The following is a 56,238-nucleotide window of genomic DNA, read 5'->3' on the forward strand; positions in this document are numbered from 1 at the left end:
CTTCAGGAAGGAGCGTGACATGAGTCAGTTGCTGGTGCTTATCCTTTCGGTAGGTCTGGGACTGGCTGTGGGCGTGGCTCTGGCCCGCCGCTCCAGAAACAGGCGTCAATCCTGGTCGTCGTCAAAGGACAAGTCATAGCATGACCACACGGACCTTCAATCGCATCGCGCTGCTCGGCATCGCCTTGCTGGTTTTCTCGGTGATCGACTCCTGCACCGCCGCCTTTGGTACGCCCTATGTGTTCCGTATGACTCCGGGTGATACCGTCCTCGTCAGCGGCGACCTGCTCGACACCCCGGCCATCCCCAACAGATGGCTTGAAGAGCCCAGCCTGGAGACCATCCGCAGCCACGTCGACTTCACCCGGGAAACCCCTGGGCTGCACATCGACTTCATCGAGCTGCGCGGCCGTTTGTGGCGCGGCTACCTGCAGATTGATTCCGTCACACCGGGTCAGTACACCTTTCAGGTCTTCAACACCGCCTCAAAGGAGCCGGAGGTGGAGCCCCTCTACACGGTGCGGGTCTTTGCCGACCGGGATGCGCTGCGCGCCGACATGCCCTCCATCTCGGAGCGCTATCTCGATATCCGGCCGGTGCTGATTTTCTTCATGGCCATGCCGCTGACCATGCTTCTGCTCTATCTTTCGTTTCGCCAGTCAGGCAAGGACGAAGCCCTGCTCATCAGCCAGGGGATCGGCTCGGTCTACAAGCTGGCCAAGAGCAAGATCGGCTGGGATGTGATGGTGGGCCTTGGCAGCGACCACGGCGTCAACCCCGGCGATACGCTGCGCATCCTCGACCGCAAGATGCACGAGGTGGGCGAGTTGAAGGTGGAGACGGTCGGGCCTGAGGCCAGCGGGGGGCTGCTTCCCCTGGACGCGAACATCAAGTCCGGCTATTACGTTGCCCTGCCCGGGGCCGTGGTTCCTGAAATGAACCGACCCTAATCCCGACGAGGAAAACGATACACATGGCCAAGCCCATTTCCGTCTTATTGGTCGACGACGAAATCGACCTGCTGGACTTTCTGTCCAAACGTCTTGCGCGCCGCGGCTTTCTGGTCCAGACTGCCAGCAATGGCAGGCAGGCGCTGGCCGCCATCAGCGCCAGCAAGCCGGATGTCGTGCTTCTGGACATGCTCATGCCCGGCGGTATGGACGGATTGGCGACACTTGGGGAAATCCGCCGTCTTTTTCCGCATCTGGAAGTTGTCCTGCTCACGGCCCACGCCTCGACAGAGGCCGCCCTGCGGGGCATGGAGCTTGGGGCCTACGACTACATGGTCAAGCCCGTGGCCATCGGCGAGCTGGTGCTCAAGATCGAAGAGGCATCCGGGGTGCGCGGCCCCATGACCAGTGGCACAAGGACAGGCAACGGATTCAACGCCTGACTCACCAACGCTGACCTGCAAGAAGTGCTCATGGCAACCTTCTGGAACAGGCTTTCGCGACTGATCGGACTCAGCTCGCCCGAAGAGGACGAGGCCCTTGAGCAGGCGCTCAGGCTCGACTTCCGTCGACGTTGCGCCCTGTTTCGCCAACTGGTGAACTCCAACAACCGCGCCCTTGAGGTCATGAGCGACATGGAAGAGATGTTGCGCGGGGGCAAGCCCTTTGGACTGCCCCAGGTGCGCGGCATGTGCGCCCAGGCCACGGCCAATGTTTTCAAGATGATCCGCTGCCTGGAAGGCATGACAGACGGTCGCCATAACGCCCTGTATGATCGCTTGCGGGCCGTGCAGCAGGAGATCGGCCGCCATGTGGAAGGCGGCAGGGAACCCGTGCCAGGCCCCCTGGTTCTCTCGCTGGCAGCCATCGGCGCGGCCGATGCGGGCGAGGTGGGGCCCAAGATGGCCAACCTGGGTGAGCTTGGCCGCATCGGCCTGGACGTGCCGGGCGGCTTCGTGATCACGGCCAGCGGATTTCGCCGCTTTTTCGAAGACGCGGGTCTGAGCGCCGAGATCGAAGGCATCATCCGCGAACGGCAGGTGGACCGGCTCGACGCCCGCTACGCCCTGTCCTCGACCATCCAGGAATTGATCGTGGCCGCGCCCCTGCCCGATGAGCTGGTGCAGGCCATCGAAGAACAGTGCCAAGCCCTTGCCGACGCTTACGGCGACGAGGTCAGGCTGGCGGTGCGCTCGTCCGCCCTGGGCGAGGATTTGCCCGACGCCTCCTTTGCCGGTCAGTACCGCACCGAGCTCGGCGTCCGCCTCGACCAGGTCGTTCGCTCCTACAAGGAGGTGGTGGCCAGCAAGTACGGCGTGGCCGCCATGACCTATCGCTGGAACCGGGGCATACCCGACGAGGGCATGGCCGTGTGCGTCGGGTGTCTGCCCATGGTGGACGCCTCGGCCGGCGGGGTGGTCTATTCCCGCGATCCGGTCCACCCTGCGGATCGCAGGCTGGTCGTCCACGCTGTGCCGGGCCTGCCCACTGCCGTGGTGGACGGCAATGTCCAGGCCGACCGCTACCTTGTCTCCCGCGACGACCCCATGTGCATCGAGGAAAGCCACGTTCCCAGGAAGCGTTCCATGGCCCAGCTGGACGCCATGGAGGGTGTTGTCCACGTTCCGTTGCAGGACTCCGAGGCCGAGGCCTCTGCCCTCTCTCCCCAGGCCATCATTGATCTTGCCGGGAAGACCCTGGCGGTGGAGCGCCATTTCGGGCAGCCCCAGGATGTGGAGTGGGTCGTGGACCGCCAGGGAACCCTGATTTTTCTCCAGGCGAGACCCATGACCGGCCATATGCCGATGGTTCCCGAGCCCCAGGACGAGCCGGACCTGCCCCTGCTTCTGGACGGCGGCGAGCCCGCCTCTCCCGGCGCGGCCTGCGGGCCGGTCTTTGTGGTGCGCAAGAACGCAGACGCCTTTTCCTTTCCCGAGGGCGCCGTGCTGGTGGCGGCCCAGGCCCTGCCCCGCTGGGCGCCGCTGCTGCCCCGAGCCGCAGCCGTGGTGGCCGAGACCGGCAGCGCGGCCGGGCACCTGGCCAATGTGGCCCGCGAGTTCGACGTGCCTGCCGTGTTCGGGCTGGAAAACGCCATCTCGGCCCTGGACGGCAACCAGATGATCACCGTGGACGGCACTCATGGCCGCATTTTTTCCGGCTGCGCCGAGGAGCTTTTGGCCAGTCAGGCCGCAAAGGGGCCGGACTTCATGCTCGGCAGCCCGGTCATGAACACCCTGGCCAGCGTGGCCCGCCACATTGTGCCGCTGACCCTGCTCGACCCGGAATCCCCGGATTTCCGTCCCGAGTTCTGCCGCACGCTCCATGACATCACCCGGTTCTGCCACGAAAAATCCGTGGGCGAACTCTTCTCGGCCGACAGCGGGCCGGTGCGCAAGCGGCTGGCCAAGCAGCTGCGGTACAACGGCCGCCCCCTCAAATATTGGCTTATCGACCTGGGCAACGGGTTCACCGATCCTCCCCAGGACCGCTACATCGACTTCGAGAATATCGCCTCGCGCCCCCTGCATGTGCTCTGGGAGGGCATGACCGCCAAGGAGTGGAGCGGACCCCCGGTGCTGGACGCCAGGGGATTTGCCTCCATCATCAGCCAGGCGGCATCCAACAGGGACATCGAACCGGCCATGGCCTCCAGTTTTGAGGTCAAAAACTACTTCATGATCACCGATACCTTCCTTTCTCTCCAGTCGAGGTTCGGGTTCCACTTCTGCACCCTGGAGGCCCTGATCGGCGAGATTGCGGACGAGAACTACGTCAGCTTCCGCTTCAAGGGCGGCGCGGCCGACCAGGACCGCCGCATCCTGCGGGCCGAGCTGGTGGCCGACCTGCTGGAGGAGCACGGCTTCCGCACCGAACTCCGCCAGGATGCCCTGCTGGCACGGGCCGAGGCCCTGCCCAGCGCCGAGCTGGAAGAGAAGCTCAAGATCCTGGGATTTGTCATGATCCACACCAAGCAACTGGACATGGTCATGAAAAACCGGGAGATGGCGAGGGTCTACGAGCAGCGTCTGCGTCGGGACCTGACGGCGATGATTTCCAAAGCCAGACAGTAGCGGTCTGATCCGGGGTTGCCTCGGGTAAAGGACAAAAGCAAACAGGGAGCCTTGCGAGGCTCCCTGTTTGTTTGAGGCTGTTGTTCCGTTTAGGCCACGTGCTCGGCACCGGCCTGGATGGCCTTGGTGTTGGCGGGAATGAGCTTGTGGTAGTGCGGGGAGATGACGTTTTCCAAGGAGTCGACGACCGCCTTGAGGGGAATGATGCCCGTGGCCTGGACATAGGCGCCGATGGCGACCATGTTGGCCATGCGGGTGTTTCCGAGCTTGTCGGCGATCTCGTTGCAGGGCACCCCGTGGCATGTGAGGCGGCCGGTATCGGCCAGCTCCATGTCGATGAGCGAGGAGTTGATGATATGGACGCCGTTGTCACCGACCCGGGGCTGGAACTTGTCCAGCGAGGGGCGGTTCATGGCGATGAGGGACTTGGGCCGATGGATGATGGGCGAGCCGATGTCCTCTTCGGACAGGACCACGGTGCAGTTGGCGGTGCCGCCGCGCATTTCCGGCCCGTAGACCGGGATGTAGGTGACGTTGAGGCCGTCCTTCATGCCCGCGTAGGCGAGCAGGTTGCCGATGAGCATGACGCCCTGGCCGCCGAAGCCCGCGATGATCGCGTCGATGTAGCGCATCAGCAGATTCCTCCTTCCTCGGAGATGTCCTTGAACACGCCGAGCGGGAAGTAGGGGATCATCTCGTTTTTTATGCGGTCGTTGGCCTGCACCGGGGTCATTTTCCAGTTGGTGGGGCAGCCCGAGAGCAGCTCCACGAACCCGAATCCGGTGGCGTTCACCTGGCACTCGAAGGCCTTGCGCAGGTGCTTCTTGGCCGCGAGGATGTTCTTGACGCAGTCGAGCGACCCGCGTGCGGCATAGGCCACGCCGCCCAGGGAGGCGATGATCTCCGTCATGCGGATGGGCGCGCCTTCGTGGGTGACGCAGCGTCCGGCCGGGGTGGTGGTGGTTTTCTGGCCCAGCAGGGTGGTGGGGGCCATCTGGCCGCCGGTCATGCCGTAGACCGTGTTGTTGACGAAGACCACGCAGATTTTCTCGCCCCGGTTGGCGGCGTGCATGATCTCGGCCATGCCGATGGAGGCGAGGTCGCCGTCGCCCTGGTAGGTGAAGACGAAGTTGTCGGGCCGGGAGCGCTTGACGCCGGTTGCCACAGCCGGGGCGCGGCCGTGGGGCGCTTCCACGGCGTCCGTATTGAGGTAGTTGTAGAGAAAGACCGAGCAGCCGATGGAGGCCACCAGGAGCGATTTCTCGGTCAGGTTCATCTCGTCGAGCAGTTCGCCAACCAGCCTGTGGGCGATGCCGTGGTGGCAGCCCGGGCAATAGTGGGTGGGCCTGTCGATGACGCTCTCGGGCCGGGAGAAGACGAGTTTTTCGTTTGTCTGGGTCATTTTATTTACCCTCCAGGCAGGCGAGGATGGGGGCTTCCAGCTCGTCCGGGGTGGGCAGGTTGCCGGGGTAGATGGGGAAGAAGGCCGAGTCGGCCACGGTGCGGATGGCAAGACGCACATCGTCCACCATCTGGCCGAGGTTGTGCTCGATGGTCAGGAACCGCTTGCCCGCCTGGGCAAGTTTCTTCAGGTCCGCGCTGGGGAACGGATAAAGGGTGATGGGGCGCAGCAGTCCGACCTTTTTCCCCTGCTTGCGGAAGCTGCGCACTGCGGATTTGGCGATGCGACCGATGGAGCCGTAGGCGCAGACGACCAGCTCGGCGTCCTCGGTCTCGTAGTGCTCGCACTCGGCCATGTCCGCCCAGGCGTCGTACTTGGCCTGCAGGTGTCTGTTCTGCCCGGCCAGCTCTCCTTCGGCCAGGAACAGGGACTTGATGAGCCGCTTTTCGCGTCCCGTCTCCCGGACGTTGGTCCGGCCGGTGATGGCCCAGTCGCGCCCGGCCTCGTCGTCGATGTTGTCCGGCACCCAGGGGGTTATGGGTTCCTTCATCTGCCCGAGGATGGCATCGCCCAGAATGAGCACCGGGGTGCGGTGCGTAAAGGCGATGTCGAACGCCCGGATGGTCAGGTCGTACGCCTCCTGCACGGTGCCGGGGCCGAAGGTGAAGTGGCGGTAGTCGCCGTGGCCGCCGCCGCGGGTGGACTGGTAGTAGTCTCCCTGCGCCGGGCCGATGTCCCCCAGGCCCGGCCCGCCTCGGTTCATGTTCACGACGACCGCAGGGACTTCGGAACCGGCCATGTAGGAGATGGCCTCCTGCTTGAGTGACATGCCCGGCGACGAGGAGGAGGTCATGGCGCGGACTCCCGCCGCGCCCGCGCCCAGCAGCATGTTGGCCGCTGCCACCTCGGACTCGGCCTGGACAAAGTCGCCGCCCGCCTTGATTATGGCTGACGACATGAATTCCGGGATGTCGTTCTGCGGGGTGATGGGGTAGCCGAAGAAGCACTTGCACCTGGCGGCCAGCGCCCCCCGGGCGATGGCTTCGTTGCCCTTGACGAAGATGCGTTCGGGTTGTTTGCTCATGTTATTTCCCCCCTTTCTTTTTGGGGGTCTTGTAGACCGTGATGGCGATGTCAGGGCAGATCAGGGCGCAGGACGCGCAGCCGGTACATTTCTCTTTTGAATCCTCCGGCACCTCCACGACCTTGTAGCCGCTGACGTTGAACCGATCGGACTGGACGATGATGTCCACGGGACAGACCGTGGTGCATAATAGGCATCCCTTGCAACGGTCCTCTTGAACCTCGATTCGCGACATGAAACGCTCCTCTTCCGGCCTCAGGGCGAGGCTGGCCGTTTGAATCAGATGGATATGGGGTGTATCCGCAATTATTTGATAAGCATCGCGTCGCCGTACGAGAAGAAGCGATACCCGTTCTCCAGGGCAAACTCGTAGGCCGAGAGGATGCACTCTCTCCCGGCCAGAGCCGCGATCATAATGATCAGCGAGGATTCTGGCAAATGGAAGTTGGTGATCATGGCGTCCACCACCTGGAAATCGTATCCAGGAGAGATGAAAATGTCTGTTTCGCCTCGGAACTCTCCAATGCGCCCACTCTCCCTGACCATTCCCTCCAGGCTCCTTGCGCTGGTGGTCCCCACGGCCACGACCGGCCGACCTTCGGCCTTGGCACGCTGCACCGCCCTGGCTGTGGCCTCGGGCACCTCTAAATATTCCGCGTGCATCCGGTGCTCGCGGATGTCCGGGCAGCGCACCGGGCTGAAGGTGCCATAGCCTACATAGAGGGTTACCTCCGCCCACTCGAAACCCTGATGGGCCAGTGTTTCGCGCAGCTCCCGGGTGAAGTGGAGTCCGGCCGTGGGCGCGGCCACGGAACCGGCCTTGTCCGCATCGCTGTAGGTGGTTTGGTAGCGCTCCCTGTCCGCCGCGGTGTCGGGACGCTGGATGTAAGGGGGCAGCGGCAGATGGCCGACGCTTTCGAATCGGTCTCTCAGGTCTTTGCGCCAGCGGAGTTCCACCTTCCACCGGCCAAAGGGGCCTGCCTCAAGAGGCGTCAGCTCGAAGTCGTCGGAAAAGGCGATGACCGCGCCTTGCTTGGGGGCCTTTGAGGCGCGCAGGAGTCCTTCGGCTTGCGCAGTGCGCCAGCCGTCCCTTGCGGCAGGGGCTGGCATTATCAGCGGCAGGGGGGTGAGCAGCAGGAACTCCACCCGGCCGCCAGTGTCCTTGGTCCCGAAGACTCTGGCCGGGATGACCCGCGAATTGTTGGCCACAAGCAGGGCGCCGGGCGGCAGGTGGTCGGCGAGTCGGTCGAAGACGCTGGATTGCATCCGGCCCGTGCCCTTGTCGAGCACCAGCAGGTTCGAGCCGTCGCGCCGGTCGGCAGGGGCCTGGGCGATACGGTCTTGCGGCAGAGTGTAGGCGTAGCTTGCGAGTTGGTAATCCTCGGGTATTTCCATGGGCTGTGTCCCCGCGTTGAGTGCGAGCAAGACCCTACACCACGCAGCTTCTTCGTCAAATCCTTTTCTTGTTCAATTAAATCAGCACGATGACGTTTCGCTCAACGGGTTTTCCTTTTACATTGATATTTGACCGATTCATGGTATTTCTTGAGTCATGAATTGGCTTTCCGTGGCAGAGATCGCCAAACGCACCCGAATTCCCGCACCCACGGCGCGGAGATACGCCTCGCTCTTCAAGGATTTCCTTGGAGGGCGCAAGAGCGGCCGCGTAACCAGGTATCCCGAGGATAGCATTGCCGTGTTCGAGCGCATCTCCCGGCTGTATGCCGATGGCGCCGTCACTGCCGAGATAGAGGATGCCCTGCGCACCGAGTTTCCCAGAACCATAGATGTGGCTGGCGCGGCACCGGCACAGCCCGTTGCCGGAGGTGTGCAGACTCAGGTATATGCCGAGCTGGCTGCCTCCTTTAATGGCGTCATGGGCAAGGTTGCCTCCTGCATGGAGATCATCGCCGACCAGAAGGCGATCATCGACCGTCAGGACGAGGACATTCAGAAGCTCAAGACGGCCTTTGTCCTCTTGGCCCGCAGTCAGAAGCGCATGAAGGAGCTTCCCGCTTCCCAGGGGGGAGTTTCCGACGAGATCGAACGCCGCACCCGCGAACTTGAGCAAAAGGACGCCGAGATCGAGGAGATGGCGCTGAAGCTTTCCTTTGACACCTCCGACATCAAGGCCAAGCTGCAGATCCTCGAGTCCGAGCTGGTCCGGCTGCGCAAGGACCGGCGCGACATGGAAAAGTATCTTCAGGAAAAGATAGAGCGGCTCAAGGAGGCCGCCGAATAGCTCTGAATTGTCCGGCCTCTTGTCCGGGCGCGGTTTCGACCTTTAAAACTCTGACGCCCAGGAGGAATCCATGCTTTCCAAGTGCAAACTTCTCATTGTTCTCGCTTTGGTCTTCGCCCTTTCCGCATGCGCCACCACCGGGTCCGGCGGCTCAGACTCTTCTGCCACCACGGCCACGCAATATCAGGAGCCTGACTACTACTATGACTTCGACGACATTCTGATCCCCAAGGAGATCAAGTATGTCGAGAACGAGTCCTACAAGCTCGACAACGCCAAATTCCGGGCAGCCATCATGAAGTTCAAGGGCCGTGTCCAGGTTCTGGAACTGGTCCAATACTTCATCAACAACATGGCCAAGGACAATTGGACCCTCGTATCAAACAACAAGGCGGGCAAGCTGTCGGTGCTCAATTTCGAGAAATTCAACAAGAGCTGCGTCATCCAGGTCGATGACGGGTTCGGTACCGCCACCACCACCATCATTGCGGTGGAGGTCAAGGACGGCTCCCTTACCGGCCAGGGCAAGTAGCGTCATGCAGGACCATTTCCGGTTCGCCGGATTCATGGGGCGCCGCGTCCATCTGGGTGTGGCCGGTTCCATTGCCGCCTTCCGTTCCCTCGAGCTGTTGCGGCTCCTTCGTGACGCCGATATTACCGTGTCTGCCACGCTGACCGAGGCCGGTTCCCGTTTTGTGACGCCTCTCAGCTTTGAGGCCCTGGGAGCCTCTCTTGTCTATGGATCCATGTTTGACCAAGGGGCTGACTCGGCCAGCGTCTTCGGGCATCTCGAGCCAGGCCAGACCGCCCATGCTCTGGTCATTGCCCCGGCTACGGCCAACATACTGGCCAAGCTGGCCCACGGGATTGCCGACGACATGCTTTCCTGTCAGGCCCTGGCCTTTCCCGGTCCGCGTATCGTGGCTCCGGCCATGAATCCGCGCATGTGGGAGGCATCAGCCACCAGGCGCAACTGGGACATCCTCGCGGACCTGGGCTTTATCCGCGTCGAGCCTGACGCTGGTTCGGTGGCCTGCGGCGATACCGGATCAGGCCGACTCGCATCCCTTGAAGAGATCATCACCGCTGTACTCAGGGCCATATCGCCGCAGGATCTCGCAGGTCAGCGGGTTTTGGTCACTCTTGGGCCCACGCGGGAGCCTTGGGACGGCGTACGCTTCTGGTCCAATCCGTCGAGCGGCATCATGGGCGCCTGCATGGCCATGGCCGCCCATTTGCGCGGGGCGGATGTCACGGTGGTGGCCGGTCCGGTCGATCTGGTTTTTCCGTCCGGGATCACGGTGATTCCAACGCAAACAGCCCTTGAGATGCACGCTGCCTGCCTGGACCTTTGGCCCCTGATGGACATTGGCTGCGCCACGGCTGCCGTCGCCGATTTTCGCCCCGAGCCCCATGGCCCAGGCAAGTTCAAGAAGTCCGGCGCCACGTCGCTGCATATCGATTTTGTCCCCAACCCAGACATTCTCAAGTCCCTGGGCGACAGCAAGAGGGCAGACCAGCGACTTATCGGGTTTGCCGCTGAAACTTGCGACCCACGAGACGAGGCTGCCCGCAAGCTCAAGGCCAAAGGCCTCGACCTCATCGCTGCCAATGATGTTTCCCGCCACGGCAGCGGCTTTCGTACGCCAACCAATGAAATGTATGTTCTTGACGCCGCAGGCCGTGCCGAATCCTGGCCTCTGCTGCCCAAAACCGAGGTTGCCTGGAGATTATGGGATCACCTGCTGCTCGACTGAACACCCCGGAGCATCTGCGCTCGCTGGTGGATTGCGGGCTGGAGTTTCTTTACGCTCCGGGCAGGGCCGCGCCAGTTGCCGCCGAACCAGTCTCTGGTGCTGCTCGGGGAGGTGCGCCTCTCCGGCGGCCAACTCCTCCCACGGCGGACAACCAGTGGGCCGCAGCTCGGCCAGGGCAGGGGGGTCAGCCCCTTTCCACCGCGTCAAGGCAGCAACCGCCGCGTCCAGCAGCGCCCTCTGGGCAGTCTCCTTCCGCGACCGTCAACCCAGGCCTGCCCGAGCCCTGGGCCACCTATTTTTCTAAGGCCGCTCCCTCGCCGCGCATCATCTGGACTTACCTGGAACTGGGACTTGACCTCTCCGGCCACGCCGACACCCGCCGATCCGCTGTTCTGCGCAACCTGATCACACATCTGCGCTGGCCTCGCGGCACCACGGCCTTCTGGCCCGTTGCCGCCTGCCACGACGGTGCCCTCAAACCCGACGGGGCCATGTTTTGGAGAGGGTGGGAGCATTGGCGTACCCAGCACATCGTTTGCTTCGGACACGATGCCCTTGGCGTGATCCACCCCGATGCCGAGCAGGGATGCGACAAGGTTTTCCGGGAGCATGTCACCATTCATGTCCTGCCGCCCCTGGCAGAGCTGATGAATCGCCTGCCTCACGAGCAGCAGATGGCTGTCGACGTTCTCGCTGCTTTGCGTCTTGGTGCCGACTGATCCTTTTCCCGACCGCTTGGGTCGTGTAGAGTGGGGGCAACCCTCTTACCCAGGAGTCGTCATGCGCCAGTTGATCCGCGTCCTTGCCGCAGTGTTCCTTTTGGTCTGCGTCTGTTTTCCGGCGTCCTCTCCTGCGGACGACCGGACATTCGGCGTGACCCGCGTGACCGTGTCCGGTCCCATCAGCCCGGCCCAGGCCGAACTTCTTGACAATGCGCTTGCCCACGCCGTGCGACAGCAGAGCTCCATGCTTCTGCTGGTGCTCGACACTCCGGGCGGCCTTGGCGATTCCATGCGGGCCATGGTTTCCACCATTCTCAATGCGCCAATGCCTGTGGCTGTCTGGGTGGGTCCTGCCGGGGCCCGCGCCGCTTCGGCCGGGGTTTTTCTCGTGGCAGCGGCCAGCGTGGCCGGGATGGCTCCCCAGACCACCATCGGGGCCGCCTCGCCTGTGGGCCTGGGCGGTGCCGAGATCGACGGCACCATGGCCAAGAAGGTCACACAGGACTTCACAAGCCTTGTGCGCGCCGTGTCCGAGGCCAGAGGTCGAAACAGCGAATGGTATGCCAGCGCCGTGACCGAGAGCGTTTCCATCACCGCCAACGAGGCGCTGGAGGCCCGCGTTGTCGATCTGCTGGCCCAGACAGATCGTGCCTTCCTGGTCCAGGCGGGCAGGGCGGGTGTGCTCCACGAGGGGGCCACCATCACCTTTGATCCCGGTCAGATCCAGATTACCGATTATGAACCCGGATTCCGCTACTCCTTTCTCTCCTGGCTCCTGCACCCCCAGGTGGCCTACCTGCTGCTCATGGGCGGCATGCTCGGTTTGTTTATCGAAATAACCCATCCAGGCTCCATCTTTCCCGGCGTTTTTGGCGGGCTTTGCCTTTTGCTCGGCCTCTATGCCATGTCTGTGCTGCCCACGGATGTCACCGGCCTGCTGCTTCTCGGATTTGCCCTGGTGCTTTTTCTGCTTGAAATCAAAATCGTCAGCTATGGGTTGCTTTCCGTGGCCGGGGCAGTGGCCATGTTCATCGGCTCTGTACTCCTGTTCCGCGATGACTATGGCACACTGTCCGTTCCCATGTCCTTCCTGCTGCTGCCGGTGCTCGTGGTTTCGGGGGCGTCTGCGGCGCTGGTCTATCTTGTGGTACGTTCAAGCAGGGTGGAGCGCCCCCTGGGGCTGCCCGCCCTGGTCGGCCAGGAGGCGGAAGTGCTGGACTGGGACGGCGAATCAGGTCAGATTTTCCTGCGAGGCGAAATTTGGGCCGCCAAGAGGGCGTCAGGCGATTTTTCGCCTCGGCGCGGCATGAGGGTCCAGGTTGTGTCCGCAAACGCTCTGACGCTTGAAATTGGGCCTTTGGGCTCTTAACTCCCGGATACCAAAGGTTTCCGGTCAGGAGGCAACATGCTTATTCCGCAAATCATTCTTTTGGCCCTGGTGATCGCGTTTGTGGTCTCGGCCCTGCGTGTGCTCAACGAGTACGAGCGCGGCGTCATCTTCCGGCTTGGCCGCTGCATCGGGGCCAAAGGCCCTGGGCTGATCATTCTCATCCCCGTGCTTGACAAGATGGTCAAGGTTTCCATGCGCGTCCTTGCGCTGGACGTGCCCCATCAGGATGTCATCACCCAGGACAACGTCAGCCTCAAGGTCAATGCCGTGATTTACTTCCGGGTCATTGACCCGGTCAAGGCGATCCTTGAAATAGAGGATTATATGTTCGCCACTTCGCAACTTGCGCAAACCACCTTGCGTAGCGTATGTGGTGGCGTCGAACTTGACGACCTGCTTTCGCATCGCGACAAGGTCAACACGCAAATACAGGCCATACTCGATCAGCATACGGACCCCTGGGGTATCAAGGTGACCACAGTGGAGGTCAAGCACATTGACCTGCCCCAGGAAATGCAGCGGGCCATGGCCAAGCAGGCCGAGGCGGAGCGCGAGCGCCGGGCCAAGGTCATCGGTGCCGAGGGAGAGTTTCAGGCGGCCACCAAGCTGGCCGATGCCGCTGAGATCATTGCCCGCCACCCGGCCGCCTTGCAGTTGCGCTACCTGCAGACCATGAGGGAGATGGCGTCGGAGAGCAAGTCCGCCACGGTACTGCCGATCCCCCTTGACATCCTTAATGCACTGATGCCCGGCAAGGGCGGTGCGCAAACCAAGGAATAGAGACCGTTCATGAAGATTCTTGTTACAGGTGCCGCCGGATTCATCGGCTTTCATCTCTCCCGCGCCCTTGTCGGCCAGGGGCACGAGGTTGTCGGGCTCGACAACCTCAATGACTACTATGATGTCAATCTGAAGAAGGCGCGGCTCTCGGTCCTGGGCGAGAGCCCCCTTTTCCGGCATGTGAACATCAGCCTTGAGCATGATCAACCCATGAGCGAGCTGTTTCGCAGCGAGGGCTTCACCCATGTGGTCAATCTGGCCGCACAGGCGGGAGTCCGGTACAGCATCGACAACCCCAGGGCCTACATTGATTCCAATGTCGTCGGTTTTCTCAATATTCTTGAAGGGTGCCGACACAATGGAGTGGAGCACCTGGTGTACGCGTCCAGCAGCTCGGTGTACGGGCTCAATACGCACATGCCTCTGGACCCGCACCGCGGGGTTGATCATCCCATGAGCCTCTATGCAGCCACAAAAAAGGCCAACGAGATGATGGCCCACTCGTACAGCAGCCTCTACTCCCTGCCCACAACCGGCCTGCGCTTCTTCACAGTGTATGGGCCATGGGGCAGGCCGGACATGGCCCTGTTCCTTTTCACCAAGAACATCCTGGCTGGCGAGCCCATCAATGTCTTCAACTACGGCAAGATGCGCCGGGACTTCACCTACATCGATGACATCGTCGAGGGCGTTGTCCGCGTGGTTGCCAACACGGCGGCTCCAAACCCCGCCTGGGACGGAGACAGTCCCGACCCCTGCACCAGCTCAGCGCCTTTTAGGGTCTACAACATCGGCAACAACCAGGTGGTCGAGCTGTCGCGCTATATAGAGGTAATAGAAGAGGTGGTCGGCAAGAAGGCTATCTACAACTACCTGCCCATGCAGCCCGGCGACGTACCGGCCACCGAGGCAGACGTGCGTGACCTTGAGCGGGATGTGGCATTCAAGCCCAGCACCTCCATTGAGGTAGGCATCCGCAAATTCATCGATTGGTACCGACAGTACTACAAAGCGTAGTTCTTTGCCCGGCCCGGCTATTCAGGGCCGGGCTTTTTTTGTTTCAACCTCCTGTTCCTTGCGCGAGGCTGCTGCCGCGCACGCCAGCCTTCTTCTGGGCGGCCTGTCGGGGGCTGTCACCTTGATTTCTCCGTCATACACACACTTTTTTCTCGGCTTGCATCGGGGGCCCCTTGCCTTCGGTTGCCACTTGGCTTAGGAACAGTGATGGTCAGGGCGCAAGCGTTTCACGTGAAACATTTTCGAGCCCGCGCAGCGTGTTTCACGTGAAACACGGAGCTTGGGCAAAAAACGCAGGGCACAAGTGAGGATTCCGTGGCGAGAAGAATCGTTGTAGCGAATCAAAAGGGCGGAGTGGGCAAGACGACCACCTCGGTGAACTTGGCCGCCTCTCTGGCCGTGATGGAGAAGCGGGTCTTGCTGGTGGATTTCGATCCCCAGGGTAATGCTTCAAGCGGCCTTGGCTTTTATCCGGGCGACAAGCGTGAGAACATCTATTCCGTCCTGTTCGAGCCGAAGAATGTGGGAAAAGCCATCTACAAGACGGATATTCCTTTTCTGGACATCCTTCCGGGAACCCAGGATCTGGTGGGGGCCGAGATTGAGCTTGTGGACAAGCTCGGGCGTGAGTACTACCTGCGCGATCTGCTCATGGGGGTGGACGCCGAGTACGAGTATATCCTTATCGACTGCCCGCCGTCCCTTGGCCTGCTCACTGTCAACGCGCTCTGCGCGGCAAGCGAGCTGTTAGTGCCGCTTCAATGCGAGTATTACGCCCTGGAGGGCATTGCGCAGCTGCTCATGACATACGAGCTGGTTCGAAAGCGGCTAAACGCCGACCTGGGCATCCTTGGGGTGGTCCTGACCATGTATGACTCAAGGAACAGGCTGTCGTGGCAGGTGAAAAACGAGGTGCGCAAGGCGTTTCCCCAGCACCTCTTTGAGACGATCATACCGAGAAATGTGCGCCTGTCCGAGGCTCCGAGCTTTGGCAAGCCCGTGATCGACTATGATATCAAGTCTCGTGGGGCCGAAGCCTACCTCGCCCTGGCGCAGGAGGTGGCAAAAAGCACCACTGGCCGGGCGTAGCAAGGCGTTACATCGTCATGGTTGCAGGCTGGATGAGAGGTTGTGATCATCGTGATCGCTCGCCGGATGATCAGTATCGACCCTCTTTGGAGCTGTTTTTTTCAGGGGTGAAGGGTGTGCACTCGGTCTTGATCTTGTCCTTGAAGTGCTTTTTGGTCACCTTGGCCCGACAGTTGGCGCAGACAAAGGAAACCAGGCCAGCCAGGTTGGCGGAAGTCAGCCGGAATTTGCGCGGTTCATCCCCGCGCCAGTCCTGGGTGGAATTGCCGCAATGCTCGCAGTGGACATCCGTGTCCACGGGGTAGGCGAAATCCCAGTATTGGGTGAGAGTCTCCCATTCCGCAAGGGGCTCGGGCCCATGGGCTGGTTCGGCCGCGTCGCGCAGGCCCAGGGCCTCCAGCACTGCGGACCGGGTGCGGGTCCAGGCCGGGCCGGAGAGCAGGGCGCCGATGAGGGTTCCGTCCTTGTCGTAGAGTTCGGTGATGTGATCAGACATGTCTGCTCCGATGGTTCGTGGTTGTCGGGGCGTTATAGGCGCTATCGCCCCTGGGGGCAAGGCGCATGATGCAAAGAACAGGAGATGGGGCCATGGTCGCAGGCAACAGAGGACTTGGACGGGGGCTGGACGCGCTGCTGGGCGGTGTGCGCGAGGATGCGCAGAAAACATCGGCTTCGGCGGAGGTGCGCCTGATTAGTGTTGAAGCCATAGCGCCAAACCCGTATCAGCCGCGCCGGGAGTTTTCCCAGGCCGCCCTGGACGATTTGTGCGATTCCATCCGGGCCCGCGGGGTGCTCCAGCCGGTGTTGGTGCGCTCCGTTGGCGAAGGGCGCTACGAATTGGTGGCTGGCGAGCGCCGACTCCGCGCCACCCGGCAGGCGGGCCTTGGCGAGATTCCGGCCCTGGTCCGCGAGATGACCGACCAGGAGAGCCTGGCCATTGCACTCATCGAGAATCTGCAACGCGAGGATCTCAACGCCATTGAAGAGGCCCTGGGCTATCAGCAGCTTCAGCGGGAGTTCGGTTTGAGCCAGGAGGAATTGGCCAGACAGGTGGGCAAGAGCCGCTCGGCCGTGGCCAATTCGCTGCGTCTGCTCTCCCTGCCCGAGGCGGTGCGCCAGGACATCCAGGCCGGGGCCGTGTCCGCCGGCCATGGCCGCGCCATTATGAGTATTGCCGATGCAGCGGCGCAGGCCGAGCTGCATAAGCGCATAGTGGAGAACGGGCTGACAGTGCGTCAGGCCGAGGCGCAGGCCGTGTTCTGGAAGGGCAGCGGCCGCTTGCCCGGGGCCGAGGAACTTGAGCGCACGACAAAGGCCGATACGGTCGACGCCCCCCGGCGTGCCGAGCCCCTGTCCCCGGAATTGCGTGCCGCGCAAGAGGCGTTTTCCGGTTTGCTGGGCGTCAGGGTTCGCATTTCCGGGACTATGGAAAAGGGCAAGGTAACAGTGGCTTACAATTCCAAAGAGGAATTGCGGTCCTTTGCGGAAAGACTCGGCGTCGAGCTTGACTGACAGCTAGCGCCGGGGATCAAGGGAACGTCAGGACGGCCCTGTGGGCTGATTGACGAATCTGTGATCAAGTGGTGATGCCGTGCCCGGGCGCCCCGCGATATCGGCGGGCCAACAAAGATGGCGGCAGCCTGGGCTGGTCGACAATAACGCATGAGAAGCATTCGGAATACAAGGCATGAAGCGTAAGTTCATTCGTGAGGCAGTGCGAGGGCTGGCAGGCGGCAAGGTCATGATCATCGGCGATTTGATGCTTGATCACTACATGATCGGTTCTGTTGAGCGCATTTCTCCCGAGGCGCCTGTTCCCGTGGTCCGGGTCGAGCGGGAGACCTCCCTCCTGGGCGGGGCGGGCAATGTGGCAAGAAACATCGTCTCTCTCGGGGGCGAGGCGCTGCTGATCTCCACGGTGGGCACGGACGAGGACGGCGCCCGGCTGGACCGGCTCTGCAACAAGGCGCAACTGAACACAAAGCTGATTCGCGATCCAGCGCGACCCACCACGAAGAAGACCAGAATCATTGCTGGAACACAGCAGGTTGTGCGCGTGGACCAGGAGTTGTCCGTGCCTCTTCAGGACGCGGAACTGGACCAGCTCTTCAACCATCTGCAAATGGTTCTGCCCGGCTTTCCGGTCATCGTTCTATCGGATTATGGCAAGGGGTTCATCTGCCCGGAGTTCATGTGCCGGTTCATGGAAATGGTCGCCCAGTGCGACCCGCGGCCAATGGTTCTGGTGGACCCCAAGACCGTCAACTACGACCTCTACCATGGGGTGGACCTGCTCACGCCCAACACCAAGGAGGCAGGGGAGGGGGCCGGACTGCCCGTCAAGGGCCAGGACACGGTCATCAGGGCCGGGCGAGCCCTCTTTGACCGCCTCGGCTGCCGCAATCTGCTCGTGACCATGGGCGGCGACGGCATGGCCCTTTTCGAGGGGCCAGGGAAAGTGACACACATCCCCACCTTTGCCCGCAAGGTCTTTGATGTCACCGGGGCAGGCGACACGGTCATCGCCACAGTGGCCCTGGCCCTGGCCTCGGGCTTGGATCTCAGCGCTGCCTGCACCCTGGCCAATTACGCGGCCGGGATCGTGGTCGGGCAGGTGGGGGCGGCCACTGCCACGCCGACCGATGTGCTGGAGGCGGTGGACGAACTGCCGGAGCCGACCCTTACACAATGGTAGTCAGCAAATAAAAACTCTTTGCTTTCTTGATGTTATCAATCCGACAGCAAGGCCGGACAAAAAACAGCAATGCGCTTGGACCGCCACAGGCCAAGCGGCCAAACCGGCATAAGGTGATCCATGGACACAGCGCCCAAAACTTCCCCCGACACCGCCATTGCGTCCCTGGGGCAGGCCAGGATACCGACGCCTCTGCGTCATCCCCGCTATGTCGACGACTCCCGGCCGCTATCCCTGGTCATGACCTCTGAGGAGCTTGCCGAGCTGGACAACGACAGCCTGCTTCTCGAGTTCGAGAAGGCCGGACCGCGTGAGCGCCTCTATTTCGACCCGCCCAAGACCAAGTGCGCCATCGTCACCTGCGGCGGCCTGTGCCCGGGCATCAACGATGTCATCCGCGCCATCGTCATGGAGAGCCACTACCATTACGGGGTACGCACAGTGCTCGGCATCCGCAACGGGCTCAGGGGGTTCATCCCCAAATACCGCTATGACCTCGTGGAGCTGACCCCGCAGTCGGTATCCGACATCCACCAGTTCGGGGGGACCATCCTCGGCTCGTCGCGTGGGCCGCAGGACCCGGCCGAAATCGTGGATGCCCTGGAGCGGCTGAACATCAGCGTTCTCTTCGTCATCGGCGGAGACGGCACCATGCGGGCCGCCAAGGCCATCATGGAAGAGGTGGAGGCCCGGCGGCGAAAGATCGCGGTCATCGGTATCCCCAAGACCATCGACAATGACATCAATTTCATCACCCGCACCTTCGGGTTTGACACTGCCGTGGAAAAGGCCACCGAGGCGATCCAGTGCGCCCATGTGGAGGCCACGGGAATGGACATGGGCGTCGGGCTCGTAAAGCTCATGGGTCGCGAGGCCGGATTCATCGCTGCCCAGGCCACACTGGCGATGCAGGAGGTGAACTTCCTGCTGGTCCCGGAGCAGCCTTTTGAGCTGGACGGGGAAAACGGGTTGCTCATGGCCCTTGAGCGGCGTCTGCTTGCGCGGGGCCACGCCCTCGTCGTCTGCGCCGAGGGCGCGGGCAGGAGCCTCCTTGAAGAGGAGAAGGGAACCGACGCATCGGGAAACGCCGTGCTCGGGGATATCTGCGGCCTGATCGCTCGGCGGGCCAGAGAACATTTCGACTCGCGGGGCCTGGAGATGAACATGAAGTTCATCGACCCAAGCTACATCATCCGCTCCGTGCCCGCCAACGCCAACGACCGCGTCTATTGCGGTTTTCTCGGACAGCACGCCGTGCATGCCGCCATGGCAGGCAAGACCGGCATGGTCGTCACCCAGATCAAGACGAGCATGGTCCATCTGCCCCTTGATCTGGTCACGTCGAAAAAAAGGTTCCTCAACATCGACTCGGATTATTGGTCCTCGGTCATGGAGGCCACAGGGCAGGGGGCGTATTTCAGGAAAAAATGAAAAGGGGGGCCAAAGGCCCCCCAAGCATTTCTGCGACAGTCGAGCAATACGCCCGGAAAACTACTCGTTGGCGGCCAGACGGCGGCGGACCTGCTCGCTCACCTGTCTGCTCGCGCTCTCCTTTTCCGAGTCGATGGCCACGGCCAGCAGCTCGAAAAGCTGATCGTAGGAAAATTCAAGGTCCATGCTCCCGTTGGAGACGATGCAGCTTTCCTCGCGCTCCTCGATACGGTAGGCCCTGCGCTCGCGGGCATGGCCGATGGCCGATATGATACCGTAAGCCAGGCGGCCTTGTTCGTCGCGGTAGAGCTTCTCCATGGTCAACATGCCTGTCGTGTCGTCAAAATACATTTCCTCGCCGATCAGCCGACCCGTAACAGCGGCATCCTCGCCGAAATCATTGGGTAGGTTGACCTTCAGCACTGGGTCGGTGTCGTGGCCGCCTGAAAATCGTTTCGACATGCGCTCTCTCCTTAGTCCAAAGGAAGCTTAAGCTGTTCGGGACCGGACGTGCCCTTGTCTCGGGCCTGTTCCTGGCGGGATGACTCGGCCGACTCCCGCCAACCCCCGTTGATGAATTCCATCAGGGCAGGTTCCGTGACCCGCCACTGGCTGCCGATCTTGATGGCCTTGATGCGGCCGTCAATAATCAATCGGTACGCCGTACGCTGGTGCACCCGAAGCAGATCAGCCACTTCGCGGACCGTAAGCAGGAGCGGAGGCCTCTGGGTGTCTTTGTTGTCCATAATGTCGCAGACGTATTCTTGATGTTCATTCTTTGACACAATCGGTCAAAGGTTGTCAACAAAGTACAACGCTGTCGCACAAACTCTAGAGTTTTTCTCCAAAAAACGCGAAGGGGCAACATTACAGGACGTTGTGGTGCATTAGGGAGCCTTATAGCAGAAAGAGGAGAAAAGAATAGTGGAAAAGGAGCGAAAAAAAATTATCGGAAAAGAAGGATTGATGGGGACCAGTCTAGAAAAACTCAAGGAAATGGCAGAGAGGAAAACTCCGCGGGTATAAAAGTTTTATTTTTATTTCAAGGCATTAAAGTGGAAGACGAGAGAGTTGGGCCAAAATGGGTGGGGCGGAGGGATGCGATTGGGGTTTCTTGCAGAAAGCGGGCAGTGATGACGGGGGGATGGACAGCCCAAAGGGGAGAGGTTCGCGTTGTTGTGCGTTGCGGTTGCGTCCTTTGCGGTAATATGTGGCTGCATGGTGCGCGGGGAACAACCATGAAGCAGCGCAAGCAGCGTCAAGGGCGAATCTCATCCAGCAATAGCACAGGGGCGTCTTGCTGGTCATCCTCAAGGGATTCGGACATCTGTCGCATGATGCGCCGGAAATAGCGGCGATCGTTGACGGTCAGACCGGCGTTCACCGCTGCCCGCAGATCGGCGATGGCCTGCATGGCCTGGGGTTTGAGGGAAGCGGCGCGTTGCGTGAGGGTTATGCGATGACAGCGTTTGTCCTCGGGATTCGCGGTCCTGGCGATAAGCCCGTCGCGCTCCATGCGGCGGAGGGTGTTGGAAAGGGTGGCCTGTTCCACGGGTATAAGGGCATGCAGATCCTTCTGGGTGATTCCGTCACGCTGCCAGAGGTAGTGAAGAACGCCCAGATACCCTGATTGGAGGCCGAGGGGGGTCAGACGCGCCGACAGACTGCGGGCATAGAGCCGCTGAAAGCGTGAAAGCTGGGTAAAGAATAAAGTGTCAGGCTCGTAGTGCATGATGAACTCCCTGGATGGGCCATAATGGTAGCAGGCTATAGAGCCAGGGTTCCGAAGTCAAACCATGCAGGAAGGGCGAGAGCGAGGCAGCAACGGAAGATCGGGTGCCGCCGGTATGGAATGGGTTGCTGCCGGGCTATGGGTACGGTAGGTTTCGGCATGGAACTGAAGTCGCTCATTGAAGCAATGGTTCGCCAATCGAAGCAGGACGATCAACTGGTGATCGCCTTGTCAGGCGGGGTGGACAGCGGTCTTGTTGCGGCAGCCGCGCAGGCGGCGTGGCACTGTGGCGCTCATGGTCCGCCGCCCCTGGCCGTGACCGTTCAGAGCGAGCTGACTGCGCAACGTGATTTCGAGCGGGCCGGAGCCGTTGCCCGTCATATCGGCATCAGACATGCGGTGATCACGTTGCGGATGCTGGAGATCGAGGCCGTGCGGGACAACGGGACTGATCGCTGCTATCACTGTAAGCTCGCGCTATTCGACTCGATTCGCCGAAATGTGGGTGAAAACTGCGTGATCGCGGATGGAACCAACGGAGACGATGATCCTGCCCGGCCAGGACTGCGAGCGGCGAAGGAGCGCGGCGTTCTTCATCCGCTGAAGCGCCTGGGCATAGACAAGGCGCGGGTGCGCCGACTGGCCCGCGCCGCCGGATTGCCCAATTGGAATGAGCCGTCGGAGAGCTGTCTGGCAACCCGCCTGGCACCATCCATTGCCCTGACCCGCGAGGGGCTGGCAAAGGTGGAACGTCTGGAGTCTTTTTGGATCGGGCTTGGGGTGGAAGCGGTGCGTGTCCGTCATGATGATCTGGTGGCAACCGTGGAGTATCCGATGCAGTACGCTGGAATTATAGAAAAAAACCGTGATCCGTTCCTGGGTGTGATCAGGTCCGCGGGTCTGCGGTCGGTTCAATACAGGGAGTGGAGCCCATGAAGCCGGACGCAGTGCTGGACGCCTTTGCCGCCGGAAAAATCACACGGGAGGAGGCCAAGGGGCTGTTGATGGCCTCGTTGGTCACGAGCGCGGGATGCGCCAAGCTGGACATGCACCGCCAGCAGCGAACCGGCGGACCTGAAGTGATATATTGCGAAGGCAAGACCCCGGAGCAGGTGGCAGCCATCTTCGAGGCGGCGGTCGGGCATTCCGGCCGGGTCTTGGGCACCCGGGCTGATCGGAAACATTTCGAGGCCCTGTCGGGCATGGGGGCCAAGTACGATCCTGTGTCACGCCTGATTCGCGTGGGTGGAGGCGAAGACGCGGCGAGGGGCAAGGTCGTGGTGGTCTCGGCTGGCACCTCGGATCTGCCCGTGGCAGAGGAGGCGGCAGGCACTGCCGAATATCTGGGCTCCCGGGTGGAGCGGCATTTTGACTGCGGCGTTGCCGGAATTCATCGGCTTTTTGCGGTGCTGGACGAGATGACCGACGCTGCGGCCATCATCGCCGTGGCCGGAATGGAGGGAGCATTGCCCTCTGTGCTGGGCGGGTTGGTGTCGCCGCCGGTCATTGCCGTGCCCACCAGTGTCGGCTACGGGGCGAGCTTCCAAGGGCTGGCGGCACTTCTGACCATGATGAATTCCTGCTCGCCCGGAGTGGCCGTGGTCAATATCGACAACGGCTTTGGGGCGGGGTTTCTGGCGCACAAGATCAACATGCGCTCGGCGGGTGCCGCAACGGCCCGGCTCGGGCCGACATTGGAGGAAATGGCAGATGCGACCCAGGCATGATGCGGCGTGTGACCGGAGCCGATCCGAAAGAATCGGGCGCACCGTATACCTGGACTGTTCCTCAGGGGTGAGCGGCGATATGCTCCTGGCCGCGTTGGCCCAGGCATATGATGATCTGCACGGCGCAGGCTCAGGCCCCGTCTTTCTCGACAGGGAGCTGGCCCGGCTGGGTATCGATGGTTTCGAGCTGGCCTGGAGCACTGTTTCCGTGGGCGGCATCGTCACCGGCCGGGTGGAGGTGCTTCAGACACGGGAGCAGCCCCTTCGTCATCATGCGGACCTGGTGCGGATTATCGAGTCGAGCGGCATGGCGGGCCGCACCGCGCAGCGGGCGGTGCAGGCCGTCACCCTGCTTGGGCAGGCAGAGGCCAAGGTGCACGGCACCAGCCTGAATGCCATCCATTTTCATGAGATCGGGGCTGTGGATACCATTGTGGACATTGCGGGAACCATGCTTCTCCTCGAGGCGTTGGGGGCCGAAAGCGTCCATTGTTCGCCCGTGGACCTCGGAAGTGGATTCGTGCAGTGTGTCCACGGTAAAATGCCAGTACCGGCACCGGCTTGTGCCGAACTGGCCAAGGGGTTGCCTGTCTTTGGAACCGACTGCGGGATGGAGCGGGCCACGCCCACGGGACTGGCGGTTTTGCGGACTGTTGCGGAAGGCTGCGGACCCATGCCCTTGGGCTCCATCCTGGCTGTCGGGTATGGGTCGGGCAGTCGCTCCTGCGACGAGCAGCCCACCTATGTACGCGCCTTTGTGATTGACTCGGTTGCGGTTAAAAGTTCTTGGGATCGCCATCAAGGAGTGTGCACAGCGGGGCATGAACATGGATGATCGAGTCATGGTGATCATTTCAAGGTACCGGGAAGACGTGGCCTGGGCCGAGGCGCTCGGGTACGATTACACGGTGTACGACAAGAGCGGCCAGGGCTTGCCCGGCGCGGTTCCGCTGCCGAACATCGGCAGAGAGGGACACACCTGGATGACCCATATCGTGCGTCGGTATCACTCCCTGGCGCCGGTCAACGTCTTTCTTCAGGGAGACCCCTTTGATCACATCAACGAGCACGGGCGGGGCACGGTCGAACAGTTGCGGACCATGATTGAAGAGGTTGTGGTCAGGGAGATTCCCTTTCGGGGATTCGCCTGGTTCCGCATCAAATGCGACCGACTCGGACGCCCCCACCATCTGCATGAGCTGAAAAGCCGGGGTCGGTGGGCCGGGTGGGGGCGCGACATCCCGGTTGCGGAGGTCTTTGAGACGTTGTTTGATGCCAGGGCCCCGGAAGGGATCGTGGCCCGCGGGGCCACCGGGTGCTTTGCAGTCACGGCAGAGAGGGTGCACGCCCGGCCCCTGGCCTTTTATCGGCATGCCTTGAGCTTGTTCGAGTCCGACCCGGACGACGCACACAACACCGGCCATGCCTTTGAAAGGTTGTGGCACTTCGTTTTCAACGGGAATACGGCGTGGAACAAGATATATCCACAAGAACCGGGAGACCTTGCATGAAGCCAAGCCTGAACCTGCGCATTGCGCTCTCGTCCCTGGCCGCCCACAAATGGCGGGCCATCCTGGCCATGCTCGGGGTGTTCCTGGGTGCGCTGGCCTTTACCGGCGTGGAGCACGTCTCGCAGATGATGGTCCGCCAAGCCGAGATCGAGACGGAAAAGCTCGGGCCAAACCTCTATGCCGTTTTGGCCGGGTCGGTCCGTTTTCGTCGTTCAGGCACGGCCTCGATCCAGAATGTGGCCCGCAACTTCACGGTGGCCGATGCCGATGCCCTGATCCGCGGAGTTCCTTCGGTCCTGGAGGGTGCGCCGTTTGTCTCTGCAACCATGCAGGTCCGCTCCGGGAGTCGTGCCGCGCCGGCCAGACTTCTGGCCACGCTGCCCAGCTACCAGTCGATCCGAAGCTTTTATCCCGAATACGGGCGCTTTTTCGACGCCGCCGAGGTCCGGGACCATGCCAAGGTCTGCGTTCTTGGCCGGTCCATCGCCGCCCGCCTCTTTGGCGAGCCAGCCGATGCGGTGGGCCAGTCAGTCTATCTGTTTCGGGCCAGTTTCCGCGTGCTCGGTGTGATGGAGGCCAAAGGGCGAGACCTTTCGGGCGAAGACCAGGACGAATACCTGCTCATGCCTCTGACAACCTATCTGCGCAGGGTGGGCAACCAGAACTGGGTCAACGGCGTGTATCTGCGCCTGTCAAGCGAGGCATCCCTGGAGGCGGTGGGCGCCTCGGCCACCGCCATCATGCGCGAGCGCCATTCCATCTCACCGGGTCAGGACGACGATTTCAGCACCATGTCGCCCAAGGACACGGTGCAGCTGCAGCGACAGGCGCTGGATCTGATGTCCACGCTTGGGGGCATCTCTTCGGTCATTTCCTTTGCCGTGGGCGGCATGGGCATCCTTTCCATCATGATTCTGGTGGTCCGCTCGCGACGGGTGGAGATAGGCATCCGCCGCGCCGTGGGCGGCAAGCGGCGCGACATCATACGCCAGTTTCTCTTCGAGTCCGGGCTGATGGCCGGGCTGGGCGGTGCCTTGGGCGTGACCACCACCCTGGCCCTGGTCGCCGCGGGAAGCGCGGTGGCGGATCTGCCCATGGTCATCGACCCAGCCAATCTGGCGATGACCCTGGTTGGTTCCTGCCTGCTGGGTGTGGCTGCTGGCGCGTATCCGGCCTGGCAGGCAGCACGCATCGAGATCCTGGACGTGCTCAAGAGCTGATACTCTTTACTGTGAAATAGAACCATTCTCGGTTCTGATAGTCGGCTATGTTAAACAAATAGCCAGCTATGTTGTTGTCCGGCCTGTGCCAAACCAGGGGTGAGGAAATAATAATGGACGCATCACGGGGCGCATCGGACAGTCCGGCATGAGGGAAACCAGGGAGGAAGACATGGCAGACAAGCGGGACGAACTGCTGGATGCGGCATGCGAGCGGTTTCGTGCATCGGACCTAAAGGGTTTGCACCTGGAGAGCCTTGCCCGGCAGGTGGGGTTGAGCCCGCAGCAGGCCCGCGAGATGTTCCCGGACAGCGATGGTCTGAACAGGGCCGTGTACGAACGCGCCCTCATTGCCATGGCCGCGGAGTCCGTTGCCAGTTTGCCGGGGAGCGGCATCGGGCGGCAGTTGGAACATTTGCTGCGCCAACGCTACGGCTTTCTGGTGGATCACCGCGAAAGCTCCCGTGATATCCTTTTCGGCGTCATCAGCGCCGGGGGCGGCTGGCGCGATCCTTTCGAGGACCAGTTCTGGCGGTTCTCGGTCCAGGTGGTGGCGCTGCTTGAGGCTGCCAAGCGCAATGGAGAAATCCGGGCAGATGCGGACCATGTTGTGGCGGCCCGCGCCTTTGTCTCCTACTACCTTACCGGGATTCTTTTGGCCCTGCGCAACGATACCACAAGCGCCGACCAAGCCTGCGACTTCACCTTCCCCCTGGTTTCGGCTCTTCTCGAATCCCTGCGCTGAATCGGGAGGAGACTCTCTTCCCCGGCCCGGTGCGGGGACTCTTTTTGCCTGCCCTTCCTATCCCCTGTCATAACTCAACCCTTTGAGGGCTCCGCTGTGCCGAAGGGCCGAAGACGAGCGCGTATCAGGATTGCTGCGTGTGAAAGTGGAGATGAGGCGAACCTTTTCGTTGCCCCATGCCAGCCCAGCGACGCAACCTCGCCCTTGCCGGCCCGGCAATGGTTGCAAGGCGACTACACGTGTCGCTTGGAATGAGGAGCCGTGGGGGCTGGAAATAATACCTCTGAAACAGGTTATGCAAGATGAACACCGTTTACATCGTGAACAGTGTTTGCTAATGGGTCGCTCATGATCAGAAAGACCAGGCGAGAGCGGGACAGGGGGCGGATGCGGCGGCTGGTACTGGATGCCGCCCGGCAACTGTTTGTGCGCGAGGGGTTCGACAATGTGTCCATGCGCCGCATTGCCGGGGCCATCGGCTATTCTCCGGCGGCCATCTACAGGTATTTCCGCAACAAGCGGGAAATTCTCTCGACCCTGCGCGCCGAAGGGTTTGATCGATACGTGGCCGGGCAGCGGGCCAGGGCGGCCCAGTGGCCGGACCTGCTGACCCGTGTGCGCGAAGAGGTTGTGGCATACTTGCGTTTTGCCATGGAGGAGCCTGAATACTATCACCTGATGTTCTGTGCGGATTGTGACGAGGTGGAACTGGAAGGGGCTCTGGCGGCCAGCTCTCAGGAGTCTCACGCCCTGGTGCAGGAGATCATGGATCAGGCCGTGGCCGCGGGTGTGTTCGGCGAGGTCGATGCACAGGTCGTGACCCTCTCCTTGTGGGCCGGGGTACACGGGCTGGCGCAGCTTATCCGATCGGGCCGTGTAGCCTTGCTGGCCGAAGGGGCTGATCTGGAGTCGCTGGTGGACGGAGTAATGGATTTCATGCTGCGGCCGGGCTGGTGCCGGTGCGGTGGCGGGGAGGCCGAGTGATGCGATGGGGCAAGGCTTTGGCGGCCATGGGGATGGTTCTGTTTCTGGCGGGATGCCCTGGCGGCGACGGGGGAGCGCGGGATGCGGCCCCGGCTGTGGAGCCCGGGGCGCAGGCCTCGGCGGCCGAAGTGGGCCATACGGCCGGGAATGACGCGGCTGGCCCGGCCGAGGTGTTCGTGGCCGAAGCCGCGCCCCGGCGCACGGCACTGACCGGATTCACGCGGGCGCGGACTCTGATGACCCTGGTGTCCGAGGAATCGGGTCGGGTGCACAAGGTGGTTGCCGATGTGGGCGACACCCTGGGCGAACACGGGCTCTTCGCCGAGCTGGACACCACCTTCATCGAGCTGGACCTTGAGGGCAACCGGGCGGACCAGCAGCGGCTGCAGAGCGAGCTTACCTACAACAAGAAAGAGATGGAACGCTACGAACGGCTGGTGCGCTCCAACAACGCGCCCCAGTCCACCCTGGACAACAATATCCGCGCCCACCAGTCGGCACTGCAGCAACTGCGGGCCAAGCAGATTGAGGAACGGGTGCTGGTGGAGCGGATGAAGCGGTTTTCCCTGCTCGGGCCTCCGGGCTGGCAGGTGGTCAGCCGGTTCATTGAGCCAGGGGAGTGGCTGATCAGCGGGGCCAAGGTGGCTGAACTCGGACGCTATGATGTCCTGCTGGTGCCGTTTGCCCTTTCCAGCGAGGAATATCGCGCCCTTGGGCCCAGGGGGAGCGAGGTGACGCTGCGTCTGACGGATCTGGGCCAGGATGTGGCTGCCGCCGTGGCCAGGGTCTCGCCCGGTTTCGACGCCCAGAGCCGCAAGATCAACGTGGACCTGGAGATAGCGCAGGGCGATTTCGAGTTCCGGGGCGGGCTGCGCGTGGAGCTGCTCCTTGACCTTAAGGACCCGGGCGGGGCCGTGCTGGTCCCGGCCTCGGCCCTGATCAAGGCCTATGAGGAGCATTTTCTCATGACTCCTGACGGCGAGCGGGTTCATGTGGTTCTGCTGGGCGCGGCCGGGGGCGGCATGCGCCGGGTCAGCGGCCAGGACGTAAGAGCGGGCGACACCTTCCTGCTGCACCCCTAGGACGGCGGGCAATCGGAGACAGAAAATGGCGGCAGCCGGAGAAAATTCGTTCATCAGGGGGCTGGTCAGCCTGACCCTGGGGCAGAAGGTCTTTGTCAACCTTGTCTTTGTGGCGCTCACCGTGGCCGGCGTGTTCGCCCTGTTCAGCCTGCCGGTGGAGCGCTATCCCGACGTGCGTATGGGCAAGGTGATCATCAGCGCCTTCCTGCCCGGAGCCAGCCCGGACGAGATGGAGATGCTCGTCACCCGCAAGATCGAGGATGCGCTGGAAGACCTGGAAAACGTCGAGTTCATCCGCTCCAGGTCGTTTCGACAGCGCGTGTCCATTCTGGTCAAGTTCGTCGACGACACAAACTACGACGCTTTGTATGACGAACTGCGCTTCAAGGTGTTGTCCATTCAGAATGACCTGCCTCGGGAGATGGACCCGCCGAAGTTCATGGTGGTGGGGATCAGCGAGTGGCTGCCGGTCATCTCCGTGAATTTGGTGGGCGAGCGGTCCAACCGCGCCCTGACCTTGATGGCCAAGGAGATGAAGATACCCCTGCAGCGCATTCCCGGGGTCAAGGAAGTGCAGGTCAACGGCGAGTACACCCGCGAGTTTCACGTCACCCTTGATCCGGGCAGGATGATGCGCCTTGGCGTGACCTTCGACGAAACGGCCAAGGCGCTCGAGGCGGCCAACGTATCCGTGGCGGCCGGGTCTTTTGTCAGCGATTCCGGCGAGTATGTACTGGTGGTGGACGAAAAGTTCCGGTCGCGGGACGCGGTGGCGGGGACCATCATCCGGCGCGATCTCGACGGCTCCTTTGTCACCGTGGGCGATGTCATGAGCAGGGCGGCCATCGACTATCGCGAACCCTTTGTCATCTCTTCGGTCAACGGCCGCGACGCGGTCTCCGTGAAGATAATCAAGACACCGGAGGGCAACGCGCTGGACATCGGCGCGGCGGTGGAGAAGGTGGTGGCCGAGTTCCGGCCTATCCTCGATGCAGAGGGTGTGGAGGCCGTGCTGACCCAGGACCAGCGGGAAAACGTCAACGACAACATCAGCACCCTGGGTTCCAACCTGCTGGTGGGCATCGCGCTGGTCTGCCTTTGCATCTGGCTGGTCATGGGGTTTCGCAACGCGGCCCTGACCACGGTGGGGGTGCCCTTCGCCTTCATGGTCACCATGGTCATCATGCGCATGACCGGCAACTCCTTGAACGAAATCACCCTGTTTTCCTTTGTGCTGGTCAGCGGCATCATCGTGGACGACGCCATCGTGGTGGTGGAAAACATCTATCGTCACGTCCAGGAGGGCAAAGGGCTGCGCGAGGCTGTGGTGGACGGCACCAGCGAGGTCTTCCTGCCCGTGGTCGCGGCCACCTCCACCACCATGGCCGCCTTCCTGCCCATGCTGATAATGACCGGGTATATCGGGGAGTTCTTCGCCCTGGTGCCCAAGGCCGTGTCCTTTGCCATCGGGGCATCGCTCATCGAATGCCTGTTCATCCTGCCCGCCCATTTCCTGGACTGGCCGGGCGCGGCCAAGCTGGAGAAGGAGGCCCGCACCGCCGGACGCCGGGCATCGGACCCCCGTTTTCTCGTGGCCCTCAGGCGCTGGACCGAGGCGGTGCTGTCCGTGACCATGCGCCACCGCTGGAAAACCCTGGGAGTGGTCTTCGGCTCCTTTATCCTGGCCATCGTCATGTTGCTTGTCTCGGTGACAGGAACCCTGCCGCTTTTGCGCATCAAGTTTTTCCCCGACGAGTACACCCTGTACTATGTGTCCATGGAGGGTCCGGTGGGCACGGATGTACGCACCACCTCGGAGAAGGCCAAGGCGGTCTCCCGCGCCATCATGGATTTTGGCCCCGGCACCACCCGGTCGGCATCGGCCCTCGGGGGCATGGACATCAACGAGGACTATGAAAACGTGTACGGTCCCAACCGGGCCATTGTCATTGTTGAGCTGCCGGACAAGGGAAGCTACGATTTCATCGACACCCCGGACAACGACCCCCAGAAGATGCTTGATGCGGTGCGTGTCCGGCTCGCGCCCTTTGCCCAGGGAGGCTGGACGCTGAAGGTCTGGCCGGAGAAGGGTGGTCCCCCCGCTGGCAAGGAGTTGAATATCCGGGTGCTCGGGCCGGACCCTGTGGCCGTGGCCGGACTCAAGGACGAGGTGGCCGCCTGGATAACGGCCAATGATCGCATCGCCCCGTATCTTCTGGATTTTGGCACGGATATTGGCTCGGACAACCGGGTCTTCCGCTTCAGTCCGCTGCCCGCACGCATCGCGGAACACGGGCTGACCCCGGCCGGGGTGGCGGCCCTGGCGGGCGGCGTGCTCGACGGCCGTTTCGTGGGCAAGTTCCGCACCGCTGACGAGGACATCAACGTGCGGCTCAAGATAGATGGCCGCTTCGTGGCCGAGCCCGAGGATGCTTTGGACATCCCGGTCATCGAGGATGCGGACGGGCCGGTGCGCCTGGGCGATCTTGTGGAGGTCCGCGCCTACCGCGAGCCGGGGGAACTGAGCCGCTTCCAGGGCCAGCGCTCGGTGACGCTCACAGCCAACATCAGACCGGGAGCGCCCATCAGCGCCCAGAGCGTGGTTCACGACGTGCGGGGGTTCTACGAGACGGTCAGGGGGCAGTACCCCGGAGCCAAGCTTGACTTTGCCGGGGAGTTCGAGTCCACGGGACGGTCCTTTACCTCGCTCATGTATGCGTTTTTCATTGCCATCATGCTGATCTACACTATTCTGGCCTGCCAGTTTCAGTCCTACACGCAGCCGGTGGTCATCCTTTCAGCGGTGGCCTTTGCCCTGACCGGAGTGGTCTTCGGCACCTTCCTGACCCGGTCGCTGTTCACGGTCAACAGCTTCATCGCCACCGTGGGGGTGGCCGGGGTGGTGGTCAACGGTTCCCTGGTGCTGCTCGACTTCATGAACCGGCTCTATGCCGCCGGATATTCCCGCGAGGAGGCCATCAGGGCAGGCGTACGCATCCGGCTCAGGCCCATCCTGCTGACCACCCTGACCACAACCCTGGGCCTTTTGCCCATGGCCCTGGGCATTCCCTACTACTCCTTGGTCTGGGGAACCATGGCCACCACCTTTGTTACGGGTCTGTGCGTGGCCACTGCCCTGACCCTGTTCGTCATGCCCATAGAGTGGGATCTGCTCATGCGCCGCAAGGAGCGCAAGGAGCGCAAGGAAGAGCGCCGCGCCGACAAGCTCGGCCTTGCCGACGGCGACCCAGGTTAATAGGATGGGGTGTGAAGACAAGGCAAGGCCGACAACGAAGGAAGTCTAGAGATTTTTGAGAAAAAATCTAGACAACGCGGATGTGGCCGGATTGATGGGAAGTAGTTCCTGTTTGCAGAAAGGCGGCGTGGGCGGGTGTTGCCTGTCCTGTCTCGGGCGGGTATCGTGGGGGTGCGGCCCGACCTGGGATGACCATCCTTCGCCTTGGGTTGCCTGTCGGGGAGGGGCGGTTTTGCCCGGTCACGGGAGCGAAGAACGGCAAGGAGCCAGGAATGACGACGAACTCGCTGATTTCACGAACCCTGTCTGGCCAAGTGGGACTGCTGGCAGCCGATCCGGAAATGTCCATCGCCTTTTACGGCGGACTGGGCTTTGTTGCCACGCCCGAGCCGGGTGGGGCTGCCGGGCCGGGAACCTTGCTCCTGGGGGCCTTTGGCCAGTCCCTGCGCCTGATCCCGGCGGTCGGCCGGGGGCTGGCGCATCCCGAGGACGGACCGGCCCGCGGGCTGGTGCTGCGGCTGATGGTGGCTGACGTTGCGGCGGCGGACAGGGCCATCCGGTCCGCGTCCCCGGCCGGGAGCGACGGGACGCCCGGCACAGGGGTCGGGGGTGCGCCGCTGTATCGCGGGCCGGACGGCGAGCTGATTCTGCTTGAGGCGCGCGGGCTGCCGGGCCTCGAACGGGTCAGGCTGGTGGTCTATGATTTTGACGGGGTCATGACCGACAACCGCGTGTTCGTGGACCAGGACGGCCGCGAGAGCGTGGCCGCCAACCGCAGCGATGGACTGGGCGTGGGAATCATCCGCCGTCTTGGGGTGGACCAGTGCATCTTGAGCACCGAGACTAATCCGGTGGTCATGGCCAGGGCCGACAAGATCGGGCTTGCGGCCGAGGGCGGTGTGGCCGATAAGGCGGCTGCCCTGACGGCTCTGGCCCAGCGGCGCGGCGTCTCCCTGGCCGAGATCCTTTTTGTCGGCAATGATGTCAATGATGCCGGGGCCATGGCCCTGGCCGGGTTTTGCGTTGCCCCGGCCGACGCCCATCCGGCGGCGGCCGCCCTGGCCGGGTACGTCACCCTGGCCCGGGGCGGACGTGGCGTGATCCGGGAGCTTGCCGATCTGCTCGCCGCCTCCAGGGCCTGAATTCCGGGAGCGACATGCCTATGTCTTGTCCAGCGCTGGACATTCTTGCCGGTTTCAGCCTAATCACTTAAGAGACGCATCGGATTCCCGGTGCGCTGACCGACCTGGAGACGGCATGGAAACCGCGTCGTTCGAGAGCATTTGCATCTCCCACCTCATGGACGGGCTGTGCCATGGATTGTCCCATTTCTCTCCGCCGAGCCGGGCCGCCCTGATCTACGCCGTGGGCCCGGACTCGCCGCCGCGCATCTGCGATCCCCAGGGTCTGCTGGATGGACACGAGCCAAAGCTTCGGGATTATTACATCTACTCCAACGCATGGCGGGGTGCTGGCGTACCGGGCCGCCACCTGGAGACGATCGAGCCGGCAGAGGCGGGACTCGCCCTGGCCGGGACCATCGCCCTGGGGGCGCGCTCGACCCCCATTCACTATCAGATGTGGTTCACGGACGAGCATCCGGGCATGTGCTCGGTGGGCCCCACCCAGCGCTGGCTCGAGTACGCGGCAGGGCTCATGGCCCAGAATTTCGCCATCCGAGATGTCATGAGCCTTGAAACCACCGGGTTCGTGCTCCAGCACTGCGCCACCCATGCCGTGAGGGACCACATTGTGGACGAGCGCAGCCGCATGGGCTGGCTCGATACCCATGTGCGTATCTATCCCTTTCTCGATGCGGTGCTCGGCGTTTCCGGCACCCAGGAGGAGGGGGCGCGTCCCAGGGGGCGGCTGGTGGTGGTGGAGCCGAACCAGCTCGCGCAGGTGCGCTTCATCTGCCGTTTCCCGGCCCATGAGCAGCCCCTGCTGGGGGATCGCAAGCATGTGCGCAAGCTCCTTCAGGCCGTGGAGGACTCGGGCCGCGTGCTGGTTTCCGACGGCATCCGGCTGCTCGGCATCGCCATCGGCTCCCTGCCCGGAGCATACCTTTCCGCCCAGTTCTGCGGCACACACGGCTTCCTGTGGCTGCGCGACGAGATGGTATGCAGCTTCCAGGACGGCGGGTTCCGATCCTCCAACATGCGGGCCAACCTGGTCCACCTGGAAGAACTCCTGCTGGAGACCGACATGCCCATGGAGGACCAGCACACCCTGATGCAGATCGCCCAGCTCATGGTCAACCGGGTCCGCGACCGCAAGCACGGCTGCACCCTGGTCATCGATACCGGCATGGAGCGGCTGCACATGTCCGGCCAGCACCTGGAGCGGCCGCTTGACCTGCGGGACAGCGGGCAGCTCAAGCTGGCCTGCTCCCTGGCCAAGCTCGACGGGGCGCTCCACCTTGGGCGCGACCTGAAGCTGCACGGTTTCGCCTGCCTCATGGACGGCCGCGCCGTGCCGGGCGAGAACCGGGCCCGCGGAGCCCGCTACAACTCGGCCCTGCGCTTCACTGCCGAGCATGAGGACCTCCTTGTGGTCGTGGTGTCGTCGGATCGGCCCGTGTCCATCATCAAGGGCGGTATGGAGCTGACCACGGCCTGCCGGTTTCGCCAGCCCGGGGCCATGGCCCGACCGCCCCTGCTGGTGGAATGGATCATGAATTGACGGCGCAGGGCGCGACCTCCTTGGTGCCCGCGGCCGAGGCCTGGTTCTCGGACCCGGTGTTCTGGATTGCGGCGCTGCCCGCCCTGGCCGTCTCGGGCCTGCTGGTCCAGATGGTCGCCAGCCTGTTCACCTGCTGCGCCACCTTCCGGCTGCGCGGCCGGACCGTGCGGTTGCGCTGGTGGATGATCCCGGTCGCGGCCGCAGCCAGCATTGCGCTGTGGGGTGTTGCGGCAGTGCTGGCGGTTCAGGGCTGAAGACGGGGCTCGACGAAACCGTCATTGGCGGATATGGGAATGGTTCCCGAAGTTGCAACCCCTCAAGGTTTGGCATGGCGATACAGCGCGACATCCTCGGCATCGGCCGCAGGCCCGAGACGGACGAAGGCCCCAACGTCGAGGAATACAACCAGATAGACCCCCATATCCTGGCCTGCTTTCCGCCGGACCGCTACCCCGTGGACCTGTACCGCTGGCGTGAGGACATTCAGACCCTGAGGCCGGTCTACCGGGCCGGATGCGAGGTGGACCGGCGGCTGCGCGAGCGCGTGCTGGCCATGAGCGAGCAGGGTGCCCTCTTTTTTTCGCGCAACCAGATAGCGCAGTACGCGGCCTGTGTGGCCTGCCACCTCGACACCGCCCTGGAAGACCCCAACCTGACCTGGGACGAAAAGGCCCTGGTCTTTGTCGGCGAGCTGACGCGCAGGCAGGACGAGTTCTTTGGCAACCCCATGTCCCGCGAGCTGGAGAGCCTGACACGGGCCCTCTCCGACCTCTGTGTCCATCTCGTGGAGGACAGTCGCCGCATGAGCGTGGTTGCCCACCACCTGCACCGGGATCTGGCCCCGGAGCGCCGCCGCATCAACGGGTCGCTCATGGCTCTGGCCGTGTACCTGCATCTGCACCGGGGCGAGATTCTCCTTGAGGTGCTCGAAACCGTGGCCCTGGGTTTTTTTGTCTACGACATAGGCATGGTCCGGGTTTCGCCCATGATGATCGCCCGGCCCAACCAGCTCACTCCGAGGGAGCAGCGGGCCATGCGCGAACATCCCAGGCTCGGGCTCGACATCCTCTCGCGCCTCAACCTGACCCGGCCCGAAATCCGCGAGCCGGTCAGCCAGCATCACGAAAGGCTCAACGGCACCGGCTATCCCGGCGGCCTGTCGGGCGGCGCCATCGGACACCTGGGCCGTATCGCGGCCGTGGCCGACTCCTACAGCGCCATGGTCACGGGCAGGGCCATGCGCCAGGGGCTCGAGCCCATCCATGCCGCCGCCGAACTGGTCGGCAACGAACGGCACTACGATCAGACCGTCTGCCGCGCCCTGGTGCGCTTTCTCCAGACCGTTCCCTCCACCCTTGAGCCGTCCTGAACCGGACCCCGGACATTGGCCCCACAGGCGCGAACCGGCGCTGCAGGAGGCATTGTCATCATCCTGTCGCCAAAAATCGACCGGCGCGTCGAATGAGTGTCACAGGGGTGGTCGCGTCATGGGCGCGGGGCCGGGTAGTGTGCGCGAAAATGGCCCGGCATCGTGGCGGGCCGATAGAAGCGGGAGGGACCCATGCTCTGGTTCAGGCACGGAAAGTACACCCATGAATACGTGACGCGGCAGATGGCGGAAATCAACGACAGGGTCGGGCGCGAGACCCGCCGGATGGTCCTTGTGGCATCTGCCTCGGTGGCGCTCATGGTGGCGGTGCAGGCGGTCTGCCTGTACGACATTGCGGGGCGGTAACCCCGGGCTGGGCAACGAAAGGGGGGTCAGCGGGAGGCCAGCCGCCTGAGGAGCAGGTAGAGTCCGGCCAGACCGGCCACAGCCAGGGTGGCCATGCCCAGCCCGACGGGCAGGGCCTCGGCCGTCTCGTCTGGCCGGTCCACTTCGTTGAGCACCAGGGCGTTTTGCGGCAGATTGGCGGCCTGGACGCCGAAACGGGCCAGGGTGGCCATGTCGATCACGGGCCGTGGCGAGAGCGGCTCGGGGAGCATCTCGCGTACCGGCTCACCGGCCTGGGCGCGGAGTATGAGCCCGGCCAGGGCGTGTCCCAGGTCGCGGGCAGGAACGGTCACGACGCAGGCCACCCCCGCGCCCAGGTGGCGCTCGGTCAGGCCAAAGACCGGCCCGGCGCTACGGGCGGCGAACATGGCCACTGCCTCGGCCTCGTCCACGGGCTCGCCCTGGGCGTCGCTGGCAAAGCCGAGAAACAGCACCGCACCGCCGGAGGCGGGAACCCCGTGGGCAGCCCCCCGCAGCCCGGCCAGGGTCAGCCCCTGATCATCGCCCGGTTCGTGGCCGGGAAAGATCATTCCGGCGCGGGCCGTTTCGTATGCGTCAACCGTTTGGGCCTCTGTCATGGCCGCTTTGGCTGCCAGCATCCGTTGCGCCGCTTCCGCCGAGCCGTCCGCGATGCCCACCACCAGGCGGGTCCGGGGCCGCAGCCTGAAGAGAAGCTCCACTGTGGCGGCTACATCCTCAGCCTCGGCCAAGCCGGTGCAGTCGCCGCATTGGAGCAGATATTCCGGGGCAGGCGCAGACATGCCGCAATAAAAGACAGACGCTTGGGCGAACAGGTCCTCGCGGTACTTGCGCACAAAGGCAAAGGCGGATTCGCCGTCGGCCACCACGGCCACGGGCGAGTCGTCGCCCCAGGCCGTGCGCAGCGCCTCAAAGCGGGCGTGAAAGTGGTCGTCTCCGCGTTCGGGGGAGCCGAGGATCACGGCCATCACGGAGTCTGGATCGCCCAGCCCCAGGGCCAGGGCACTGCCCAGTTCGCGGGTGCGCCCATCGGGCGCATCCACGCCGTGGAGCAGGACCGCCGTGGGCCTGCCGCTCCCCTTGGTCGGGATGTCGGCCAGGGGCGCTTCCCGGCCCGCTGCGGGCCCGCTCGGGACCAGAAGCGCCAGGACCAGCCACGCGGTCAGCAGCCGCAGCCGTTGTTTGTGAGATCGGAAAGTCATTTTTTATACAATGACAGCTGGTTGCTGATTCGTCTCTTTCCGGAAACCTTCCGACTATCGTGGTTCGCGGTAGGCGCAGACCCGGTTCCGGCCCATGGCTTTTGCCTGATACATGGCTGAGTCTGCCGCATTGATGAGGCGGCCCGCGTCCCAGCCCGGCAGAGACTGGGCCACGCCGATGGAGACCGTGAACTGGAGCGGGGTTTCGGACAGGCGGCCATCGCTGCGGATGCGGAAGTCGTATCGCGCCACGTTCATGCGGATGGCCTCGGCCTTGACCACGGCCTTGTCCAGGTCCATGTTGCGCACGGCCACCACCAGCTCCTCGCCGCCGTAGCGTGCGGCGAATCCCTGGTACTGAACGGCGTGGTTCGTGATGATCCGGGCCAGGGCGTGGAGCACGTCGTCGCCTGCCTGATGGCCATGGGTGTCATTGACCCGTTTGAAGTGGTCCACGTCGATCAGCATCAGCGAGACCGGGCCGGACTGGCCCCTGGCATGGGCAAGCACTGCAGCCTGGACGTGGGCGTCCAGGGCGCGGCGGTTGTGCAGCTCGGTGAGCAGGGGATCGAAGTTGGCCGTGTGCTCCAGCATTCGGGCGCGTTCGGCCAGCTCGCGGGCCTCCTCGCGAAATTCCACGATCAGCTCCTGAAACAGGCCGCGCACCCTGGCTACGATATGCGCCCGGTCCTTGCTCGACTGGATGACTCCCACCGTGTTTTCCCTGAAGGCGTCGAGCCTGCGGTTCTGCCGTTCGCCGTGGCCCTGCATGGAGTTGATGATGGAGTTCATCTCATTGACCAGCTCGGTGGCCGAGCGCTTTTCCTGGGCCAGCGCCTCCTCAAGCTCCAGGGCGCCGATGGTCTGCATGACGTACATGTCGAGCATGGCCACCATCTCGTCGAGGTGTTCCTGGGAGAAGTCCCCCCGGGCCAGCCCGGCCAGCACTTCGCGCTGAATCTCGGCCTTTTTTTCGTCGGAGTAGATGGACAGTCTGGGCAGCAGATTGCGCACGAACAGGACCACGGCCACCCAGTCCGGGTCTTTGATGCCGAAATGGGAGAGCACTTCCTCAAGCTCGGCCATGGTCGTGCACCGCCTCTTGAGGGTCATGCGGCCTCCTGGGGTGACAGGCGAGGGGCTTGGGTCCGGAGTTTTTCAGCCATGCCCGAAGCATAGGGCAGATGTCGCCGCAAGGCAAAGGGAAAAGGCGGCCGGCCCCGGCCTAAAGCATGTCCGCCCCGCTCAAGACGGCCACGAAGCGCCGAAAGACATCCATGTCCACGCTGTCGCGCATCTGCTGGCGGATGAGGGTCAGGGCCTCGTAGGGGGGCATGGCGTCGGCGTAGGGGCGGGCCGTGGTCAGGGCGTCGTAGATGTCGGCCATGGAGATGATGCGAACGGGCAGGGGGATGTGTTCTTGCCTGAGCCCGGCCGGATAGCCTGTGCCGTCGAGTTTTTCATGATGAAAGAGGATGCAGTTGATGGTGTTCTGGGTCATGGGCAGGTGGGAGCACATGGAGACCCCGTGCACCGGGTGTTCCTTGATCACCTCGCGCTCGGTCTGGGTCAGGGCGCCGCGCTTGTTCAGGATGCGGCGGGGAACCCTGGCCTTGCCGATGTCGTGCAGCAGGGCGCCCAGGCCGCACTCGAAGGTGTCGGCGTCGCTCATTCCCGTGGCCTGGAACACGGCCACCGAGTAGATGAACACGTGCATGCAGTGGGTGTACGTCTTGTAATCGTGGGAGATGAAGGGCGCCACGGCGGCCAGGGACTTGTCAGAGGCCAGAAAACGGATGGAGCTGCGCACGATGTCGGTGACGCGGTCGAAGTGTCTGGCCCGGACGCCGCCTGGCAGCTTGTGGTCGAAGATGTCCTGCATGACCACGTTGGACGCCTCGTAGAAGACCTGGGAGCGGACCTCGACGGGCAGGGTTTCGTCCATGAGGATGCTGCCCAGATTGCGCTCGATGTAAAGCTCGTACTGTGGTTTTTCCGAGCTTTGGACATAGACCTCGCGCACTCCGTTGTCGTGGAGCACCTTGCGGTGGCGGGGAGTGAATTTCTGGCCCGAGGCGGTGTAGAGGACAAAGTCCCCTCCCTGCCAGAGGTAGACGGAAAAATCCCCCAGCGCCTCCGGGAAGAGCATCACCGGGGAGACGGGGAAGTAGGATACCGGCCGGGCGGCGCGGGTGTTCAGTCCCATTGGCGGGAAAATATCCCAGGAGCCAGGGAAACGCCAGCGAAAATTCTCAAGAAATTCTAGAGGGCGCTTCCGGGTCCGGGTCGGATGCGCAAAGGACGATGTGACGGCCCGGCCGTTGGCGGCGCGGGGCATTGATTCAGCCCAGCGGGCTGTCCGGGCAGGCTCGTCCAGCGGGGTGGATGCGCCCGTGTTCGTGGTTGGGCATGAGGCCGGGCAGGGCGCGAGTGTTCATTCCGCCGGGAAGAGCCTGGCCAGGACAGCCTCCAGTTCGTTGCGTTCCACGGGCTTGGCGATGTAGTCGTCCATGCCGCCCTCAAGGAAGATTTCCCGGTCGCCCGCCATGGCGTGGGCCGTGATGGCGATGATGGGGATGGCCGGGTTCATTGTCGAGCCCGGCCCGGCCTCGCGGATGCGGCGGGTGGCCTGAACCCCGTTCATGCCGGGCATCTGGATGTCCATGAAGACCGCGTCAAAGGATTCGCGTTCAAGAAGGGCCAGGGCCTCCTCGCCGTTGTTGGCGGTGGCGGCCTCATGCCCCATGGAGGTCAGCATTCGGGCCGCCATGAGCTGGTTGACGCGGTTGTCTTCCACCACGAGCAGGCGCAGGCCGGTGCGGCCGGGCCGCGGGCCGCGGGGCGTCATGTCGGCTGCCGACTCCGGGACGATCACGCCGGACGCGGCATCGAACCCGATGGCCACATGCACGGTGGTCCCGCGATCTTGCTCGCTCTCGATGCACATGGCCCCTCCCAACAGGCCCACCAGCCGCTTGACGATGCCAAGGCCGAGCCCGGCCCCCTGGTGGCGGCGGACGTAGGAGCCGTCCACCTGGGTGAAGGGCTCGAAAATGTGGCCCACCTTGTCGTCCGGTATGCCTATGCCGGTGTCGGTGATGCTGAAGAGCAAACGGGTCCGGTTGTTTCTCGGGTCCGGCCCCAGGGGGTTGACCTTGATGGTCACCGCTCCCTGGTCCGTGAACTTGATGGCGTTGCCCACCAGGTTGAAAAGGATCTGGCGCAGACGGCTCTTGCCGCCGGTCAGGTGCTCCGGGATGCCGGGCCAGAGCTTGAGGTCCAGGGCCAGCCCCTTGTCCCTGGCCTCGCCCCTGAATGTGGTCAACACGTCGTCAAGCAGCGGGGAGAGATCGAACTCCTCGGTGATCACCTCCAGCTTGCCTGCCTCGATCTTGGAGAAGTCGAGGATGTCGTTGATGATGGCCAGCAGGCTGCGGCCCGAGGCCAGGGCCGTGTCCACGTAGTCGCGCTGGACCTCGTCGAGGTCCGTGGTCTGGGCGAGCTGGAGCATGCCGAGCACCCCGTTGAGGGGCGTACGGATCTCGTGGCTCATGTTGGCCAGAAATTCGCTCTTGGAGCGGCTGGCGGCCTCTGCCAGCTCCTTGGCCCTGAGCAGATCGCGCTCGTTGGCCTTGCGTTCGATGGCCAGGGCCACCTGTTCGGAGACCGAGGTGAGCAAGTTCACGTCGCGGGCGGTGTAGCGGTAGGGGTCGGAGTATGACTGAACGGCCATGACGCCCACCACCTCGCCCTTGATCTTCAGCGGCACGCCAAGCCACACGGCCGAAGGAGTTCCCACCGTGCCGTTGACGCCGCATCCGCGGGCCGCCAGGAAGTCGGCGCGCACCACCCTGTCCACGGGATGCAGACCGGGGTCGCCCGGTCCGGGTACATCGACGAAGGCCAGCTCCCGGCTTGTCACCAGCAGCGGTCTGCCGGTGCGGACCACCTCTGCGGTGAAGCTGCACGAGAGCCCTTCGGCGAGGTCGATGCTCTTGCCCTTGAGATCGTCCTTTTCATCCTCGATGTAGGGAAATTCAAGCCGGGTGCGGTCCTTGTCGAGCAGTGCGATGAAGAAGTTGGCTGCCTCGATGTTGTCGTCAAGAATGGCGTGGATGCGCTGGTAGAGCTCCTCCAGGTCCGAGGTGGTGCTGACAGCGGCCGAGATGCGGTAGAGCATGGTGGCCACGGTCTCGTTGTATTGGCGGGTGGTGATGTCGCGGGTCACGGTGGCCACGTGGGTCACATCGTGGCCCTCGCCCCAGTATGGGTACATGGTCACCTCGTAAAACCGGCGTCCCGAAACCGGAAAGGAGAACCACTCGCGATAGATGACGCTTTTGCCCGTGAAGCACTCCTCGAGCCTGGGCCGGATGGCTCGCTCAAAGACCTCGGTGCCCCATAGTTCGGCTACGGGATGGCCGATGATTCCGCCCTCGGGCTTGCCGTGATGGTCCAGGTATGCCTCGTTGGCCGCCTCGAAGACGAAGCGCCTGTTGATCAGGGTCATCATGTCCTGGGAGGCGCTGGCTATGAATTGGAACTTGCGCAGCGATTCCTCCAGGTCCTTGCGGGCGGTCACGTCCCAGAAGGCGATGAAGGCCGCCGGTCGGCCGTCGAGGTCCATGAGCACGGCCGACACCTGGGTCCAGAAGCGACCGCCGTCGGCGCGGACCATCTGCACCTCGACGTTGTCGAGCCGCCCTTCGCGCTGGATGCGTCCGAAAAGCTCCTGCCGCACGGTTTCCTCGGCGTAGAACCCCCGGGTGGGCATGCCCTGTGCCGCGATGCGGTCCACGCCGAAAAGCTCGGCTCCCCGTGTATTGCAGAACAGGGTCTGGCCTCGGGAGATGTCCACCACGATGATGGGCAGGGGCGAGGTCTCGATGATGGTGCGCAGGCGCTGCTCGCTTCGCTGCAACCGCCTGGAGACCTCCTTTTGCCGGGAGATGTCCGTGAACACGCCGACAATGCCGCCCGGAGAGCCATCCTGGTTGCAGAAGACCGCCTTGCGGATGAGGATGTCGCGTTCCACGCCGCCGACCCGGGTGGTCTGCTCGAATTCCTGGAGGCCGCCCGAGGCGAGCAGCTCGCGATCCTTCTGGATGAAGGTGGGGCTTTCCTCGGGCGGGGCGAATTCCTCTATGCGGCGGCCAAGCACCTGCTCGCAGGTCATGCCCGCGAACTCCTCCCACGCCTTGTTGCAGCCCATGTAGCGGCCCTCGGCGTCCTTGTAGAAAATCTGGTTGGGCACGGCGTCGATGATGGTCTGGAGAAAGGCGAGCTGGTTGCCCAGGGCCTGCTGGGTGCGCTGGTGGTCGGCGATCTCAAGATCGAGCCGGGCGCGTTGGGCCGCCAGATAGGCGGCGCGTTCCAGCCCCTTGAACAGCGCCTGATCCAGCTCGGCCAGCACGTCCCCGTCCTTGACCACGAAATCCCACGCGCCCCGGCGCACGGCCCTCACCGCAGTCTCGATGCCGCTCGCCCCGGAGACCACGATGAGCGGTGCGGCATCGGTGCGGTCGGCCATGTCGGCCAACACGGCAAGGCCGTCCATGTCGGGCAGGTTGAGGTCGATGAGGGCGGCCGCAAAGCGTTCGGCCGCAAAGGCTTCCAGCCCGGACCGCCCGCTCTCCGCAAGATGGACGTGGAACCCCCGGCCTTCCAGGTGCCGGGCCATCAGCCGTCCGAATTCGGGACAGTCCTCTATGATCAGGATGCGCTTGGGCTTCACGCGTTTCTCCTTGAGGTGCTTCTCTTTCATCCTATACGGCATTGCCGGAAAAAGATGAAGCCGAAGCCGCATAAGACGGCTTCGGGCCGATGCGGCCCGGACATTGTGTCCGGTCTGGGTTTGCGGTACAGAGGGGGGCGCCCTTCACATTATTTTTTTGGAGACACCCCATGCGAACGCTCCTTGCCTCCCTGGTTATCGCCGTCGTTCTGCTCGCCGCCACCGCCCACGCCCAGCCCCTCGTCTTTGTGGGCGATGTTGATTTTGCCCCCTATTCCATGCTCACCGAGGGCCGCCCGGCAGGCATAGACGTGGAGGTGCTGGCCGAGGCCGCCCGGCGGGCGGGCATTGAGATCGCCATCAAGCTGCGTCCATGGGACGAGGTGGTACGCATGCTCGAGACCGGCGAATGCGCCGGGGGGTTCGCCCTGTTCCGGGGAGAGGGGCGCAGCCGGTACGTCCGGTTTCTGGACGCTGTGCCCATCCACACCAGCGACTTCGTGCTTTTCACCATGGTGGGCGGCCGTTTTTCCTTCCGCTCCTTCGACGACCTGGCGGATAGGACCGTGGCCCGGGTCGGGGGCATGTCCCTGGGCGACGAGTTCGACGCTGCGGTGGGCGCGGGCGTCGTGACCGTGCGCGACTATCCTGACCAGGCCGCCGCCCTGGCCGCGCTCATTGCCGGAGACGTGGACGCCTACGCGGGCAACATCGACGTTACCTACGCCCGGCTCAAGGACATGGGCATGACCAGCTCCATCGTCTATCTGCCGCGAAAGCTCGTTTCCCAGAAGCCCGCCTATGCGGTCCTGTCCCTGGCTGCCGCCCTGCCGGAAAGGGAAGAAATGGCCCAGCGGCTTGAGCGGGCCATGGATCAGATGCGCCGGGACGGCACCTACAGGAGCATCGCCCACCGCTATCTGCTGCGCTTCTAGCGGGGCGGCTCAAGCGTTTTCCACGGGCAGGGTGAAGATGAATTCGCTGCCCCGGCCCGGCTCGCTCTCCACCCAGAGGTGACCCCGGTGGTCCTCAACGATCTGTTTGCAGATGGGCAGCCCCAGCCCCGTGCCTCTGGGGCGGTCGGTCAGGCTCTCCTGCCCCTGGGTGAACTTGTCGAAGATGATCCCCTGCCTGGCCGGGGCAATGCCCGTGCCCGTGTCCGCAACGCTGACCCGCAGGTGCTCGCCCACCAGCTTCGCCCGGCAGGCGACGCTGCCTTGATCGGTGAACTTGGCTGCGTTGGAGAAGAGGTTGACCATCACCTGAATGAGGCGGTGGCGGTCGCCACGGACCCGCGGCAGCTCCTTGTCCACCTCGTTGAGAAACAGAACGTCCGTGCCAGCGAACAGGGCCGAGGACGAGTCCATGGCAGGGCGCAGGAATTCCGCCGGATCAAGGGGTTCCATGCGGTATTCCACCTTGTTTGCCTCCAGCTTGGCCAGATCGAGAACGTCGTTGATCAGCGAGGTGAGGCGTTCGCCTTCTGCCTCGATGATGTCGATGTTCCTGACGATGCGATCCATTTCTCTTCCCAGCCTGGGGTCAAGACTCTTGTCCACGGCCGGGAAGACCCGTTCGCCGAGCTTCTTGCGGATGATCTTGGCAAATCCGATGATGGAGGTGAGCGGCGTACGCAGCTCGTGGGAGACGATGGACAGGAATTCGGTCTTGGCCTTGTTGGCCCGGGCCAGTTCCCGGGTCCGCTCGCGTACGCGGATTTCCAGCTCGTCGTGACTCCTGCGCAACGCCTCCTCGCCGCGTTTGCGTTCGGAGATGTCGCGGGCCACGATGATCGCCTGACGGGCCTCGCCCTGCTCCACGATGCGCAGGGTCATCTCCACGGGCACTGGCGGCCTGTCGGGCGATCCGGGATGGCTGAGTTCGGTTTCAAGGCTCAGGGTTTCGGTGGTGAGGTGGAACAGGTTGTCCGCGAAGCGGGCGATGTGTTCGGGCAGCAGCGGGGCGAAGGGGCGCCCCACAACGGCCTCCCGTCCGCAGCCGAGCATGGCCGGGGTGGCGCCGGACACATCGTCCACCAGCCCGGTTTCGGCGTTCACCACGAAAATGGCGTCGCTGACGCGGTCGAGCAGGGCGCGGAAGCGTTCCAGCTCGTCCAGGCGGGTCTTGAGTTCGGGGTAGTAGCTTTTGCTGATGGACCTTCTGCCCAGGCCGATCAGCTTTTCCCGCTCGCCGCCCGGGTCGGGGGAGGGCTTGTCAGCACGCCTTTTCATAGATGGCGATGACCTCTTCGACCGTGGGTTGGCGCGGGTTGGTGAGCATGCAGGCGTCGGCCAGGGCGTTTTGGGCCAGCAGGGGCAGATCCTCGGCGGTCATGCCCAGCTCGCAGAGGGTCTGGGTGACGCCCGCCGCCCGCTTGAGCTCCCGGATGGCCCCCAGGACTCCCTGCCTGACGGTCTCCTGGTCGGCCGTGGCCGGGATGTCGGCACCCAGGGCGAGGCCCAGGTCGCGGTAGCGCCGGGGCGCGGCTGCGAGGTTGTAGTCGGCCACATGGTCAAGGAGGATGGCGTTGCACAGGCCGTGGGGCAGGTCGAGCAGACCGCCCAGGCTGTGGGCCATGGCGTGGACCGCGCCCAGAATGGCGTTGGAAAAGGCGAGCCCCGCGTAGGTTGAGGCGAGCATCATGCCGGTACGCGCCTCCAGGTCGTCCGGGGCCTCGATGGCCCGCAGCAGGTGGAGGTGGATCAGGCGCACCGCCTCCAGGGCGTTGAGGTCGGTGAAGGCCGAACTGGCGTTGGAAACATAGGCCTCCATGGCATGGGTCAGGGCGTCGAGTCCGGTATGGGCCGTGAGGTGCCTGTCCATGGTCACGGTCAGGGCCGGGTCGATCAGGGCAACGTCCGGGATCATTGTTTTGGAGACGATGGCGATCTTCACCTTGCGGCCGGTGTCGTTGACGATGCAGAACTGGGAGATGTCGGCGGCCGTGCCTGCGGTGGTGGGGATGCAGATCAGCGGCGGCCCGGGCCGCTCCACATTGTCCACTCCCTCGAAGTCGAGCACATGGAGGTCATTGGTGCAGACGATGCCGATGGCCTTGGCGCAGTCCATGGGGCTGCCTCCGCCCACGGCCACGATGGCGTCGCACCCCTCGCGCCGGTAGAGGTTGGCGCCGGTCATGATTTCGTCGTCGCGGGGGTTTGCCGAGACCTCGGAGAAAATGGTGCAGGCCACGCCCTCGGCCCGCAGGCTGTCGGCGATCCGGCCGGGCAGACCGAAACGGTCCACTCCTGGGTCGGATACGATGAGGGCCTTCTTGACCGAAAGATTGGCAGCGAACTGCCCCGCCAGAGCACCCGCCCCGGCACCGAAGACAAACTCCGGGGCCACGAATTTTCTCAACGCCGCGTGGTTGTCGGACATGCCGTTCTCCCTGTTGCCGGGCGCAGTTGTGCAGCGGGTGCCGCACCCTTCCCTCCATGGCGACATGGTCAAGCATAGCCCATGCGGAGCGTGGTGTAAAATCCGTTGTGCTTTTGCGGGGAGAGCCCGTTACCGCAGATGCCCGTCCATGTGCCCGAGCAGGCGGGCCAGGCTCTTTTCCAGATCGGCCAGGGCGAGGCCCGGACCGTCGCCTTTGCGGCAGGCTCGCCTGAGGGCTGCGGCGGTCCGGGCGGCCTCACGCGCTTCCAGCGTGGTGCAGATAGACTCCACGACGCGGGCCAGCCCTGCTGCGGCAACCGCGTCGTCCGATTCCACGGCACGGCGCAGGTCGTCGGTCAGGGCGGTCAGTTCGGCGGCGGCGGTGCCGAGGAACCCTTGGAGTATGTCTTGGTCCACGGCCAGGCGCTCCATGGCCCTGGCCGGGCTCCACGCTTCGTCCGGTGTTTGTTCCGGGGGTTCGTTCCGGCCCTGTTCCGCGTCTGCGGGGCGTACCTCCGTCCGGCCCGGTTCGCGTCCGGGGGCGGCTCGGGTGCCCGATTCCGGCCGGGATGGCATCCGGGCCGAGAGCCGGTTGATGATCACGGCCAGTTGGTGGAAGTCCACGGGCTTTGAGACATAGTCGTCCATGCCCGCCTCAAGGCTTTTGTCGCGGAATTCCTTGAGGGCGTGGGCCGTGACCCCGATGATGGGGATGTCCGGGTTGCCGATGGGGCCGTCGGGCAGGGCCGAGCGGATGGCCCGGGTGGCGGAGATGCCGTCGAGGACCGGCATTTCGATGTCCATGAGCACGAGGTCGAAGGTTTCCCGACGCAGCCGCTCGAGGACTTCGAGCCCGGTTTTGGCCACGGCGTGGGTGTGGCCCATCTCCCCGAGCCGCAGGGTGGTGACCAGGATGTTGACCTCGTTGTCCTCGGCCACCAGGATGTGCAGGGGGCGAAGGGGCGGCGGGGGAGGCTTTGGCGCACTCTCGCCCGGCCTGGGGCAGGCCAGTCCGGGCTCGAGGCGGATGAAGAACGAGAAGGTGCTGCCCTGGCCCACGGCGCTGGTCACGGAGATTTCCCCGCTCATGAGTCCGATGAGCTGTCGGCAGATGGCAAGCCCGAGCCCTGTGCCGCCAAAGGCCCGGGTGGTCTGGGAAAAGCTCTGGAAAATGGAGTCCATGAAGCTTGCGGGGATGCCGATGCCCGTGTCGGCTATCTCGAAGCGCACCCCCACGGTGCGCGGATCGGCCGGGTCCGGTTCCCTGGAGTCTGGGGCCACGCGCACGCGCACCGAGCCCTTGTGGGTGAACTTGATGGCATTGCCCACAAGGTTCATGAGCACCTGACGCAGGGACAGGGGGTCTCCCTTGACGCAGACCGGCACGTCCGGGGCCAGCTCCAGGGCGAAGTCGAGCCCTTTTTGCCTTGCCTGCATCTCAAGGCCCTTGAGGGTGGCGGCCACATGGGAGGGCAGGTCGAAATCGGTGCGTTCAAGGCTGAGTTTTCTGGCTTCGATTTTCGAGAGGTCGAGGATGTCGTTGATGATGCCCAGCAGGTGCCGGGCCGAGTCCATGACTGTTCCGAGGTAATCGCGCTGTTCGCTGGTCAGGTGGGTCTGCAGGGTGATGTCTGTCATGCCCACGATGGCGTTCATGGGGGTTCTGATCTCGTGGCTCATGGCCGCCAGGAATTCGCTCTTGGCCCGGTTGGCGGCCTCGGCGTCCTCTCGGGCCCGCATGATCTCGTCCTGGGCGCGACGCTGGGCGGTGATGTCGTCCCAGGCCCAGATGACGCCCTTGTCCAGGCTGTCCTGGTCCACGGCCTTGGCGTACATGCGGCACCAGACCGTATTGCCCTTGCTGTCGAGAAAGGGTTGTTCGGCATTGAATTCGCCCTGTTGCGACAGGGTGTCCCGGGCCGTGCGCACGAAGTCGACAGTATCCGCCGAGTCGAGCAGCCCGGTCAGGTCGCAGCCCGCCAGCTCTTCGGGTGTGCGCCCGAATATCCCGGCCCCGCGCCGGTTGATGGTCACCAGGGTCCGGCCCTTGGACATGGCGATGCCCATGAGCGAGTTCTCGAAGATGGCCTCGAACTTGGAAAGGGACTGGCGGATGCGGTTTTCCGATTCCTTGCGCACCGTGATGTCCCGGACGTTGGCCAGGATAGCCTCGCCGCCGTGGAATACGATGCGGTTCAGGTAGACCTCCACGTCGAACTCGTTGCCGTCGTGCGGGCGGCGCGCCTTCCATTCGAAGTTCTGGGGTTCGCCGTTTATGGCCTGCCGCCAGACCGAGGAGAGCCGATAGACCGCGTTGTCCCGGCTTGAGATGTCGCGGGCGATGGAGAGGTCGTGGATTTCGTCGCGGGCCAGGCCGTACATCTTGAGCATCCGCTCGTTGGCCTCCAGAATGCGGCCGGTGGCGTCGTGGATAAAGATGGCATCGTGGGAGGCGTCAAAGACCGTGCGCAGCGCCTCGAGGGTTTCCTTGACCTCTCCGGTGCGTTCGCGCACCCGCTCCTCCAGGGATTGGTGCGCCCGTCTCAACGCCGTTTCGGCCTTTCTTCGGCGAATGATGTTGAAGCAAAGGGCGAAGATGATCAGCATCTGGAGAAAGGTGAACACAGCACCCAGCCAGAACAGATCGGAATGCTCGGAATAAAAGGAGCGCGGCCGGTTGACGATCTCGCTGGCGTCGGGGAGCGCGTCCATGCGGACGCGGTGTTTTCTGAGCTGCTCGTAGTCGAACATGGGTCGGGCCGAACTTTCGCGGATGACCGGAATGTCGCTGGGGTGGCGTCCGGCCAGGACGTGCAGCGCCATCTGGGCCATGGCCTGCCCCTGGGCGTGGCCCGAAGTGAGCATGCCGCCCACGATGCCGTGGCCCAGGTCGAAGTCGTAGAGGCCGTAGATGGGCACGTTGACCCGGTCGGCGAGGGCGCGCAGCACCTCGCCCGTGTCGTGGAACCGGCCGTCGGGCGAGCGGAAGTAGACGCCGTAGAGCGCCAGCGAGTTTCTTGGCAGCCGGGAGGCGCTCTCGAGCAGTTTTTCCAGGGTGGAGCCCCCGACGGCATGCAGGGCAACCTCGGGCGCAAAGGTGGCCAGATCGGCGCGGATGGCCCTGGCCACGGCCCGGCCAGAGGGGGTGTCGTCGCAGACGACATGGACCGAGCCGACGCCCGGATGCTGGTTCAGCGCCCACCACAGTGTGCCCCGGATGTCGAGGGTCTCGGCCACGCCCGTGAACAGGGGATGGTCCGCGATCTGTGCGTCCTCAAAGAAGTTGACCCCGCAGAAGACCACCGGCACGTCGGGAAAGAGCGTTCTGTGGTGGCCGCGGATGAAGTCAAAGGCGTTGTTGTCCGTGACCATGATCAGGTCGAGAGGGGTGCCCCGGTATTTGTGGGCGATCACGTCGTGCAGTTGCTGGGCCGAGTGGTCGGTGAACTCGACCCGCTTGGTGTCCATGTTCTCCACATGCAGGATGATACCCGTTTCCTTGGGCCTGAGCACCTCCGTCAGTCCGCGGAAGATGCTCTCGTTCCATTGGAAGTTCTGATGATAGGAGTTGAGCAGCAGGATCTGCTTGCGCTTGGCCTGGGCATCGGCCGCCCGGGCGTGCCCGGCCAGGAGCAGGAGGAAGGCCAGGGCGGCGAAGAAGAGGTGAAGGACGCGGTTCATGGGGACCATCCGGTGTCGTGGTTGGACAATCCCTATCAAATGCGGGGCGCGAAAGGAAGGGTGCGCCGGGAATCCCGGTCGGGCATGGCCTTTGGGACGGATGTTATATTTTCTGACTGTTTTTGACTCAAGTCATACTATTGTGGTCTGATTGCCGGTACTCCTGGAGTCATCGTCTGAACCTATCAGCAAACCAAGGAGGCTGACATGTTTTGTTACCAGTGCGAACAGACCGCCAAAGGCGGCTGCACCAAGGCCGGCGTCTGTGGCAAGGCCGACAGCACCGCCACCCTGCAGGATCTTCTGCTGCACCTGACCAAGGGGCTTTCCCAGGTGGCCATCGCCGCCCGCAAGGAGGGCGTGACCGATGCCAGGGTCAACCGTTTCGTTGCCGAGGCGGTCTTCTCCACCCTGACCAACGTCAACTTCGACGACGCCCGCTTCGTGACGCTGATCAAGGAATGCGTGGCCCTGCGCGAGGCGCTCAAGGCCCGGGTGCCCGGCGCGGCCTTTGACGGCCCGGCCGTGATCCAGCCTGCCGCCGACCTGGACGGCCTCGTGGCCCAGGGCAGGCAGTACGGTGTCGAAAACGATCCCGAGACCGACCCGGACCTTCGTTCCCTCAAGCACACCTTGACCTACGGCCTCAAGGGCGTGGCCGCCTATGTCGATCATGCCGCCATTCTCGGCCAGGAAGACGAGAAGGTCCACGCCTCCCTGCAGGAGCTGCTGGTGGCCACCCTGTCCACGGACCTGACCCTGGCCCAGTGCGTGGAAGCCGCCCTGGAGTGCGGGCGGGTCAACATCCGGGCCATGGAGCTGCTCGATGCGGCCAACACCACCACCTACGGCCATCCCGAGCCCACCGAGGTCCGGCTCGGCGCCACCAGGGGCAAGGCCATCCTCGTTTCCGGCCACGATCTCAAGGATCTGGCCACCTTGCTCAGGCAGACCGAGGGCAAGGGCATCAACGTCTACACCCACGGTGAGATGCTGCCCTGTACCGCGTATCCCGAGTTGAAGAAATACAAGCATCTGGCCGGTCACTACGGCACGGCCTGGCAGAATCAGAAAAAGGAATTTGCCGAGTTTCCGGGCGCCATCCTGATGACCACCAACTGCATCCAGAAGCCCACCACCTATCTTGAGAACATCTTCACCACCGGCCTGGTGGGCTGGCCCGGCGCGGTCCACGTCCCCAATGGCGACTTCACCCCGGTCATCGAGAAGGCCCTGTCCATGGACGGGTTCCCGGCTGACACGGACAAGGGTACGGTCATGACCGGCTTTGCCCGCAACGCGGTCATGTCCGTGGCCGATACGGTCATCGGGGCGGTCAAGTCCGGCGATATCCGCCACTTCTTCCTGGTGGGCGGCTGCGACGGCGCCAAGCCCGGCCGCAACTACTACACCGAGTTCGTCGAAAAGGCTCCCAAGGACACCGTGATCCTGACCCTGGCCTGCGGCAAGTTCCGCTTTTTCGACAAGAAGCTGGGCGACATCGGCGGCATCCCGCGTCTGCTCGACGTGGGCCAGTGCAACGACGCCTATTCCGCGGTGCAGATCGCCCTGGCCCTTGCCAAGGCCTTTGACTGCGGCGTCAACGATCTGCCGCTGTCCCTGGTCCTCTCCTGGTACGAGCAAAAGGCCGTGGCCATCCTTCTTTCCCTGCTCGCCCTCGGCATCAGGGACATCCGTCTCGGCCCCAGCCTCCCGGCCTTCATCACCCCCAACGTGCTCAGCTACCTGGTGGAGAACTACAACATCGCCCCCATCTCCACTCCAGACGAAGACCTCAAGGCCATCCTCGGCTAGACGCGCACCGACTTCCTCCGGTCGCGCTTCCGCCTCCCGGCCGGCTCTTGCCGACCGGGAGGTTTTTGTTTTCGACAACGGTCCGGCGGTCGAAAGGCGCGTGCCGCCCCGGGCTCAGGGGGTGAGGACGCGGCCGACCGCAACGAGGTAGAGCAGGGCGTGCCCTTGGGGCAGGTCGAGGAGGGTGGCGGCCTCCTGGTCAAAGAAAGCGCCGATGCCGCATACGCCCATCCGTTTGGCCGTGGCCCCGAGGCAGGTCATCTGCCCCAGTCGGCCCGCCTCCAGGTGGGCATAGCGGTAGGCGCGGGGGCCGCAGTGACGCGCCAGCCCGTCCAGGTCGGCGGTCAGTGTCAGATGCAGGGCGGCGTTTTCAAGCCACCCCTGGTCGAGGCAGACCCGGGCGGAACGGGACAGAAAAAGTCCTGGAGCGTCCAGGGACACGGCCGGAGGCGTCTGGTGCAGGGTGTGGCGTCCCGGTGTCAGGCCGCTCTCGGCTCCGGTCAGCAGGCCGATGGTCGTCACTCCGGCGCAGTCGGGTTCCGGGGGGCGGCCGAGGAGGCCGAGGATGTCGATCAGGTCGCGGGCGGCCACTTGCCTTGGCACAAAGTCGCGCCTGGAGCGCCGGGCCATGATGGTGGAGGCCGCCGATGCCGGGACCACGGGCTCGGGCAGGGGGGCGAATTCCCCTTCGGGGCCGGGGCGGCGGGGCAGCGGGCAGCGGGCGAAGCTGGCCGTGGCCCTGTGGGCGTCGAGCAGCTCCGGCGGCGCATCCGGCCTGGGAGCGCACCGGCTGTGGCCCGGCAGGTCCGTCAGGGTGGGCCGGGGCGGGTCGGCCCAGGGCGTGGTTCTGTCGCAGCCCAGGGCATGGACCATGGCCAGACATCCTTCCAGGTGCGGGGCCACGCCGAGCATGGCGTTGGCCGCGTCGTCGTCGAAATCATAGTCAGGGCGGCCCACGAGGCCGTGCATGGCCGTGGCCAGGAGCAGATTCTGGACCAGGTGCCCGGCGTCGAGCAGGCAGTAGCGGTAGGCCCGCGGGCCGTACTTCCATGCGCTGCGGAAAAAAATGGAGGAGACCAGGAACCGGGCCATGGGGCCATCCCCTGCTCGGGCAAAGGGCTGCCCGGCCCGCAGCCTGCCCAGATGGTGGGTCAGAGGAGAGTAGTGATACACTCCGTCATCGATTCCGATGACATCCTGTACGGCAACATAGAGTTCGGAGGGATAGAGCGCCCCGGCAGAGGGTGCGGTGCGCAGGTGGAAGACCCGGCCGCTTGGCAGGGTGTGCGCCTGGCTGATGCCTGCGGCCAGTCCGCAGCAGGCCAGGAGCTTGGCGGGCAGGTCTGCCGGGTTTTGTGCGGGCTGGTTTTGCGCGGCGCGGTCCAGGGGCACGTCCGGGGTCTCGGCCTCGGCCACGCGGGCCACGGGCGCGTCGGCATACCGCTTGAAGGGGGCGGGCCGGTTCTCCTGAAAGGGAACCCGCCCGGTGATGTGGCCGCGCCGGTGCGCGGTGAGCGCGTGATATTCCGCTATGGATGCCATGGCTGCCCTGCCGTTAGCGTGAGAGATGCCCCACCCTAGCACACCGGCACGGGTTGGCAACCCCTGCCCCCGGGGGCGTCCTGGCAAGCCGTCGCTGCGTGGGCCAAGCGCATTGATTTTTCACGCGTCATGGGCGATAGAAGGCTATGCAGCAGAGGTGATACCCCATGTCCGACACCCGGTTCACATGCGCCGACAGCGCCGTCCTGACCATCCTCAAGACCAGCGAGGAGGTCAACCAGCTCAAGGATGTCGATACCATTCTTGACAAGATCCTCTATGAATCGAGACGGTTCGCCAATGCGGACGCAGGCTCGATCTTTCTGGTGGAAAAAGACAGTCTCCTCTTCAGCTACGTGCAGAACGACACGCTGTTTAAGGGCGAATCGGCCAATGCGGCCCTGTATCAGAACTTCGCCATTCCCATCAGCGAGCAGTCCATCGTGGGATATGCGGCCAAGACCCGTTCCAATCTGGTCATTGACGACGCCTACGAGCTGGATCCGACCCTGCCCTTTTCCTTCAACAAGTCCTTTGACGAGAAGTCCGGCTACCGGACCACGAGCATGCTGACCATTCCGCTCATCGCCCAGGAGAGTCGGCTGGTGGGTGTCATGCAGCTGATCAACGCCCGCGACGAGGCGGGCGCGGTGCAGCCCTTTTCGGCCGAGGCCCAGACCTACATCCCGCTTTTCTGCAACAACGCCTCGGTGGCCATCGAGCGCGGCATCATGAACCGCGAGCTGATCCTGCGCATGATGCAGATGGCCGAACTGCGTGACCCGACCGAGACCGGGGCCCATGTCCAGCGCGTGGGCGCCTACTGCGCCGAGATCTATGGCACCTGGGCGGCGCGGCGCAAGCACTCGGCCAAGGAGATCAAGCGCACCCGCGACAACCTGCGGCTGGCGGCCATGCTCCACGATGTGGGCAAGGTGGGCATCTCCGACAACATCCTCAAGAAACCGGGCAAGCTCACGGACGAGGAGTACGAGGCGGTCAAGTGGCACACCATCTACGGTGCCAGGCTGTTCAAAAACCAGACCTCCCCCCTGGACGCCATGAGCAGCGACATCGCCCGCTGCCATCACGAGAAATGGGCCGGGGGCGGCTATCCGGGCACGGTTTCGCCGGACCTGTGGTCGCCCCAGGCGAGCATGGGCGGTTCCTTGAGCGGAGAGGCCATCCCCCTGGCTGCGCGAATTTGCGCCGTGGCCGATGTGTACGACGCCCTGTCTTCCCCCAGGTCCTACAAAGACCCCTTTCCCGACGAGAAATGCCTAGCCATTCTCGAAAAGGACGCAGGCACCCACTTCGACCCCGAGGTGGTGGAGATATTCGTGGAAATATTTGATGTCATCAAGGCCATACGCGACAAGTTCAAGGAGACCCCGCACCCATGATCGCCCCCAACTCGCCCGCCGAAGGAAAACCCGCCAAGCTCTACGACATGGTGGACCCGGCCGATGCCGAGTGCGTCCTGCGCGAAGCCGAGCGTTGTCTGCGCGAGTTTTATCCCGGCTTTGACGCCGCGTTGCTGCGCCGCGCCTTTGGCGACGTGCAGCGCCTTTTCCTGGGCCAGTATCCGGGCTACCGGGCAAGCAACACCAAGTATCACGATTTCGAGCACACCTGTTCGGTGGTCCTGGCCCAGACCCGGCTCATCCACGGGGCCATGAGCGAAGGCGTCGTCTTTGCTGAGATGGAGGCGGTCAAGGGGTTGCTGGCCAGCCTGTACCACGATGTGGGCCTGATCCAGGCCGAGGACGATACCCAGGGCACCGGGGCCAAGTACACCGTGGGCCATGAGGAGCGCTCCATCCAGTTCATGCGCCAGAACCTCAATGGCTCCCTGCCCGCCGACGACATCGAAGACATGGCCGACTGCATCCGCTGCACCATTCTGGCCATGCCTCCGGCGCGCATCGCGTTTCGCTCCGACGCCATGCGGCTTATGGGCTGGTTTCTGGGCAGCGCCGACCTCCTGGCCCAGATCGCGGACCGCTATTACCTGGAAAAGCTGCTTCTGCTTTTCGAGGAGTTCAAGGAGGCGAGGCTGCCCGGATACGACACGGCCTTCGACCTGCTGGTCAAGACCCGCGGGTTCTACCAGGACGTGGCCCGCAAGCGGCTGGACAACGACCTGGGGCGGGTGGACCGCTACATGCGCGCCTATTTCAGGCACCGCTTCGGCGTGGACAGGGACTTCTACGCCGAGGCCATCCACCGCAACCTGGATTATCTCGACACCATCGTCAGCGCCTGCAGCGAGGACATCGAGTGCTTTATGCGGGGGTTGCGGCGAAACGATCCTTTGTAGCCGGTCCCGGGGAGGGCCTGCATGATCGACGAAGGGTACGCTTACGAGTCGATGTTCGTGGCCCGTCAGCCCGTGTTCAGGGCCGACGAGTCGGTCTGGGGCTACGAGCTGCTTTTTCGCTCCGGGCAGGAGAACCTGGCTGTGGTCCAGGATGACGCCATGGCCACCTCGGCGGTCATTGCCGACGGCATGAGCATGGCCATGGAGGGGGTGGCCGACTCCGCCCGTTTCCTGATCAATT

51 protein-coding genes (2 of these 51 running past the window's edge) are annotated in these 56,238 nt (G+C 63.7%); 34 read left to right on the forward strand and 17 right to left on the reverse strand.

The window, feature by feature from the left end; translation table 11 throughout:
• The 4 genes from GKC30_RS08150 to GKC30_RS08165 form a co-directional block, all read left to right on the forward strand.
• On the forward strand, positions 1-18 hold the end of the coding sequence (locus GKC30_RS08150; RefSeq protein ID WP_155933892.1) for a hypothetical protein. 222 nt of this gene lie to the left of the window's left edge; the window shows 18 of its 240 coding nt (coding positions 223-240); the start codon falls outside the window, past its left edge; its stop codon occupies positions 16-18.
• 122 nt (positions 19-140) lie between these two features.
• Positions 141-950 carry a hypothetical protein gene (locus GKC30_RS08155; protein ID WP_155933894.1) on the forward strand — a complete coding sequence of 270 codons (810 nt, stop codon included), beginning with the start codon at positions 141-143 and terminating at the stop codon, positions 948-950.
• A 23-nt stretch (positions 951-973) separates the two neighbouring features.
• The gene (locus GKC30_RS08160; RefSeq protein WP_155933896.1) at positions 974-1,393 is read left to right on the forward strand and encodes a response regulator; all 420 of its coding nucleotides are present in this window, start codon (positions 974-976) and stop codon (positions 1,391-1,393) included.
• 30 nt (positions 1,394-1,423) lie between these two features.
• A complete protein-coding gene (locus GKC30_RS08165) occupies positions 1,424-4,021 on the forward strand; it encodes a PEP/pyruvate-binding domain-containing protein (RefSeq protein WP_155933898.1) in 2,598 nt (865 codons plus the stop codon).
• An 89-nt stretch (positions 4,022-4,110) separates the two neighbouring features.
• Here the strand turns inward: GKC30_RS08165 and GKC30_RS08170 are convergent, their stop codons facing one another.
• From GKC30_RS08170 to queA, 5 genes are all read right to left on the reverse strand, one after another.
• Positions 4,111-4,653, reverse strand: a complete 543-nt coding sequence (locus GKC30_RS08170; protein ID WP_155933900.1) for a 2-oxoacid:ferredoxin oxidoreductase subunit gamma family protein — start codon at positions 4,651-4,653, stop codon at positions 4,111-4,113.
• Positions 4,653-5,423, reverse strand: coding sequence for a thiamine pyrophosphate-dependent enzyme (locus GKC30_RS08175; protein ID WP_155933902.1), 771 nt, complete (start codon positions 5,421-5,423; stop codon positions 4,653-4,655). Before GKC30_RS08175 ends, GKC30_RS08170 begins: the two co-directional genes overlap by 1 nt.
• 1 nt (position 5,424) lies before the next feature.
• Entirely contained in the window at positions 5,425-6,507 is a 1,083-nt protein-coding gene (locus GKC30_RS08180; protein ID WP_155933903.1) for a 3-methyl-2-oxobutanoate dehydrogenase subunit VorB, read from the reverse strand.
• A 1-nt stretch (position 6,508) separates the two neighbouring features.
• Entirely contained in the window at positions 6,509-6,742 is a 234-nt protein-coding gene (locus tag GKC30_RS08185; RefSeq protein ID WP_155933905.1) for a 4Fe-4S dicluster domain-containing protein, read from the reverse strand.
• A gap of 71 nt (positions 6,743-6,813) precedes the next feature.
• Positions 6,814-7,902, reverse strand: a complete 1,089-nt coding sequence (queA, locus tag GKC30_RS08190; protein ID WP_155933907.1) for a tRNA preQ1(34) S-adenosylmethionine ribosyltransferase-isomerase QueA — start codon at positions 7,900-7,902, stop codon at positions 6,814-6,816.
• Positions 7,903-8,059: 157 nt separating this feature from the next.
• Between queA and GKC30_RS08195 the strand changes: the two genes are divergently transcribed.
• The 8 genes from GKC30_RS08195 to GKC30_RS08230 all read left to right on the forward strand — a co-directional run bounded on the left by GKC30_RS08195 (position 8,060) and on the right by GKC30_RS08230 (position 15,504).
• Positions 8,060-8,749: a helix-turn-helix domain-containing protein gene (locus GKC30_RS08195; protein ID WP_155933909.1), complete on the forward strand. Its 690-nt coding sequence runs from the start codon at positions 8,060-8,062 to the stop codon at positions 8,747-8,749.
• A gap of 70 nt (positions 8,750-8,819) precedes the next feature.
• Positions 8,820-9,281: a hypothetical protein gene (locus tag GKC30_RS08200; RefSeq protein ID WP_155933911.1), complete on the forward strand. Its 462-nt coding sequence runs from the start codon at positions 8,820-8,822 to the stop codon at positions 9,279-9,281.
• Between the two features lie 4 nt (positions 9,282-9,285).
• Positions 9,286-10,506 (forward strand): bifunctional phosphopantothenoylcysteine decarboxylase/phosphopantothenate--cysteine ligase CoaBC, encoded by a 1,221-nt coding sequence (gene coaBC / locus GKC30_RS08205; RefSeq protein ID WP_155933913.1) that lies wholly within the window; start codon positions 9,286-9,288, stop codon positions 10,504-10,506.
• Positions 10,482-11,225 carry a hypothetical protein gene (locus tag GKC30_RS08210; RefSeq protein WP_155933915.1) on the forward strand — a complete coding sequence of 248 codons (744 nt, stop codon included), beginning with the start codon at positions 10,482-10,484 and terminating at the stop codon, positions 11,223-11,225. Before coaBC ends, GKC30_RS08210 begins: the two co-directional genes overlap by 25 nt.
• Before the next feature lie 61 nt (positions 11,226-11,286).
• Positions 11,287-12,597 (forward strand): NfeD family protein, encoded by a 1,311-nt coding sequence (locus GKC30_RS08215; protein ID WP_155933917.1) that lies wholly within the window; start codon positions 11,287-11,289, stop codon positions 12,595-12,597.
• Between the two features lie 36 nt (positions 12,598-12,633).
• A complete protein-coding gene (locus GKC30_RS08220; RefSeq protein ID WP_155933919.1) occupies positions 12,634-13,398 on the forward strand; it encodes a slipin family protein in 765 nt (254 codons plus the stop codon).
• A gap of 9 nt (positions 13,399-13,407) precedes the next feature.
• Positions 13,408-14,415 carry an NAD-dependent epimerase gene (locus GKC30_RS08225; RefSeq protein ID WP_155933920.1) on the forward strand — a complete coding sequence of 336 codons (1,008 nt, stop codon included), beginning with the start codon at positions 13,408-13,410 and terminating at the stop codon, positions 14,413-14,415.
• A 315-nt stretch (positions 14,416-14,730) separates the two neighbouring features.
• Positions 14,731-15,504 (forward strand): ParA family protein, encoded by a 774-nt coding sequence (locus GKC30_RS08230; RefSeq protein ID WP_367614039.1) that lies wholly within the window; start codon positions 14,731-14,733, stop codon positions 15,502-15,504.
• Between the two features lie 70 nt (positions 15,505-15,574).
• Here GKC30_RS08230 and GKC30_RS08235 read toward each other — a convergent pair whose 3' ends face one another.
• Positions 15,575-16,000, reverse strand: a complete 426-nt coding sequence (locus GKC30_RS08235) for a hypothetical protein (protein ID WP_155933922.1) — start codon at positions 15,998-16,000, stop codon at positions 15,575-15,577.
• A 92-nt stretch (positions 16,001-16,092) separates the two neighbouring features.
• Between GKC30_RS08235 and GKC30_RS08240 the strand changes: the two genes are divergently transcribed.
• From GKC30_RS08240 to GKC30_RS08250, 3 genes are all read left to right on the forward strand, one after another.
• Entirely contained in the window at positions 16,093-17,016 is a 924-nt protein-coding gene (locus tag GKC30_RS08240; RefSeq protein WP_155933924.1) for a ParB/RepB/Spo0J family partition protein, read from the forward strand.
• A gap of 175 nt (positions 17,017-17,191) precedes the next feature.
• Complete coding sequence (gene rfaE1, locus GKC30_RS08245) at positions 17,192-18,199, forward strand: D-glycero-beta-D-manno-heptose-7-phosphate kinase (RefSeq protein ID WP_155933926.1); 1,008 nt, start codon at positions 17,192-17,194, stop codon at positions 18,197-18,199.
• A 120-nt stretch (positions 18,200-18,319) separates the two neighbouring features.
• Entirely contained in the window at positions 18,320-19,630 is a 1,311-nt protein-coding gene (locus tag GKC30_RS08250) for an ATP-dependent 6-phosphofructokinase (protein WP_155933928.1), read from the forward strand.
• Between the two features lie 60 nt (positions 19,631-19,690).
• On the opposite strand, the gene GKC30_RS08255 is transcribed toward GKC30_RS08250, so the two are convergent.
• From GKC30_RS08255 to GKC30_RS08265, 3 genes are all read right to left on the reverse strand, one after another.
• Entirely contained in the window at positions 19,691-20,092 is a 402-nt protein-coding gene (locus GKC30_RS08255) for a hypothetical protein (RefSeq protein ID WP_155933930.1), read from the reverse strand.
• A gap of 11 nt (positions 20,093-20,103) precedes the next feature.
• The gene (locus GKC30_RS08260; RefSeq protein WP_155933932.1) at positions 20,104-20,376 is read right to left on the reverse strand and encodes a helix-turn-helix domain-containing protein; all 273 of its coding nucleotides are present in this window, start codon (positions 20,374-20,376) and stop codon (positions 20,104-20,106) included.
• Between the two features lie 512 nt (positions 20,377-20,888).
• Entirely contained in the window at positions 20,889-21,362 is a 474-nt protein-coding gene (locus tag GKC30_RS08265) for a MarR family winged helix-turn-helix transcriptional regulator (protein ID WP_155933934.1), read from the reverse strand.
• A gap of 159 nt (positions 21,363-21,521) precedes the next feature.
• Between GKC30_RS08265 and larE the strand changes: the two genes are divergently transcribed.
• The 14 genes from larE (at position 21,522) to GKC30_RS08335 (ending at position 36,304) form a co-directional block, all read left to right on the forward strand.
• Positions 21,522-22,298, forward strand: coding sequence for an ATP-dependent sacrificial sulfur transferase LarE (gene larE, locus GKC30_RS08270; RefSeq protein ID WP_196772841.1), 777 nt, complete (start codon positions 21,522-21,524; stop codon positions 22,296-22,298).
• Positions 22,295-23,089 carry a nickel pincer cofactor biosynthesis protein LarB gene (gene larB / locus GKC30_RS08275; RefSeq protein WP_155933938.1) on the forward strand — a complete coding sequence of 265 codons (795 nt, stop codon included), beginning with the start codon at positions 22,295-22,297 and terminating at the stop codon, positions 23,087-23,089. Before larE ends, larB begins: the two co-directional genes overlap by 4 nt.
• The gene (gene larC / locus GKC30_RS08280; protein WP_155933940.1) at positions 23,073-23,924 is read left to right on the forward strand and encodes a nickel pincer cofactor biosynthesis protein LarC; all 852 of its coding nucleotides are present in this window, start codon (positions 23,073-23,075) and stop codon (positions 23,922-23,924) included. Before larB ends, larC begins: the two co-directional genes overlap by 17 nt.
• The gene (locus GKC30_RS08285; protein ID WP_155933942.1) at positions 23,917-24,600 is read left to right on the forward strand and encodes a DUF3431 domain-containing protein; all 684 of its coding nucleotides are present in this window, start codon (positions 23,917-23,919) and stop codon (positions 24,598-24,600) included. The genes larC and GKC30_RS08285 overlap by 8 nt, the downstream gene beginning before the upstream one ends.
• The gene (locus GKC30_RS08290; RefSeq protein WP_155933944.1) at positions 24,597-25,820 is read left to right on the forward strand and encodes an ABC transporter permease; all 1,224 of its coding nucleotides are present in this window, start codon (positions 24,597-24,599) and stop codon (positions 25,818-25,820) included. The genes GKC30_RS08285 and GKC30_RS08290 overlap by 4 nt, the downstream gene beginning before the upstream one ends.
• A gap of 172 nt (positions 25,821-25,992) precedes the next feature.
• Positions 25,993-26,565: a TetR/AcrR family transcriptional regulator gene (locus tag GKC30_RS08295; protein ID WP_155933946.1), complete on the forward strand. Its 573-nt coding sequence runs from the start codon at positions 25,993-25,995 to the stop codon at positions 26,563-26,565.
• A gap of 348 nt (positions 26,566-26,913) precedes the next feature.
• The gene (locus GKC30_RS08300) at positions 26,914-27,549 is read left to right on the forward strand and encodes a TetR/AcrR family transcriptional regulator (protein WP_155933948.1); all 636 of its coding nucleotides are present in this window, start codon (positions 26,914-26,916) and stop codon (positions 27,547-27,549) included.
• Complete coding sequence (locus tag GKC30_RS08305; RefSeq protein ID WP_155933950.1) at positions 27,549-28,631, forward strand: efflux RND transporter periplasmic adaptor subunit; 1,083 nt, start codon at positions 27,549-27,551, stop codon at positions 28,629-28,631. Before GKC30_RS08300 ends, GKC30_RS08305 begins: the two co-directional genes overlap by 1 nt.
• A 25-nt stretch (positions 28,632-28,656) precedes the next feature.
• Entirely contained in the window at positions 28,657-31,887 is a 3,231-nt protein-coding gene (locus GKC30_RS08310) for an efflux RND transporter permease subunit (RefSeq protein WP_155933952.1), read from the forward strand.
• A gap of 272 nt (positions 31,888-32,159) precedes the next feature.
• Positions 32,160-33,029, forward strand: coding sequence for a KdsC family phosphatase (locus tag GKC30_RS08315; RefSeq protein ID WP_231117089.1), 870 nt, complete (start codon positions 32,160-32,162; stop codon positions 33,027-33,029).
• A 115-nt stretch (positions 33,030-33,144) separates the two neighbouring features.
• Positions 33,145-34,569 carry a DNA integrity scanning protein DisA nucleotide-binding domain protein gene (locus tag GKC30_RS08320; protein WP_155933954.1) on the forward strand — a complete coding sequence of 475 codons (1,425 nt, stop codon included), beginning with the start codon at positions 33,145-33,147 and terminating at the stop codon, positions 34,567-34,569.
• Complete coding sequence (locus GKC30_RS08325) at positions 34,554-34,823, forward strand: competence protein ComEC (RefSeq protein ID WP_231117090.1); 270 nt, start codon at positions 34,554-34,556, stop codon at positions 34,821-34,823. The genes GKC30_RS08320 and GKC30_RS08325 overlap by 16 nt, the downstream gene beginning before the upstream one ends.
• 74 nt (positions 34,824-34,897) lie before the next feature.
• Positions 34,898-35,938, forward strand: coding sequence for an HD-GYP domain-containing protein (locus tag GKC30_RS08330; RefSeq protein ID WP_155933956.1), 1,041 nt, complete (start codon positions 34,898-34,900; stop codon positions 35,936-35,938).
• Positions 35,939-36,130: 192 nt separating this feature from the next.
• Positions 36,131-36,304: a hypothetical protein gene (locus GKC30_RS08335; RefSeq protein WP_155933958.1), complete on the forward strand. Its 174-nt coding sequence runs from the start codon at positions 36,131-36,133 to the stop codon at positions 36,302-36,304.
• Between the two features lie 26 nt (positions 36,305-36,330).
• Here the strand turns inward: GKC30_RS08335 and GKC30_RS08340 are convergent, their stop codons facing one another.
• The 4 genes from GKC30_RS08340 to GKC30_RS08355 form a co-directional block, all read right to left on the reverse strand.
• Positions 36,331-37,524: a hypothetical protein gene (locus GKC30_RS08340; RefSeq protein ID WP_155933960.1), complete on the reverse strand. Its 1,194-nt coding sequence runs from the start codon at positions 37,522-37,524 to the stop codon at positions 36,331-36,333.
• A 54-nt stretch (positions 37,525-37,578) separates the two neighbouring features.
• A complete protein-coding gene (locus GKC30_RS08345; protein WP_155933962.1) occupies positions 37,579-38,637 on the reverse strand; it encodes a GGDEF domain-containing protein in 1,059 nt (352 codons plus the stop codon).
• A 112-nt stretch (positions 38,638-38,749) separates the two neighbouring features.
• Complete coding sequence (locus tag GKC30_RS08350) at positions 38,750-39,730, reverse strand: HD-GYP domain-containing protein (RefSeq protein WP_155933964.1); 981 nt, start codon at positions 39,728-39,730, stop codon at positions 38,750-38,752.
• A gap of 228 nt (positions 39,731-39,958) precedes the next feature.
• Positions 39,959-43,258: a response regulator gene (locus GKC30_RS08355; protein WP_196772842.1), complete on the reverse strand. Its 3,300-nt coding sequence runs from the start codon at positions 43,256-43,258 to the stop codon at positions 39,959-39,961.
• Positions 43,259-43,428: 170 nt separating this feature from the next.
• On the opposite strand from GKC30_RS08355, the gene GKC30_RS08360 reads away from it, so the two are divergent.
• Positions 43,429-44,193: a substrate-binding periplasmic protein gene (locus GKC30_RS08360; RefSeq protein WP_155933968.1), complete on the forward strand. Its 765-nt coding sequence runs from the start codon at positions 43,429-43,431 to the stop codon at positions 44,191-44,193.
• 9 nt (positions 44,194-44,202) lie between these two features.
• Here GKC30_RS08360 and GKC30_RS08365 read toward each other — a convergent pair whose 3' ends face one another.
• The 3 genes from GKC30_RS08365 to GKC30_RS08375 all read right to left on the reverse strand — a co-directional run bounded on the left by GKC30_RS08365 (position 44,203) and on the right by GKC30_RS08375 (position 50,320).
• Positions 44,203-45,489: a PAS domain-containing sensor histidine kinase gene (locus tag GKC30_RS08365; protein WP_155933970.1), complete on the reverse strand. Its 1,287-nt coding sequence runs from the start codon at positions 45,487-45,489 to the stop codon at positions 44,203-44,205.
• Positions 45,473-46,639 (reverse strand): alcohol dehydrogenase-like regulatory protein ErcA, encoded by a 1,167-nt coding sequence (ercA, locus tag GKC30_RS08370; RefSeq protein ID WP_155933972.1) that lies wholly within the window; start codon positions 46,637-46,639, stop codon positions 45,473-45,475. Before ercA ends, GKC30_RS08365 begins: the two co-directional genes overlap by 17 nt.
• 129 nt (positions 46,640-46,768) lie before the next feature.
• A complete protein-coding gene (locus GKC30_RS08375; RefSeq protein ID WP_155933974.1) occupies positions 46,769-50,320 on the reverse strand; it encodes a PAS domain S-box protein in 3,552 nt (1,183 codons plus the stop codon).
• Between the two features lie 207 nt (positions 50,321-50,527).
• On the opposite strand from GKC30_RS08375, the gene hcp reads away from it, so the two are divergent.
• A complete protein-coding gene (gene hcp, locus GKC30_RS08380) occupies positions 50,528-52,135 on the forward strand; it encodes a hydroxylamine reductase (RefSeq protein WP_155933976.1) in 1,608 nt (535 codons plus the stop codon).
• A gap of 114 nt (positions 52,136-52,249) precedes the next feature.
• Here the strand turns inward: hcp and GKC30_RS08385 are convergent, their stop codons facing one another.
• Positions 52,250-53,677: a SagB family peptide dehydrogenase gene (locus GKC30_RS08385; RefSeq protein ID WP_155933978.1), complete on the reverse strand. Its 1,428-nt coding sequence runs from the start codon at positions 53,675-53,677 to the stop codon at positions 52,250-52,252.
• Between the two features lie 167 nt (positions 53,678-53,844).
• Here GKC30_RS08385 and GKC30_RS08390 point away from each other — a divergent pair, with 167 nt between their 5' ends.
• The 3 genes in view from GKC30_RS08390 to GKC30_RS08400 are tightly spaced (at most 21 nt apart) and all read left to right on the forward strand, a layout consistent with a single transcriptional unit that may run on beyond the window.
• Positions 53,845-55,080 (forward strand): HD domain-containing phosphohydrolase, encoded by a 1,236-nt coding sequence (locus GKC30_RS08390; RefSeq protein ID WP_155933980.1) that lies wholly within the window; start codon positions 53,845-53,847, stop codon positions 55,078-55,080.
• On the forward strand, positions 55,077-55,997 hold the full coding sequence (locus GKC30_RS08395; protein WP_155933982.1) for a hypothetical protein: 921 nt from the start codon (positions 55,077-55,079) through the stop codon (positions 55,995-55,997). Before GKC30_RS08390 ends, GKC30_RS08395 begins: the two co-directional genes overlap by 4 nt.
• A gap of 21 nt (positions 55,998-56,018) precedes the next feature.
• Positions 56,019-56,238: the start of an EAL and HDOD domain-containing protein gene (locus tag GKC30_RS08400; protein ID WP_155933984.1), read on the forward strand. The gene runs 1,025 nt beyond the window's last position; only the first 220 of its 1,245 coding nucleotides appear in the window; its start codon is at positions 56,019-56,021; the stop codon falls past the right edge of the window.

Source organism: Pseudodesulfovibrio alkaliphilus (assembly GCF_009729555.1).
Classification (GTDB): Bacteria; Desulfobacterota; Desulfovibrionia; order Desulfovibrionales; family Desulfovibrionaceae; genus Pseudodesulfovibrio; species Pseudodesulfovibrio alkaliphilus.

What these genes read in the sequence shown, in the direction of transcription:
- GKC30_RS08290 (WP_155933944.1), top strand. Translation starts at nt 24,597, where the DNA reads ATGAAGCCAAGCCTGAACCTGCGCATTGCGCTCTCGTCCCTGGCCGCC.
- GKC30_RS08390 (WP_155933980.1), top strand. Translation starts at nt 53,845, where the DNA reads ATGTCCGACACCCGGTTCACATGCGCCGACAGCGCCGTCCTGACCATC.
- GKC30_RS08360 (WP_155933968.1), top strand. Translation starts at nt 43,429, where the DNA reads ATGCGAACGCTCCTTGCCTCCCTGGTTATCGCCGTCGTTCTGCTCGCC.
- larC (WP_155933940.1), top strand. Translation starts at nt 23,073, where the DNA reads ATGCGACCCAGGCATGATGCGGCGTGTGACCGGAGCCGATCCGAAAGA.
- GKC30_RS08235 (WP_155933922.1), bottom strand. Translation starts at nt 16,000, where the DNA reads ATGTCTGATCACATCACCGAACTCTACGACAAGGACGGAACCCTCATC.
- coaBC (WP_155933913.1), top strand. Translation starts at nt 9,286, where the DNA reads ATGCAGGACCATTTCCGGTTCGCCGGATTCATGGGGCGCCGCGTCCAT.
- GKC30_RS08300 (WP_155933948.1), top strand. Translation starts at nt 26,914, where the DNA reads ATGATCAGAAAGACCAGGCGAGAGCGGGACAGGGGGCGGATGCGGCGG.
- GKC30_RS08365 (WP_155933970.1), bottom strand. Translation starts at nt 45,489, where the DNA reads ATGAAAAGGCGTGCTGACAAGCCCTCCCCCGACCCGGGCGGCGAGCGG.
- larB (WP_155933938.1), top strand. Translation starts at nt 22,295, where the DNA reads ATGAAGCCGGACGCAGTGCTGGACGCCTTTGCCGCCGGAAAAATCACA.
- GKC30_RS08155 (WP_155933894.1), top strand. Translation starts at nt 141, where the DNA reads ATGACCACACGGACCTTCAATCGCATCGCGCTGCTCGGCATCGCCTTG.
- GKC30_RS08225 (WP_155933920.1), top strand. Translation starts at nt 13,408, where the DNA reads ATGAAGATTCTTGTTACAGGTGCCGCCGGATTCATCGGCTTTCATCTC.
- GKC30_RS08160 (WP_155933896.1), top strand. Translation starts at nt 974, where the DNA reads ATGGCCAAGCCCATTTCCGTCTTATTGGTCGACGACGAAATCGACCTG.
- GKC30_RS08335 (WP_155933958.1), top strand. Translation starts at nt 36,131, where the DNA reads ATGCTCTGGTTCAGGCACGGAAAGTACACCCATGAATACGTGACGCGG.
- ercA (WP_155933972.1), bottom strand. Translation starts at nt 46,639, where the DNA reads ATGTCCGACAACCACGCGGCGTTGAGAAAATTCGTGGCCCCGGAGTTT.
- GKC30_RS08345 (WP_155933962.1), bottom strand. Translation starts at nt 38,637, where the DNA reads ATGACCCTCAAGAGGCGGTGCACGACCATGGCCGAGCTTGAGGAAGTG.
- GKC30_RS08185 (WP_155933905.1), bottom strand. Translation starts at nt 6,742, where the DNA reads ATGTCGCGAATCGAGGTTCAAGAGGACCGTTGCAAGGGATGCCTATTA.
- rfaE1 (WP_155933926.1), top strand. Translation starts at nt 17,192, where the DNA reads ATGAAGCGTAAGTTCATTCGTGAGGCAGTGCGAGGGCTGGCAGGCGGC.
- GKC30_RS08305 (WP_155933950.1), top strand. Translation starts at nt 27,549, where the DNA reads ATGCGATGGGGCAAGGCTTTGGCGGCCATGGGGATGGTTCTGTTTCTG.
- GKC30_RS08375 (WP_155933974.1), bottom strand. Translation starts at nt 50,320, where the DNA reads ATGAACCGCGTCCTTCACCTCTTCTTCGCCGCCCTGGCCTTCCTCCTG.
- GKC30_RS08195 (WP_155933909.1), top strand. Translation starts at nt 8,060, where the DNA reads ATGAATTGGCTTTCCGTGGCAGAGATCGCCAAACGCACCCGAATTCCC.
- GKC30_RS08315 (WP_231117089.1), top strand. Translation starts at nt 32,160, where the DNA reads ATGACGACGAACTCGCTGATTTCACGAACCCTGTCTGGCCAAGTGGGA.
- queA (WP_155933907.1), bottom strand. Translation starts at nt 7,902, where the DNA reads ATGGAAATACCCGAGGATTACCAACTCGCAAGCTACGCCTACACTCTG.
- GKC30_RS08260 (WP_155933932.1), bottom strand. Translation starts at nt 20,376, where the DNA reads ATGGACAACAAAGACACCCAGAGGCCTCCGCTCCTGCTTACGGTCCGC.
- larE (WP_196772841.1), top strand. Translation starts at nt 21,522, where the DNA reads ATGGAACTGAAGTCGCTCATTGAAGCAATGGTTCGCCAATCGAAGCAG.
- GKC30_RS08170 (WP_155933900.1), bottom strand. Translation starts at nt 4,653, where the DNA reads ATGCGCTACATCGACGCGATCATCGCGGGCTTCGGCGGCCAGGGCGTC.
- GKC30_RS08200 (WP_155933911.1), top strand. Translation starts at nt 8,820, where the DNA reads ATGCTTTCCAAGTGCAAACTTCTCATTGTTCTCGCTTTGGTCTTCGCC.
- GKC30_RS08285 (WP_155933942.1), top strand. Translation starts at nt 23,917, where the DNA reads ATGGATGATCGAGTCATGGTGATCATTTCAAGGTACCGGGAAGACGTG.
- GKC30_RS08265 (WP_155933934.1), bottom strand. Translation starts at nt 21,362, where the DNA reads ATGCACTACGAGCCTGACACTTTATTCTTTACCCAGCTTTCACGCTTT.
- GKC30_RS08350 (WP_155933964.1), bottom strand. Translation starts at nt 39,730, where the DNA reads ATGGGACTGAACACCCGCGCCGCCCGGCCGGTATCCTACTTCCCCGTC.
- GKC30_RS08210 (WP_155933915.1), top strand. Translation starts at nt 10,482, where the DNA reads ATGGGATCACCTGCTGCTCGACTGAACACCCCGGAGCATCTGCGCTCG.
- GKC30_RS08310 (WP_155933952.1), top strand. Translation starts at nt 28,657, where the DNA reads ATGGCGGCAGCCGGAGAAAATTCGTTCATCAGGGGGCTGGTCAGCCTG.
- GKC30_RS08165 (WP_155933898.1), top strand. Translation starts at nt 1,424, where the DNA reads ATGGCAACCTTCTGGAACAGGCTTTCGCGACTGATCGGACTCAGCTCG.
- hcp (WP_155933976.1), top strand. Translation starts at nt 50,528, where the DNA reads ATGTTTTGTTACCAGTGCGAACAGACCGCCAAAGGCGGCTGCACCAAG.
- GKC30_RS08395 (WP_155933982.1), top strand. Translation starts at nt 55,077, where the DNA reads ATGATCGCCCCCAACTCGCCCGCCGAAGGAAAACCCGCCAAGCTCTAC.
- GKC30_RS08175 (WP_155933902.1), bottom strand. Translation starts at nt 5,423, where the DNA reads ATGACCCAGACAAACGAAAAACTCGTCTTCTCCCGGCCCGAGAGCGTC.
- GKC30_RS08385 (WP_155933978.1), bottom strand. Translation starts at nt 53,677, where the DNA reads ATGGCATCCATAGCGGAATATCACGCGCTCACCGCGCACCGGCGCGGC.
- GKC30_RS08340 (WP_155933960.1), bottom strand. Translation starts at nt 37,524, where the DNA reads ATGACTTTCCGATCTCACAAACAACGGCTGCGGCTGCTGACCGCGTGG.
- GKC30_RS08255 (WP_155933930.1), bottom strand. Translation starts at nt 20,092, where the DNA reads ATGTCGAAACGATTTTCAGGCGGCCACGACACCGACCCAGTGCTGAAG.
- GKC30_RS08240 (WP_155933924.1), top strand. Translation starts at nt 16,093, where the DNA reads ATGGTCGCAGGCAACAGAGGACTTGGACGGGGGCTGGACGCGCTGCTG.
- GKC30_RS08180 (WP_155933903.1), bottom strand. Translation starts at nt 6,507, where the DNA reads ATGAGCAAACAACCCGAACGCATCTTCGTCAAGGGCAACGAAGCCATC.
- GKC30_RS08325 (WP_231117090.1), top strand. Translation starts at nt 34,554, where the DNA reads ATGGATCATGAATTGACGGCGCAGGGCGCGACCTCCTTGGTGCCCGCG.
- GKC30_RS08330 (WP_155933956.1), top strand. Translation starts at nt 34,898, where the DNA reads ATGGCGATACAGCGCGACATCCTCGGCATCGGCCGCAGGCCCGAGACG.
- GKC30_RS08220 (WP_155933919.1), top strand. Translation starts at nt 12,634, where the DNA reads ATGCTTATTCCGCAAATCATTCTTTTGGCCCTGGTGATCGCGTTTGTG.
- GKC30_RS08295 (WP_155933946.1), top strand. Translation starts at nt 25,993, where the DNA reads ATGGCAGACAAGCGGGACGAACTGCTGGATGCGGCATGCGAGCGGTTT.
- GKC30_RS08320 (WP_155933954.1), top strand. Translation starts at nt 33,145, where the DNA reads ATGGAAACCGCGTCGTTCGAGAGCATTTGCATCTCCCACCTCATGGAC.
- GKC30_RS08250 (WP_155933928.1), top strand. Translation starts at nt 18,320, where the DNA reads ATGGACACAGCGCCCAAAACTTCCCCCGACACCGCCATTGCGTCCCTG.
- GKC30_RS08215 (WP_155933917.1), top strand. Translation starts at nt 11,287, where the DNA reads ATGCGCCAGTTGATCCGCGTCCTTGCCGCAGTGTTCCTTTTGGTCTGC.